This window comes from Bacillus sp. B1-b2 (assembly GCF_009183415.1).
GTDB lineage: Bacteria > Bacillota > Bacilli > Bacillales > Cytobacillaceae > Niallia.
In genome coordinates this window covers 115343-173013 of the sequence record NZ_WEHU01000002.1, presented here as the reverse complement: position 1 = coordinate 173013, position 57671 = coordinate 115343, and the positions used below count along the sequence as shown (strand labels likewise).

The window sequence follows — 57671 nt, the reverse complement described above, 5'->3', positions numbered from 1 at the left end:
TTTATTTATGTTCATCTCTTTTCCCTCACTCACCACTTGCATTATCTGTTTTTTTCATCCATTTACTTTATATAATGATTTTAGCATGATTTTTATACATCAAATAAGCTTTATAGCTTTTGCTTAAAACTCGCTAGAATATGTAGGGAATTCTTCATACCATTACCGAAACTCCATCTTTTAGTGATTCCCTTATTTTAACTAGTACTCTTCTGCCCTATTTATGGATGTCCAAGTATAAATAATTCAATAAATTCAGCTAATTAAAAAGAGGACGACTTCTTTTGCCTAAAAATCATAGTACATTTTCAACAAGAAATAACTTCAAGTAGAAAATGTAGTCAAAATCTAGTAAGATAACCACATGTGATATTAAAAAAGGAGTAGAAAAAATGAGCGTATTAAATGTACAAAATTTAAGTCACGGTTTCGGTGATCGTGCTATTTTTAATGATGTGTCTTTTCGACTTTTAAAAGGAGAACACGTTGGACTAGTTGGAGCAAATGGTGAAGGTAAGTCCACTTTTATGAATATTGTTACAGGGAAGTTGCAACCTGACGAAGGGAAAGTTCAATGGTCACGAAAAGTTCGTGTTGGTTATTTAGATCAGCATGCTGTTCTTCAAAAAGGTTCTACCATGCGTGACGCTTTAAGTACTGCCTTTCAATATCTTTTTGATGCTGAAGCAGAGATCAATGAACTTTATGGAAAAATGGGCGATGAAGGTGCTGATATCGATGCATTACTTGCAGAAGTTGGAGAACTACAAGAAACTTTAGATAGTAATGATTTCTATCAAATTAATTCTAAAGTGGAGGAAGTTGCTCGTGGTCTAGGATTAGACGATGTTGGACTTGATCGTGATGTAGATGATCTTAGTGGTGGACAACGTACGAAAGTGTTACTAGCTAAGCTACTGTTAGAAAAACCTGAAATTCTATTACTAGATGAGCCTACGAACTATTTAGATGAACAGCATATTGAATGGTTGAAGCGCTATTTACAGGATTATGAGAATGCATTTATCTTGATTTCACATGATATTCCATTCTTGAACAATGTTGTTAACTTGATTTATCACATGGAAAATCAAGAGTTAAATCGCTATGCAGGTGATTATGATAACTTCGTAAAAATCCATGAAATGAAGAAACAACAGCTAGAATCTGCTTACAAGCGCCAACAACAAGAAATTGCTGGTCTAAAAGATTTCGTTGCTCGTAACAAAGCAAGTGTTGCTACTCGTAATATGGCAATGTCTCGTCAGAAAAAACTCGACAAGATGGATATTATTGAATTAGGGAAAGAAAAACCGAAACCAGAATTTCATTTCAAAGAAGCTCGTGCAGCTAGTCGCTGGATTTTCACGACGGAAGAACTTGTAATTGGTTACAACGAACCACTTTCTCGACCTCTTAATTTAAAAATGGAACGCGGACAAAAAATTGCATTCGTTGGAGCAAACGGAATTGGTAAGTCTACGCTTCTAAAGAGTATTATGGGCTTGATTAATCCTATTTCAGGTAACGTGGAACGTGGAGATTACCAACACATCGGTTACTTCGAGCAGGAAATTAAAGAATCCAACTATAACACTTGTATCGAAGAAATTTGGGGCACATTCCCAGGTATGAACCAAGCTGAAGTTCGTGCTGCTCTTGCAAAATGTGGATTAACAACTAAACATATCGAAAGTAAAGTCGAAGTCCTTTCTGGTGGAGAAAAAGCTAAAGTTAGATTGTGTAAAATTCTAAACACAGAAACTAATTTATTGATTCTAGATGAGCCTACCAATCACTTAGATGTAGACGCAAAAGATGAATTGAAGCGTGCTCTAAAAGCATATAAAGGAAGTATCTTGATGGTATCCCATGAACCAGACTTCTATCGTGATATTGCGACAGATATTTGGAATTGTGAGGATTGGACTACGAAGGTGTTTTAAGTAAGATTATGGGGACCAAGTATTTTGGTCCCTTTTTTCTACTTAAAATGAAATATTAGATTACTTGGCAACACTTAGGGTGCTGGTGAGTGAGTTTCTCAAATACAACAATTCTTACATTAAACTAAAAAACTAAGGTCAATTATACGTCTTACTCCTTTTTCACTATCCCAACAATTTTGCTGGATGGAATAGTCGGATCATGTTGGATAATTAACGCCTTCGAAAAGCGTTGCAAATAATTTTCTTCATGTGATTTTGGTGTAAGGATGATTAGCTTACGCTTTAATTCTTGCACATACAGATCAAACACTTTTAATTTTCGATTTTCATCTAAAGCGCTGTCGAACTCATCTAGCACAATAAATCCTGGTTTAAAGGATAAGTTTTGAAGTAGGGCCAAAGCAAACAAAAGGGAACTTAGGGATTCTTCTCCCCCTGATACACCTTTTCCTACCTTTCCACCTCGGGCCTTTGTACTAACATCCTCCATAGTCCCTCGATGCCCTTCTTTTCTAGCTTTTATGAATAACTTAAAATGTGTTCTTCCCTTTTTATCTTCTAAAGATTCCCAATCTACATTCCCTTCAAATTGAAAGTGGCTCATATACGTTTGAAATCTTCTACGTATTTCTGTCACTCGCATATTAATCGTAGTTTCTAGCTTGTCCTTGAGTTGTTCAGCTCTATCTCTATCTTGCTCAAGTAAAATATTTGTACGCTTAAACTCATTCTCTAGTCGTTCAAATTCTTGCTTAACGGCTTCATAATTTTCAGGTGCTGCGGGGTCAATATCTGGCTCTCTTCTTGCAGCTTCAAATATAATTTTTCCATCTTCCCGTTTGTTTTTTAAGCTCGTTAAAGATGGTTGTTGGTCATTCAGTAGACCACTTATAATCTCTGAATAAATTTTAGGAACTATCACTTTCATTTCTGTTATTTCCTGTATATATCCAACAAGCTCCTGGGCAGCTAAATCCTTTTCTTCTACTTTATTGATCTGTTGGTTCTTTGTTCTAGTTAAGTCCCTATTGGATTCTTCAATGTCCTCACCAAGTTGTTCAACATTACGCTTTAGCTTCTTAAGCTTACTTTCCACCATAGTCATGTCACTATCCAGAACATCCAGATTTGCAACCTGCTGTTTATACTGCTTGTCTAACTCTACGAACTGATTTTTCAAAGCAAGTAAATGATCATACTTACCTTTCATTTTTCCAAGCTCTTCGTAAAATGCTGCTGCTTCTTTTACAGCATCCAGATTAGCTTGAAGTTGTAGCAACTGAACATTTAGGTTTGTCCTTTTTCCATCAAGCTCCGACAGTAATGTTTCAAGTTCTAATAAAGTCTTTTGTTCCTCTTCTAATTGTTTGATACGACTTTGACGCTCATAGTCTGTAGCCATAAACGCTTCTGCTTCTCTTACAAACTGAATAATTCGATTTAGTTGTTGGGACATTTTAGTGTTAGTCTCGATAAGTTTATCTAACTCTAATATTCGTGCTTCTTTTGTTGAAATTAGTTTTTCAACTTCTTGTTTTCTAGCTTGCATTGCTTTCTTACTCAGAATATAGCGTTCTTTTTCCTGCTGTCCACGAAGCCCCATTGAATCATGTAAGATTCCATTTACTATCTTAATAGGACCATTTTTGAAAAATTGTCCTGCCCACCACAAAGCTTTGATTGCATGTGGAATTTCCTCATTCTTAATTCCTTCCTTCACTTTCAAATGAATTTCAGGTATTACATCAACAGAACGATCCGGTATCACTTCCATTAATGGAACATGGTAAAGATCGTTAGGAGGAGCAATATGTTTCCCTTGAAAAAAAATCGTATATTTAATCGCATTAAATATTCTCTCATCTTTCAGTAGCGCATGTTCATCCAATTCTACTAATTCACGAAGAGGATAAGCTTTCATATTATGTGAACGTAGATAGGATAATGACTCACTTTGACGCTTAGATAAATCACGGTTGTCTAACAATAATTCTCTTTCCTTTTTTAGCTCTTGAACACCGTTTGTTAAAGCAAGATGTTCATTTTTAAAAGAGACTATTTCTTGCTCAAATTTATGGATCGTATGTGAAACTGCATGACTACTTTTATATTCTTCTAATCTTTTACTATGTTTTTCATATGTTAGTTTATCTTCATTTACCTGGTACTCTAATTTAGCGATTTCACTCAATAAATCACGGTGTGACTGACTTCGCTGTTTGTGTTGCTCTATTGCCTCCGCGAATTGATCGCTCGTGTTTTCGATTTCTTTTTTCAAACGAATGATCTCAGCATGCACTTCTTTTTCCGAGCGGGTAATCTGGCTCTTTCGTTTGGTTAAGTCCTCCAGTTCTGTTTCTAACTCAACAATAGCTTTCTTTTTATCTTGAATAGTTGTATTTAAGATTTCTAGTGAATCTTCTGCATCATTTTGAATATCCTCTAACTCTTCTTTTTCCAAAGAAAGTTTAGTTAATTGCTCTGCTAGCTTATCTTTCTTATCTTGTTTAAATGAGATTCCATCTTTTACTTCTTCCATTTGAGAGGAAAGCTCTATTACGATTCCTTCCAACACCTTGATTTCTTTCTTCAAAGACACTTCTAATTGTAAAAGAGATTCAATATATTGACTCGCACCATTTATTAGACGTTCTTGATTACTTTGATATCTCTCCATTTGACTCTTGCTAATTTGTAACTCTAATTTTTTATTATCCACGCTATATTTTGCTGTCCTAAGGGTTTCAGTCGTTTCCTTTAGCTTCTCCATACTCTCTTCCCATTCACGTTGGGTTTGATCAATTCCATGCATCTCGCTAAAAATTCGAAACCTTTCTTCCGGATTCATCACCGCAAATTGATTAACCTCTTGCTGATACCAAATAAGATAATAGGAATCAGGATCTATTTTATATTTATAGAGTAGATCCTTTTTATAGGCAGTAAAATTAAATTGACGATCCCCAGATGTGTATTTAATTGTATTCTCCCATTGATCTATATCTTCACCCATTGAGATGGAATACTCTTTTTTTATAGGCTGACCAGGTTCCTGAACCATTCTTAGCGTAAATTGGATGAAGGTTGCTGCATCAATTTTCATTTCTCCTTCATTTTTGAAGACTAAAGCAATTTGTGCTTTCCAGGTTTGATCAGGTAATAGATTGCGAGATTTTAATCCTTCAATATCTACTTTTGACGAATAAAGGACTGCACCGATTGCATACGTGACCGTAGACTTCCCTGCACCATTCGGACCTGTAATCATAATATGATTGTCCATTCCCGATAAATCAATCTGCTCTGGTCGATAATCACGAATACCTGAAAAGGACATTCTCCAAGGAATCATTCGTTTTCCCCTTTCTGATATAAGTTATATCGTTTAAAGAATTTCAACACTTCTTCTTTGTTTAATTGATTGGACTGGCTGAACTCTGTCATACGACGCAGGAAGGAATCAGAGAACATATTGACACCAATGGCTGTAAGTTGGAATGCCCTCTCAGATGAAGTTGTTTGATAGTCTTCAATGGCTCCAATTTTTTTTAAAGGATCTAAAGCTAAGAGCACCCTTTGGTTTGCCTTTTTCGTTTCATGCCCCAGAGCATCAAGTATTTGGTCAAATAAGGTGAACTCATGCTGTAACACTTCTTGTTGGTAAAACATATATAATAAAATTGCTAGACTTTCTTTAGATAAAGTGTTTCTTGCAGAATGAGCAGGAACTCTCATTAATGCAACCACTTGATCTCGCTTTTCATCATAAATCAATTGAAAGTATCGACTAATAGCTTGATTTACCCTTGTAAGAAAAGAGAAAAACCGATCGTCATCCCTTGAAATACCTAGCTGTTTTTCTACCTCTTTACGGGATAGACCGAAATTCCCAGAACGGATGGACGCAGAGGAGGAAAATAGGATATTCATAAACGTTAATTCCTCTTCTTGTGTTAATATCCCTCTTATCGACTGCATGACATTTAACGGATTAACATTTAAATCCCCTACAAATTCATGATCATTTTTCGTCACTTTGGAAACGTTGTCTTCGTTTAATAATGTCTGATCCATCTCCATCCTTCATCCACTCCCATTCTTTTTCGTAAACCTTACGTACTTTCTTTTCATCTTCCGGAAAGACTGAAACCTTTTTATTACTTATCAATGCAGAAATAGCTGTTAGAGCATTAATCGCATCACTCCACTGATCGGTTGTCGCTTCAACAATCACCTGCTCGACTGGTGCTTGTTCTTGTTTCTCAAAAAATGCTTCGATGGAACTTGTATCTATCATATTTTTCGTTAGAAGCCAATTCGATTCTCCCATCAATTCCTCGAGTTCATCCTCTGATACTTCTTCTGACAAGTACACGGTCTCTTCCTCTTCTTCTACAAGAGGATCCGCCACAGGTTCATATGTCTCTAAAAATCCGATTGCTTCATCGATAGCAACTGAAGATAAAGGCGCAGCGAACTTAATTGGTATCCATAATCCATCAAGTGCTTCCTCTTCATATTGATTCTGTTCTAAAAAGCTTAATAGTTGATGAGCATTGGGAATATCGGAATCAAGTGGAGGATCAAACATTTTCGATATGAAGGATCGTACCTTTTCAGGCTGAATTGTCGATGTCAGTGGCGTTTTTTGCATATTAGAGAATTTTACATACTTGTTGATCATCCCTATGCTTAGATTGGTTCCTTCTGCAAGTACCGATGTTCCCTTTTGCATTAAGTCCGTCAACACTAAACTATCTTCTACTGTTTGAAATTGCCTAAATCTATCCTCCAATTTTATTTCTAAATCTTTCATTAGTTGGTGAATGATTTCAAGCTGGGGAAGTGCATTACGGTCTGCAAGCATCTCTAACTCACGCTCTTTTAAAAGAGAAATCGCATCTTCTACATTTCGAATCATACTTGTTATTTTATTTCCACCTGAAATACCATTATCATCATAAGCTTCACTTATTTCCGCATCACGACGGGCCTGAAATAAAGATTTTCCAATATCATCATTCATATAATAAGCAAGGGAATCATTAGCAAGACGAATAAGTGCATCCATCATTCGTTTGCCAACATCTCTCATTTTAATTTTTCGAGTTTGTTTGGAAATCCAGTTATATTTTACTAATACATTTATGATTTGTACTACTCTCTTTTTCGATGGAGGCTCTAAATCATCATAACGATTTCGATACCGATAATAGATCATCTCTTCATTTTCTATTGGTTCATCTAGGCCCAGAGCTTCTTCATTTAACAATTGAATGAGTCTTAAAAATCTTAGAATCTCACTTGGAGTTTGGAAAAAATTATGTGCCCCTAAATCACTAAGTACACCCGCTAGCGATGAAATATCTTTCATTGACTGCATGATTTCAGGCGCAGATTCAGTTGAATGAAAGACTGAAATCAATCCAGAATCCATTTTTTCCATAGTTCAATCCCTCCAATCATTTGTTCTTGCTCCATCTTACTATTTTCTAAAAAGCTCAATACATATTTTTCATATTGGATCCAGTCGTTAACAACTTGCTGATCTGGCAATATCCATTTCACCCTAAGTTCATTATGTTGATTTACTGCAATACTAATTTCTTTTGAGATTTGTAAACCACTAGAATCATAGTCACACCAAATCATTACTTGTTCTATATAGCTATTGTCCAGAATTTGTGAAATAGTCTTTCTGTGTGCAGAACGTAAATGCCCATCAACGCATATGATGAGAGAATTCGAATCTTCTAGAAATTGTTCGGCTGATGCCATTCGCGTCAAGATTGCCCTGTTTTCCACAAGCCATAAAGTAGTCGCTTTTGTTCGATACACTTCATTTGATATAGATATATTTGTTAAGGCATGTACTGGTCCCCAATTATAGCTTGCATAATTACCTCTCAGTTGACCCGCAAAATAAATCGGTGTAATTTGACCAAGGCTAGTTAAGCCTAACTCCATAGCTGGATAGTTAACCCACTCTTCTAGTAGCTCAATAAACTCTTGCTTATAGGCATCAAATTCCTTTGAACCACCAATTTTTTGATAATAATTTGCACCAATCTCTTTCCAATCAAATTCGTTCTTTTGAACACATATTTTGCTAAATGCATGAACAAAGTGCAAGAACTTTAATCTCTTTCCGTTTAACCATTTTTCCGGAAAATAAATGGGTGACATTAAATCACTCACATGAAATTGATCCATTCTTTTAATAATGTTTTGTATTCCTTGTTCTTTTTGTTGGGAAAAGCTTTGTTGGTCCTTAATTTGAGTTAATAACATTGATAAAATTTGGTCCTTAATGTCATGAAATTCATTATGAATTCGATCCATTTTATGTTGGATTTTTATCTGCTCGTGTTTGTATAATCGGAACCCCATCCGATAATGTGAAGAGTGAACTGTTTTCTCATCCTTTTCAAATCGTACTTCCTTAATAATCCATCCGTCCTCTAGCCATTTAAATGTTTGACGATCCTGATCATCAAGGTAGACCTTTTTTCTAGCAGTAATTGCTAAAGAATCTAGTTTGGAATCCGTTTTTGTTAGTTCTGAATGATGTGTTTGCAATGATAATGTTAGAACTCCCAATACTCGAAAAGTCCTAACCGATTGCTTTATAATTTTCACTTCCGATAATACATTTTCATCACTGTAAGAGTTCCAATCTAGTTCTTCCCCACTTTTTAGAATGAATTCTTTTAAATACATCAAGACTGATTGCTCTATCATATTGATACCTCTATTATTATTAGATACTCTTATTTTACCAAATGATTGGGTTTATGAGTTCGGTAATAAATAGCAAACTTTGTTTACCATATCTATCACCTTAATAAACAATAAAAAAACAAGATCATTTTTTCTAAAGACGGAAGGATATTTCATTCTGTTATATTTTAGGTTTATATGAAATATTTGGAAAATACTGTTCATAAAAAGTGAGATTAACTGTTCTATAGCTTATAATAGTTGAAAAGGAGAGATGGTATATGAAGTGGCAAGAAGTTAGAGAATTATTTCCAAATCAATTTGTATTAGTATCTGTTCTTAATTTTCTTGAAGAAGATGATAAAAAAATTATTGATGAAGTTGCGCCCATTCGAACCATTCCAGCAGAAAATGTAAATAAAGAATTTTTTAATGTAGATTCTGGGAATATTGTTTACCATACATCGAACAAGGAATGTATCGTTCATATTCGTAAAAACCCATTGATGAGGGTGAGATGAATATAGTGAAAATATCATTTGATGGACAGTTAATAACTACATCACTTATAGTTACTTTTCGAGGAAATGCTACAAGTCAATGATATGATTATTGACAGAGGTTCCTCGCACACTGTAATTAGTCCCGATGTATTAGAAGAACTAGGAGTAACGTATGAAAATGGGGATGATATTTATGAAGCGTATGGAATTGGTGGTTCAGTACCCTTCTATACAAAGATAATGGATAAAATTCAAATTGATAAATGAGTATAAAGAATATTGAAATTGATGTTGGATTCCTACCAAAAAATCATAATAGGCTCCTAGGCTTGGATATTTTAATGAATTATCATTTTATTGTAGATATGAGTAAATTAGAATTATATCCAGCAAAACAATAGGTTGAGGAACAACATTTAAAATAGAAATCCCACAAATAATTTAGCCAGTCAAATCCACAATATATTTCCGCTAAGCATTCCCGCAAAATGATTCATCAAAATAAAAAACTCCAAGTTTGGTAAGAAAAGATATAGAGAAAGGTAAGGAAAAACTATTAGTTTTGTATATTATATCTATTCAAAAACAGAAATCCGGAAAACCATAGTTCTTGAATTGTTACTTTAGCTATTTTGTGTACTTACATGTTAATAGTACTATTAAAGATTTCTTTGAAACTTGATAGTATACTTCTAATCTATTACGTTAGGAGCCTTATTAATGAAAGAGAAAACGATTGGCTTAATGATTGCTATAGTCATCATAACATTAATTTCTTTGGTGTTTACCGGCTTAGATATCCCATTCCCAAGTACATATCTAGCCTTGATTATGACATCGAATGCAATTGCTGCATTTATAGCTATTATTCTACAAAAAGCAACCATAGTAATATACGAAGGTCATGTACGCAAAGAAAAAACCAGTATTTTTGACTATGTTTTCAGCTACATTGCAATTGGTTTTTCTGGAATCAATTATTATGTACAAACAGTGTTAAACCGACTCCCATTTGTACTAAACAAATTACTTGCAATCTTCTTTTTTCTGATTCTCTTTTTCCAATTGTTTATGATTGCAGATGTGTATTAATGCTGTATATAGTCAATGGTTGAAACAATTTACTCCTTGAAAAAACGATTCCCGGAGGAACAGTGATGACAAGAGATAATGAACTTACTTTAACAACAGCAGAACTTATCGGTACCCTTGAATTATGCGGATTTGTCCATTTCACAAAAAAACTTAGAAAAGAGTATCGTTTTAAGAATACAAGCCTTTCAGATGAAGCAATAGAAAATCTCAAAACAAAAGGATGTTGGAATGCACGAAGAAAAACAAAACTCTCCATTGAGCTACAAGAGATTCTAGAAACACTTGTTCATTCCTCCAAAATGCTCATTTGTAAAAATAAGCTGCAAAAGTTAGTCATCCATCAAAATAATTGTGATCAATCACTTGTTCAATTGATTTCAGATGGAAAGCATACTTTTAGCTATCACAACATACAATCTGGGTTTGTTGATTTGTTATGTCATTTTTATGGAATTCAAGCTTCCACTCGAAAAAATATTGATACAATTCAAACAATCGAAATAACCGATAAAGAGTTTAACTCAATACATAATTTAAAGACAGCAGACCTTGATAAAATGATAAAAAATCCTGAGATACATAATCAACTCGCTGATTTTCTTAAGGATTTCAAAAAGAATATTCAAGCATTTCATTCAACTTCTTTTATAGAAAACACAAATTCAGCTAAACCAAAAACTGATCAACTTGCCTACTTCATTCCTAATGATGACTTTATTTGGCATGTAGACTATGAACAAGTGAAACTCAATAGAATATATCTTGTCCCTGTTACATTCACTGATTACTTTTCAAAAATAGAAGACACTTTACAAGAACTTTTCTTTCCACCATCTACTCTATCTGTTTCTAAAGAACAAGTGGATACAGTTCCAAAGAAAGAAGATCAAAAGCCATTCTCTATTAAAAGAGGGTTTGCTTTTTTTCTAAAAAGCCATTTAGTATTAGGATTAATGATCCTCATTTTCTTTATTAATATAAATCAATGGTCATATGATGGATCTAAATCTGTTATGACTTACTGGATATTATTTGAATTATTCCTGCTTGTCCTTTCTGTTTTGGCTTGCTTACGTGCTAAGGAAAACTACTAGGAGAACAGGTATCCAATTATCAGGAAAACGCAAGACACCAAGTTGAACCTAGAAAAGTTTGGTCAACTTGGTGTCTTTGTTATAAAGATTTGATCTAAAGTCTTTTTCATTTATCTCGTTATAATGTTGAATCAAAACCTAAAAAAAGTTTCTTTTAACTGAATTCCTTTCTAAATTGGAAATTGTATTTTAATGAAAAGGGGATGTTTTTGGTTAATATTTCAAAACTAGCCATGATAAGAATTTTCCTCTCCGCAGATTTACATTGTTTATAGCACAATCGAACGGATATAAACTCTCTCATTATAAAATATATTTAACATAATCTTATCTCAAATATATCACTCATAATTAGCAAGTTTTTCCTCACTCTGCAATCAAACTATATGCAGAGATCTTGTTAATTCTCCATGAAACAAGCATAGAGACAATGAGTATCAGCTATGTGATCACAATTTATTTTCATTGGGGATCTCCTCAAAAAATTATCCTACGTTGAATATTTATACTATACATGTTGAATAAATTTGGTATATAAATAAATTTTAAAAATAATTTTACATTCTATCAATCATTTATGGAGTGGTTAAAAGGCAGGAATTCAGTGGCGTAAGAAATCTTGAGCAAACTAAGACCCAAGATTTCTAAAAAAGATATTATCTAAGTTCTTTTCTAAAACAGAATACTTTAATAAAGATATTTCTCAACATCTTAAATCGAATAAACGAGGTTAATCAATATTCAAACACATCGTCATGCACGAGACCACGAATAAAGTCCTCAAAATTATCTGCTAGAATCGTAATCTCATAGTCACCTTCTTGGTCAATATGCACAACTTTCGGTTCTCCCTGCGGACCACATTCTCTATAATCTAGAAAAATCATGTCATGTCCAGCAGATGGGCAATCACATATTGCTACTCCAATATTAGGATATCCCCATTCATCAATCATGAATTGGCTCCCCAAATCACCACAGAGACTATAAGATTTATTATATCCAATCCCCATTATGCCTGTTATAGCAATATGATCTTCTGCCCAACTTGTAGCCATATTAGTAGGATAACAAGTATTAACAGGAACGCCTCCATTATGCTGCTTCATTAACCAAATGTACGATTCTGGAAGCTCATACCCCAATTCTCCCTCGACTTTTGCAATCAATTCCGTTGTTGGAGGTTCTTCTATATAAGATTTCCTCGCATAATCGTCATCTTCCCAGAAATTAGAAAAATCAAAGCCCTCGAATGGCATCTAGATAACTCCTTTCGCATATTACTTCTACATAAATTTTACCATTAATCACCATCACTGTCTTACATAAGGAATGGAAATAATACACAAAAGGAGTCTGAGAATCCATTTACCAATTTTCAGATCTTTTTTATATATTCTTTTTTTATGCAGTTAATAAATACTCTTCCCCTCATTTTTGAAAGAAAAAAACCCGTTTTATCGGGCTTTTTTCATGCTTTTTTTCACGTGTTTTATCGAGTTAGAATAAAGTTTTTCACTCACGCTTTTTCACCATTGTTGATATGTCCTGGATAACAGGCTTTTTTCTCACCTATTTTGGAAAAACTTTATTCCAACTGTGGATGAATTGTGGAAAAAGTCTATTTTATCTGGAAAATTTCTATTAGTTAATTACAACTTCAATTTTAATTGAACTACACACTCCACATGGCTGGGGTGGTGATGGCAGATAGTTATAGATGTAGTAGTGTTTACCTTATTCTGTTTAAGAATTAACCTTATTAACTAATTTACTAAGGCAATATTACATCATGCAGCCCGTAAGCTTTGAATGTGTAATATAGTTAACGAGAGGTACAAAAAATGTGGTAAATCCACGTTTCGGATATTAATGGTTGTAACATCTTTAACGTCGATATACCGTTTTTTATGGAATTACGTTAGCAAAACGTTAGCAATATTTAAGTAGTAATTAACTAACATTGTTCATACCTTACCATAGATTGGCTGTTTGTGGATAATAAAATAATGCAGAGGCATTTAACAATGCTTCCAATATAAGCGACTAAAAAATTACAAAGAAACTTATATTTGAAATTACTGAGCGCTCAACTTCGAGTTAATTTACATCTTAAATGTAGATTTTATACTTCAAGATATCGTTGTGACTTATTAATTTTATTTTCAATTTCTGCTTTTTCTTCATTAAGATATCTGAAAATGTTGGTAGAGACGTTCTTTCTACTATTTCTATCGCTTTCATCTAAAATATTAGCATACATTTGAATATTAACTACCATATCGTGTTTACCAAATGTATTTAACATAAGCAAGAGCGAGTCTATCCATTGACCAATATTGTAACGCATATCACCATCTATGCTTAGATTATGGAATGGCACTAGATAAGTCTCCATTTCATCTAAAAAATTCTCAAAACTTATAATATCCTTGGTAGTAATATTTAAATAACAGTACATTATTATCTGATTTACTACACTTTGGAATTTGTTATTCTCAACATTATTAATATCATCAATAACATTATTTAATATTTCAATAGATTCATTTACTAATTCTAAAAAATTACTTTTCACTACATTTAACAACTCTTCACAAAAAATAATTATCTTTTTAGAATTAAACGGTGGTATTTTTTGGTTTTTTGTTATTATTAATTTTATTAACATTAAAATATGATATTTATATTTCCTGTATTTCTGAGCAATATTATTATTTAGAAATTCAATTTCAATTAATTGACTCATATATGACGAAGTGAAATATATAATAGGTTCATGATCCCCTAAAAATATTTTTTTCTCAATATCCTCTAATAAACTTCCATAATATCTACTAGATTTATGAGGTGCATCTAAAAAAACTGCTGAAAAAGATTTAATTTGTTCTTCAATTGAAACTACCTTATTTTTTTCTATTCCACTTTCTAAATTAAATTGTCCTAAACGACGCTCATAAAATAATTCTTCACCTTTGAATTTATAGGTTTTATAAAAACTTTCTAAATGTAATTGATAATCAGACATAGCCTGTAAATGAATTTCTTCAACTACTGTTTGGCTATTGGTAGCCTTAACTACTTTGTTAATTAAATCTTCACTTTCAGTAATAATTACTTTTACATTGACCCACATTTTATCGTTTAGCATTTCCCTATTCTCAAATAGTAGATTACTAGTTTGACAGCCATTTACAATTTGGAAATTCTTCAGTAAATATTTATCTCTCTTTTTAGTTAGTGATTTCCCAACTATTGTAATACCATTATTAAGGAATCCAAACTTATCTTTTGATGAAGAATTTATTGTAGAATTTATATCACTATTCACCCTATTATCTTCATATCCTTGAAAATCACGAATATTTGAATCAAATATCCCTTTTTTCAATTCATCTCCATCTGAGATAATACTAACTAATTCTTTAGCGGGCATTATAACTAAGTATGCCTCTTCAATACCTTCTGTATAAGGTAATTCAATTCGCTTATACATTTCTAATTCTGCAACATTTTGATTTTTAGAATCCTCATATAATCTTCTAAGTTCTGCATTCCCCACTGGATAGAAATTTACTTCGCCTAATATATCTAATATTTTAAAGTCAGCTTTGACTTTCGATATACGCGCCACTAAATTTTGATCCTCTACCCACTTACCATTACATACATAAAATAATGAACATTTAGGTGGTTCTTCTAAAATCTCGTAATTATCTATAATATATTCAACCATTTCACACTTTTCTTGAATGGAATCATTTCGTCGTAGTTCATGTTGTTCTTTAGGCTTAAAAATATCAATTACTCCACTACCGAAATTAAGAAATTCTGTACCCTCAAACTTATCTGACATCTTTGTTTGAATAAATATAAAATGCACTTTGATATCCATTCTAAAATTGATGATATCAGTAAGTTCAGTTAAATTAGTAACTAACCTATTATTAATTACTATTGCTAGTCCATCTGTCGAGCAATCATCACCTTCTCCAGTTTCAACCGCGGAGAGAACTAAATTATGTATATTCTGATTTACTAAGACACAATAATTTGCAAATTTCTCAAATAAAACAGATTCCTTATTTTTATTGGCTAGGTTGTTTTCTGTGCAAAACTTATTAAAATAACGTTGTACAATTGCATCCATTTTAGACTACCCTTCTGTACAGATTTTTCAAACCAAAACAATATTTCAGAAAAAACACTGTGTATTTATGTCCATACTTCTTAACAGGCATATTAATTTTATATATTACTAATTATATCAGACTAAAAAGGAAAAAAAGTCTAAATTTGTTTAAAACGGTTGATTTTTGACAAACCATATAGATAAAGTTACCCACTCCAAATTTAATCCACCTAGTGTGTAGTAACAATTATTTTTTACAGAAATGATTTCCAACTTTAAATAAAATCAAAATAACCACTTTCAATTCTAATGGATTGAAAGTGGTTATTTTGATTTGTTTGTATATGGAAATTTGCTTGTTCAATAATAATTATATCTTCTTGGCAAGTCTTTGGCTGACTTATCACAAACTGGACAAAGTACATCCCAATCAACATCTGTTTCCAAGTGGTAATTCATATTTGAGTGTTTTGTATATTTGTAAAGAGTAGCAGAAATTTTACTATGTGCATCGTTTAATTTGTTTGGACCATCTATACGATTGAAACAGCTTGATTTTACCCAAAAAGCTTCACAATCATTATTCTGGCACGTATGGTACTTCCTCCACCTTTTCCCATCAGTTGATTCGCAAACTGTACTTTGATGAGTTCCACAATGAAAACATACCCCATCATACATTAAGTGATAATGTACTAGCATATTTATCCACTCGATAAAACTACTTCTTTCATTAGGACGGAAGTGAAAACTACCAAATAAATGCCTTGATGCTTCCCTTTGTTTAGTTATCATATTCCAATTATTTACCCCTGAATCTTTTAGTGGGTTAGGATGCATCAAGAATGAAGCAATAGGTTTTGAATCCAGTGTCTTATAATATTTATTAAAGGATACATCTTTAATAATTCCATTCCAAATTCTTTCATCTTCTATAGGCTTATATTTTGCATCTAAAAATGCAGTTTTTTCGGATTGTCCATCATTAAAAATAAATGTGTAATCTGGTTTATATGGCTTTTCAGCTCCCTTTATAACTTTCTCATAACACAACTCCAATTTTAAGATACTCTTCTGCTGTTTATATATATATTTTCCATCTATATAATTCCCTTGATTTACATTTATGGGGGAGCGATATACAGGTCTTTCAAAAGAGAATTTAATGCCCTCTAAATCCATGCCATTTTCAACATAAAACTTAATTTTTGAAAATGGATTCATTGTCGAGATAAAGCCACAATTATAAATTAGTGAGTGGATAATCGAAAGTAGGCCCCATATTTCATACAAAAATGGAGTCTTTTGAAGACTTTGATACGTAAATGCAATACTTTTTTTGTTGTTTTCATCTAATAAATCATTTATACATTGAAACACTTGAGAATATAATGGCGAAAATGTAAATAGTTGAGTAATATCTAATTCTTCAGCCTTAACAGAAAGAATAGAAAATTGTAAACAGTCATCAACTGAACTTAATATATTTTCGACACTAGACTCCATTTCCTCTGCTTGTAATAATAACTTTCTTAAAAAGTTCAGATCTTTTTCAATTGAATTACTTATTCTCTTGCCTTCAAATGAAAAATCACGTTGATTACCTAACAGACTTTGGGAATTGATTAAGTCTTGGATTCTATTGTTAATTTCCGATATTTTTAATTGCTCTTTAAGAAGATATCTATTAAAATTTTGTCGTAATACCTCTAAACTCCAACGTATCATTCCATGTTCAATTATTTCTGTTGAAGGTACGTTTTCCACAACCATAAATTTATCCTTAAAAGGATATAATTTCTTTTCCATTAATGTTTTGATGTTAATCCGTTTGACTTTTGAATAATTCTGTAATTTATTTTGTTGGGTTAATTCAAAATGAGGATTTCTATCAATATCTAATAGTAATTCCTTTAGTTCTTCTATCTTTTTATGTGTCTCTATCATTCTGTTAATCTGTTCTTGCTTCTGACTCAATAAGTTTACAGGACCACTAGTAGAGACTGCTAAATCCTCAAGGATATTTGCAATTTCATCTTTCATTTGTTCAAACTCTTCTTCCGATAAGAGTTTACTCGTTACAAAAACATCTCTTGTTCTATTGACAACATAACCTTCATTATTTTCAGCTTCAAAAAAAAATGTCCCACATTGATTTATTCCAACAGGGGCGCGTTCCTCATCCCCCTTATCAAACCATGCATCGTAATTCTCATCGTAAAACATAGGAATTCTTTCTGACTTTGATTTTATATTATAGTGTGATAAGAAAACGCTTTTTGTATTTTTATTACATGTTTTCACAACTATAGTTCCATTATATTCATACGAATTATAGGAATTATTATCCTCATTGATTATAAGTTGAGATATTAGTTCTTGAATTGGATGTTTTTTATTAGTATTTATTTTTGCTATCCATAACTCCAATTAAACTCATCTCCAGTAAGTTATTGTTCTTCCTTCATTAATCATCTCATTCATTAAATCTTTAGTATCCTCACTAATTGAGAGGCTTGCTAGTAAATCCCTAAATGCAGCAGTCGTTTTGTCATTTTTTAATACGTTAATTCTCGGTAAAATTTTTCCTATAACGACTTGATCTAAAGTTGACTCTGAGCTAACTGCTTTAGCATAAGTACCTATTTGGTCCAATGATCTTCTGTTTAGTCTAGCCCCTAAAGTACTAAGCAAAGGATTAATTTGTTTTATAGTGTAGCGTAGTTCAATATCCATTTCTTTTATTAGTAAATCATCTTCCATGTTTACAGCAATTAATTCATTAACCTTTAATTGCTCAAGTTCTTCTAGTAATACTTCCTCATTCTCAGGATACTCTATGTTAACCACAAAGCTCCGATCTATCATTTTGGGACTTAACCCTTTTACTGTATGGTCCATATTCATCGTTCCTACAAAACGAACATTAGGTGGAACAACTATTTCCGCAGGATACTTAAAACACAAATCAAAGCAATTTTGCACCCTAATTCTGTCGGATGTAGATAATTTACTAAGCTCTTCTTCATGTAATAACGGACGATTATCTTCATCATACTTTAAAAATGGCATAATATTATTCATTGCCAGTTTTTGAAAATGTGAAGAATATAGTGAGATTTTTGGTTCTTTTTCTTCTCTTGCGCTTAAAAACTCTGCAAAATAATATTCAACATGAGCTAAATTCATTTCATCTAAACATATAAAATAAGGATACTTTTTGTTATTACACGCTTCAATCAAAGAATCTAAAAATGGAGTTGAAATATACTGGTAATCTATTGGATTGAAAAAGCCTAGTAAATCTTGTTTGTCAGTCCAACTTGATTGAACCCTAATCGTACTAGTTTTTGCACCGAATATTATATTTGAAAAATTACTTACTAAGCTTGATTTCCCAGTACCACTTGGACCGTTCAAAATAATAATCTGATTTGACATTAAAGCTCCTAGAAAACTTTCAATTACTTCTCTTTCATACTGTAAGTTGCACTGAGCATGAAGCGCACCTTGAATTATTGCAACTATATCCTTTTGTTCATTCCAATTAATTATATTATCTTCAAACACATTCTCTGCTTCTACTTGGGAAAATGGGTTAAGTAAATTAAACCTTTCGAACTGACTGTTCAATGAATTTTCGTATTCTTGTAAAGATTTCTTTCTAGTTACTAACTCTTCTTGCCTGCGGAAAATTTCATCTTCTTGCGACTGTAACTGTTTTTCATTTTCACTTATATTTCTACGTCGGCCTTCTAATTTTCTTTCTTGATTATCCAACTTGTCTTTTTCTATTTCATACTTTTTTAATTTTGATTGATATTCTTCTTCTATTTCCAATTCTAATTCTTTATATCGAGCTGTTCTTTCATTTTTTATCTTTGTATGTTCAGCTTCAAGTCTCAGTTCTTGATCCTCAAATTCATTAACCTTAATATCTAAATACTTCTCAAGATTGCCTATTTGTTCATCAACGTCTTTTTCGAATTCAGCAATAATGAATGGTGCTATTTCTTCTAATGAACCAAATTGTTTTACAATCCTCTTTGTAAACGCTTCTCCATATTTGTATATAAATGAAGTTTCCAAACTAGTATATTGTATAGAACTCACATCAATAGATAGGAGGTCAAGCTTTCTATTTTCATTTGAAATTTCTTCTAAATTTAATTCTTCAGTTGTTGCAATAATAAGATCCCCAACTTTAAAAGAAGTAGCCTCTTTATTATATGTAAACGCAACAGTCCAATTTTTTGTAAGATAAGGATTCCAGAAAGGTTTAAAAGTTTCATGATTTATTACAGTTGATATAAACAAATTAAAGTTAGGATACTCTTTAATTTCTATAATTTTTAAGGTTAAGTGTTTATTAAGTGTACTTCCTTTGAAGAATTTCTTATAAAATTGGGAAGTTTTTTCTTGAGTCCATTCACGAGGGTTCCCTAATTCATCAAGTACAATTTCAAAATGCTCTTGTAAATCTTCCTTGATATCTATATTTGTAGTAGTATTATCCATAATCGCTTCTCCTAATTTTGTTATGCAAAAGTAATAATAATAGGATTTACCCTGCGGGCTTTCCAAAATTAACTTGAAAGAATTTAAAAATATTCAACCAAATGCTAATGTTTTTATAGCGACTTTTTATAACTGTTCTAAATCAAGGATATGCTTATCAATTTTATTAATCGTTTCATCATAAGCATTAATGACGTTTTGTTTATCAGTTCTAAGTGTATTCTTCAACTCTACAACAGGAAAATAGTTAGCTATATATTCGGATTTTGTGAAAGATATAATAAACTCTTTGAATAACTTTTCTATTTTGTTCGAAATATCCTTGCGTCCTTCCTCTAGCTTTTTCTCCTTTACAAAATCGACAATTCCAGTAATTGCATCAAGAGCAATCGATAGTGCAGCACCAAATGTTTTAAGTGCTTTTGCCCATTTAACTGCTCCCCATGGTTTGAACTTAATCGGAAGTTTTGCAAAGTCGCGTACTTTTAAGATTGTTTGCGAAATTGCTTTTGTAGAAGTTCCTGATAATGCCTTAACTAACTTACCACCTAGTTTACTCCCCATATTTAATAGTTGATTTTGTAGCTGATCATGATACTGCATGGAGGACTGAATATTATTAATCATCTCTTTTTGTGTTTCTATCAAACTCTCCGTATGCTTCTCGATAATTGCATCAATCTTTTTGTTTAATATATAGCCCTCATCTCCAATTTTCGTATTTAACTTTGCCTGTAAGTCTTCAAGACTTGAAGCTGAGTTAATATAAGCAAATATATCTTCACGTAAATTGATCACATCATCGGTAATGTTACTATGCTTCTTCGTTATTTCTCTTTCAAACTTCTCTAGTTCATCCTCTGTTTCTTCTAACTGATTATTTAGCAAGTCTCTATTTTTCTTTACGCTATCTCTTACCTGCGTTAATTCTGTAATAGACTGCTGAATCGTGTCTTTTATTACGCTAATTCCTGATTTTAAAATCAATTGTTCTTTAGAAGCTATAATGAATTTATCTAAAGCATCCATAAGATTACTCATTCTAGAAAGTTCTTGATAGGTATCTTCTTGCTTTCTCCAGTAATCTAAACCCATTTCAAACGGGTCAGCTGCCACACATATAACCGTTGGGTCACCCTCAAAGGTAACAATATTTTTTATGGTCTGTGAGACTACTTCTCTTTTAATATTACTGTGATGAGCAAAGTCTTCTTCATCTTCAAGATCAGCTACTGCATCCATTTTATTAATGACAAAAATAGTAGAATCAAGCTTGCCTAAGTCTTCAAGTAACCACTTGATTGTTTGCTGATGACTCTCTTTGAGTGGATTAACAGAATCCACTGTATAGATTACAACATTTGCTTCGGAAATATATTTTTTTGTTTTTTCTGTGTGAAGCATATGTTCAGAAAATAAACCGGGGGTATCGACGATTAAAAAGTCCTTTCCTAACTTATGATCATCCAGATGGAAATAGGTTACTTCATCTGTTGTAGGTTCAGGTGATATTTTTATATTCTCTTGTTTCGTAATTGATTTTAATATAGTTGATTTACCATCAGTGAATGCTCCAAACATTGCCATTACAAAAGTTTCACCTTGAATGTTTTTTATGGACTGATTAATTTTAGATAATAACTCACCCATATCTAGTTCCATGTCATTAAACTGTTCCAACTTGTGCTTTAATTTCAATAGCTTATTCATTACCTCTTGTTTTTCATTTAAAAAAGTTGTAATTGTCATAATCTACTTCTCCTTACTCCTTTAATTGGAATGGAATAATCTGTTTTTTTACAGTGATCTATTAATATGGAAGAAGAACGAAACATAAACTCATTATTTTCGGTAATATATAAATAGCCATCTTTAATTTGAAAATTATTGATAGTAAAGAAATCACCAATCGTATCATAGGAATCAACTTTTTCTAATCTATAAATATCCCAAGTAAGCCGTTCCACTCCGATAAACATCGCTTGTTTTAGCTTCAGGTCAAAATAACTAAAGCTTGGCCGTACGTCTTCTACGAAGCTTGTTAATTCTTGACTAATTTTCACTTTACTAGTTTGTAAATCACGAATTTTATCGTCCATTGCGAGACTCAATAATCTAATTTGATAAATAAAATCCCCAAAAGCACCCACTTGTTTTTTAACATCACGTTGAAGACTATCCATCTCTTTATTCAATGTTTTCCTCATATTAAATTTCAATGCATTAACAGTATTTTTCACTTCATCGTAAGCTTTACCTTTCGCCTCTCTTTTTCGTTTGTTAGGATTGCTAAAAAACCAATCCCATATTTTTCTTAAAACTGCAATGATTCCACCAATAACTGCTAATATAGGATTAAATGCCATTAAGATAATTCCGATGACCGAAAGTCCCACATCTAGGATTTCCTCCATAACATATCCCATACTAATTTCCATTTTCTTAATAATGTCTTGGACGTTAAAGTCATTAGTTCCCATACTTCTAAACTTAAATTCAAGATCTATACGTTTTTGTAATTGCTTAAATATATTTGTAATGTCATATCTTAAATCTTCCAATTGTTCCTCTAGCAACCTCTTAATCTCTTTTTCTGTAGACCTTTGTTCAGCATGAAGTTTACTCTTCATTAGTGATTCACTATATTCATTATCGATACCTTCATATATTATTTTTTGCAGATTACTTTTCATTTGGTCAATTTTTATATCAACGCTGCTTAAAATATTTTTATGAAATTGCGAAATAGTAACCTCTGCTTTACTCACTGCTTCATCTGTCTTTTGTTGCATATTTTTAATTTCACGATCAAATTCTTTTTTTCCTTTTAAGATCCGCCCAATAATCGATTCTACAGTACTCATATACTTGTATGTATTTGAAATAGCAATTTCTTTTTTACTTTGTAACGAAAGCTTAGAAAGCAACTTTTCCACTTCTTTAAGATTACAAAATTCATAGCCTTCTTCTAGAGAACCGAATACATCTTTCAATTTTTGTTGATCTCGGACAAAATCATCCCTTTTGGGTGTACTTTTAGATAAAAAGGCTAAATGTCCATTAAGAATAATGTTGTCTTCGTAATGCTCACCTAAAATTTCTCTGAACTTTTCCTTTGTTCTACTTTCAATCGTAAGAATTGAATCGGATATCAATTCTTTTTGGTGGCGATATACACTAGGCTTTCCCCTTACATTTATGATAGAATAAACCTTTGCTTGATCTCGTAAAAAGGATCGAATTTTTTTAATTGTTTCATATTCAGGTTCTTTATTTGTACCAATAACATAAAAAATGATATGTGCTTTCTCAATTCCACGTTTAATTTCTGATATAAATTTACGCTCATTTCCTTCAATTCCGGGTAAGTCTAATAACTTAACATCATTTAATGCCAAGCCTGCCATCTTTTTTGTAAAATCTTTTCGTCCATCTCCGATAAAGGTTCCGTCTCCATTTGTTAATGCTTCTATAATTGTACTTTTACCTGCATTTGTTTCACCAAAAAATGCGATATTAAAGGTATCCCATTCCACATTTTTTATTAAGAAATTTAAGTTCATCTGTATCCTGTCAATACCTGAAGCAACCTCTTCACTTATACTTGATAGGTTTTCTTTTAGCTTTTCATCATCTATGTTCACATCAGATAAATCATGAAATTCTTTTAAAGATTCTAATACTTCATTTGAATTATATTGAAAAATATCTTTATATCTCGTAGCTGTTTGTTTGGACATATTTCCTCCTTAAAATATTTTATTAAAGAGTTCGGCAGCAACTATCTTTCTATTATTTTACACTCAACTCCGTAATTTTCCTAAATCTTATTGCTAGAATTTAATAAAATAGATGATTAATTATAGTCTTTGAACTTGTTGAATAGGTTGGTAATTGAAATAATCGTAAAATCATTAACTTTACTCATTACATTAGTCAACTTATTATTATTTTTGATTACCTTTTCAATATAATGGTAAAATTGAACTACCAAAAACTATTCAAAAGGAGATTCTTATGGAAACGGTTCTTAATAATAAAAAAAAAGTTATTGCCCAAAAAACTATTAATGAAATAAGAACTTTTCTCTCTGAGCTTCTAAATGGAACGCGCAATTATGAGAGTATGTATAATCTAACTGAGCAAATGACACATGATTATTCGAATAGATTTATTATTGAACTTCTTCAAAATGCTTATGATGCGATATCATCAGATACTAGTTCTCAGATTGGGAAAATAAAAATTATTTTAAACGAAAATGAGAATGGTCCTTCTACGTTATATTTTGCAAATACAGGAGTACCCTTTTCTCAAAGTAACTTCGAATCATTATCTAGTCTTGCTTTAAGTAATAAAGATCCAAAAGAAGCCATAGGAAATAAAGGAATTGGATTTAAAAGTGTCTTACAAGTAAGTAATTCTCCTAAAATCTACTCCGGTGAGTGGCAAGATAAAGGCTTTTCTGGCTATTGTTTCGAATTTAATCCAGAAAAAGTTAAAAACTTAACACAAATCATAGTTGATTTATATGAAGGAATGGAGATTCCATCTTTTTATAACCTTTACCAAATAAATCTACCTTTGGTTGAATGGGATTCTAGTACTCTTAAAGCCTTTAAGACAAAACTTATGAATCAATCAGAAACCCCCGAAGAGTTTATAAAATATACAGTTAACCGACTATCGCCTTACCAATTACCATTTCCTATTGATGAACAACAAGATGAACTATTATATCAGCTAGGTGAAGAGGGATACGTTTCAGTTGTTAAACTGAAATTAAATGAACCAGATGCATTAATAAATACAAAGAATGCATTAAGTGAATTAAATCCTGATTCTATAATCTTTTTAGATCACTTATCAGAACTCACCATTGTACATAGAGGTGATTATAGTGATGAAGACTTGTCACGACATTTAATCCAAACTACCTCAAGAACTAATTACAATAATTTGCAAATTAATAATAAAGAAATACATGACCTACTAACTAATAATCAGTATAAATATATAACTTTTTCAAGGAGTATCGGCGGCGAAAATGATAAATCCAAGGAGCTGCAAATTTTAAAGGCATCGAATCAACTTCACGGAAAATGGGAGAGTGTCGGTGAAGCAAAAATTGATATTGCAGTCCCATTAACTAACAATCAACAAAAAGGTAAAATGTATATTTTCTTACCTACTAAACAGCAAAGCGGGCTAGCTTTTCACATAAACGCTCCTTTCTTTGGGCAAATGAATCGAAAGGATATCGACTTTTCTCTACCCCTTAATGAATTATATATAAAGGAAACTGCACACGTCCTTTTTGATTCTATTAAATATCTTGTTCAAACTAAGCTTGAAAATTGCGAGAACATAATTATTGACCTATTAAGCTTTAATAGTGACTTTACTGACATGACGTCAATTCTATTTGAATCCTTTAAAAATGTACTTATTGAAAATTCCCTGAGCTTTTCGGAATGGGGAATTTTACCTTATAAAACTAGAAATGAAGATTTATGTTTTGGCCCTTTGACTAAAGTTTACTTACTCAATCCAGATTGGGATTACATTATCTTTTCAAAGGAAAATCTAGTTAAATATCTATCTACCAAATTTATTTCAACTCTCTCAAGAGATCGCATTAAGTCTATCAATCAATTAGCAAAACTATGGAAATATCATATGGAACCCAATGATACTGATAAGGCCAATTGGGCTGAAGGTATGGCTCAATATCTTCACAGCATCAATGCTCCCATTGAGCAATGGCAACTGTTCTATGAAGAGTTACCTTCTTTTGTCATTGATTCAGAAGAGTTAGTAGATAAATATATCATATTAGGACAAGACCGACAGATTCATGCAGTGCCTAACACTGAAAACGAATCCTATGTGTTTTTTCCACCAACTCAATCAAAAGGTGAAGCAGATGAAGGGGAAGACGAGATTGTTTCAACCATAAACGTTCCAAATTTCCTTTCAAATAAAATTGCATATTTTAATACAGAAATACAACTTTACACTAATGAGAACGGTAGAAGAGTAAGAAGTAAATTTTATAATTATTTGCGAGACATTATTGAAGAATTCAGCATTGAAAATATCATTGAAAAGGTGATACTACCGGAAATGCCCAATGGCACTATTCCATTAGGTTCAATAAAGTCTAATGAATTATATGAATTACTTGAATGGTCACTTTCTCTATTTTACGGTGCAAGAAATAAACCAGAATCACTTAGGGAGAGCTTCAAAGAATTATTTGTACCTTGTAAAGATGGATGGATACAAGCGGATCAATCATACTTTTCGAAAACATGGGATAAGGCTTCCTTTATTAATCATGGTCAGCTTATAACTGAATTATTTAATAATCCGAAAAATGGTCGTATTTTAAATGGTTATAACAAACTTGTTATAGATTTTCTTGATTTAGATAGTAGAATACAAGCATATGGAATCGATAAACTCTCTGAATTTTTACTTTTCTGTGGTGTTGTTGACCATCTACATCTTGTACCAGCAGTACCTGAAGGAAAACTAACTATTGCTGGCGTAAATCGTTCCTTTCATTTTCCTGATAAAATTGATGGGGATCTTCTTCAAGAACAAATTCAGATCTATCGAGACTATTTTGATGATTTTAGAGGTGGCTATGTTGGCCCTTTTCAGTATGAAATTGTAAATCTACTAACAATAGAAGGCTTCGATAGATACCATGATTTAACTGAAGAAGGTAAAAAGTTATTTTCAAAATTAGTTATTATTTCTATTTCTAAATGGTCTGATTGGCAAACTTGTAGAATCAGAAAACCTGAAGGCACTTATTGGTGGAAGGACATTCCTTCTCTAATTAAACTATCATTACAAGAAATACCTTGGATACCAAATACCATTGAAAGCGAAATCTCTTTTAATACACCAAAAAAAATGTGGTATGTTCCTTCTAGTAGTTTAAGAAGTGCTGCATATACCTACGCTTTCCTTCCATATGTTGAGTATGAAACTGCGAGACTTTTAGAAAGTGCAAATTCTCTTAATGATCTTCAGGAGATTGGTCTTGGCAATTATGAAATATCATCAGTATCAGAAGGATGCCAACTACTTGAACATTTAGCATACAGTTTAAGAAACGGTATTGTTTCTAGTGAATTAACAAACTATTTTAAACATCATTATCGTTTCGCATGGGAGAAAATTGTTAAGTATTATGAAGATAATGATTTTAATCCTAACAATGTGTATAAACCTAGATACTTAGTAATCACCAAGGGGGGTTATTTACAAACAGTAGATATAGAAAATCAGCAGTCACCAATTTATATTCCAGATCATAAAAAGTTATTTCTGCAATTACATGGAAACCCTAATCTTGAAATACTTTTAATAGATGCTGGGAAAAGATATGCCCAAATATTAAGTGAAATATTTGGTGATACATTAACAAACTTATCAGATTTAGAGCAATCATTTTATGAAAATGGACATAAATGGTCACGTATAAAAGCGGAGAATCTTGAATCTAGCCTTCTAGATGAAAATCGGAATTGGTTGTTACCCTATATAATGACAATAGCTGCTTACCGTGAAGATAGCCATCTGACTGTTGGAGGCAATCGTTTTAATGAACTTATTTCACTGCTTAAAAGTGCTAAATGGTATGAGTGTACAGATTTACTCGTTTCACTTGAATCAAAAGACGGTAAAATTATCGAGCAAAATTCAGAAAATATAACCGTTTGTAAAGAGACAAAAACATTTCTTATTTCTAATAAAGGATTTAGTTCACTTGAAGATTTTGCAACTTCAGTTCGTGAATATTTAGAAATTGCACCCATTGAATTACCATTAAAGTTCGCACTATCAAAATTGACTAATGACTTTGACGTGGAACCAGAGGAAGCTGACATTATTTCCTCTTTGGAACACATAAAAATCACAAAAGAGAATTATGAAACAATAAGGCGACTGGTAAATGATAATCTCCAGTGGATAATTGAATTAATTACTCCAGCAATTGTTGCAATAAATAAAGAACCTGACAAAAGTGTCCTTCATTTTCCTATCATTGATAGTGAAAATACATTAAAACAATATATTAGTCAATTTATACCTGAACCTGTTGTTATTGATGAATTAATAAAATTTGCCAAAGAATCACGGAATCTGAAAGAAATGGGTTATAAACTATATAAGTCCTTCAATGTTTCTCTAAAAGAGTGGAATTTTGCAATTGGAGTGGTAAATAAAAATTTACTTAAAATAAAAAATGAGGAACTAAGAAATGGATTTTCTAACTTTAAGGAAACCTATCAAACTATTGTATTTGCAATAATTCGAGATCAAGTAAATAAACAAGCAGTTTCCTTAACAGATTATATAGACATAAAAGAAGCTTACCAAAAATGGTGTATGCCAGATGATTGGGAATTTGTTTGGTGGGTCATACATGAAGATACTTTCTTAGAAGAACTAGGGTATTTTCTAAAAGAACATAGTTTAGACCTTAATGCGGAATTGTCATCAAAGGATGCTCTCAATCAATATGTTAAAGAAGAGAATATTGATTTAACTCCTAGCCTTGAGATTTCAAGACATAACAATCTATTAATAAAAAAGTGCCTACATGAAATTCAGAGAGCAGCCATTGCCCTTTGCCAAAATGAGAATACAGAAATACCATCATATTGGCTGCAAACAGAACAGACATTTTTAGAACATATAAAGAGCAATAGGGATAAAGAATATTTAGAAATTAAAAATTGGGAAAATGACGAAGCATATATTTACGTTTTCGAAAGCGAAAAATTCATCAATGCATTTCAAGAATTACAAGAAATCCATGTCAACATTGATTCCTATCATGATCTCTTAAAACACCTTGAAAATGAGGGTAATAATGAAACCACAATAGATGAAATTATTGAGAAGGAAAAAGAGAAAAAGCGTAGGGAAAAACGGCTTGTTAAAATCAATGGACAGTATTTTGATACAGATGATAGTAACATTGACAATTTAAATGATGTTATTAGTAGATTTGACTTCGATCAAATGAATATCAATGGATCAATTGATAAGCCACTATCCTTGAAAGAAGTTACTAAAAAGAATGGTAAAAACAGAAACCCTCTTGCAGGTAGTAAAGGAAACGGGAAAACGAAAAGAACAAGTAAGCACATTGAGAATGTTATCGGACTTGCTGGAGAATTAGTTATCTTTAACTATCTAAAGAAGAATAATTTAAAAGACTTTAGACCGGAGTGGTGGAAATCAGAAAATAGCCTTACTATTTACTCTGATAATATGGTAAGTGATTCGCTAGGCTATGATTTTGAGATAAGACAAAGTAACAAGACATATCATATTGAAGTAAAAGCAACAGTTGGAAATGACTTCTCTTTTAATATGGGGACTTCAGAAACCCAAAAAGCTTTTGATGATTCCAAAAAGAGAAATGTTGAGTACATGATCGCATTCATTACCAACGTATTTGAGAATCCAGAAATCTATTGGCTGCCCAACCCATATTCAAACAAAGGAAAATCTGTTTTTAACATAAAAGATGCAGGGGTAAGAATAAGTTTCAATTTATAAGCCTCAATCCATTAAAAACATTTTTTATTTTGCATAACAAAGGTAATACTATCTACTCCGAATTAATGTCGCAGTGGGCAGTAATTACCCTTGTTATTTTTTTAGTTGTTAAATGGATTAATATTACTACTTTTAGTTCTTTCCCTACTGCTCTTAGTCGTAATTTGACAGATGTGATTGTACACTTTTCATAATCTAACGAGATACAATGTTTTTTATTCCTGCTAAATTCAATTCATTTAATCCGTTTGATTAGCATACTTCCTAATTTCCTCCATTATTGTTACATCACCCATATACTTCGTTAATTTCTGCGTAAGCAATTTATTTTCAAACATAGCTTTTCGTAAATCCGAATGGGATTTTACGTGTATAAGATCATTCGCATCATCATGTATTAACTTCACTAGTAAAGTTTTTACCATTTGAGGGTCATCTGTTTTATCAATCCACTGCCACGCTAGCTCGGTTAATATCATATTATATTTTTCATAAACAAACGCAGCCAATATCAGCTTTAGTTTTTCTAAAGGTACAGAGAGAAATCCCTTTAAAACCCCTTCACCTTCCCGGTTTAAGAATGTTTTAATACTATAAGCAATCGCTTTTAATGTTAATTCTTGTTCATCAGTTAATACAATTGTGTTGCTGTCAAAGTATAAAAAGGCATCCTCATCCGCTAAATACATCTTTTCTTCAGTAGAAGCTTTTGAAATTTCAAGAGTTGGCTGAATTTGATTATGAAATGCTAGCAATTGTTCTTCAAGCTTAGATATTTCTTGTTTCAACAATGATTCAATTTCACTTGCTGTGTCAGGTAAATAATCACCTAAAATTTCCGCAACCTCAGTTATTGGGATGTAAGTCTTTATCTCCCTACCCGCAAACATCATGTCCAACATTACTGTACCAAATTGCCGTTCAGTTACTTCTGGATGACCAGAAACTTTAGCGAATGCATCCAAAAAGGTGAATTTTTCCCTTGGCAAGCAGACCCATGTCCGGGCAATGGCTCTGATTATTTCTGAATCCGAAAATTGCGGTCCATTTTCGGATTTACATACCATATCAAGTAAACCATTTAAATCAGCTTCTATATTCAAGTAATAAATAAGGAATTTCAATGCACCAAGTTGGTTAGGGGAAGAGTACGTTTTTAATTCATTGCAAAGCCAGTCCGTAAAGGTGGCTTTAGAAAAGCGAGTGTAAATAGTTTTATATATCTCTTCCTGATCCGCAATCAGCCATTTTTTAATAAATTGAATTTGGTCCATCTCATTTTTAAAATGAGTGCCTCTAGAAAGTAATTTGTCTACATCTACTCTTACTGGAATATCGATTGGTGAGGAAAGATATTGATCTGCCCATTGTTTTGCCTGTACACATTGATCATAATCTATATTTCCGCCAACCAGTGCCTGTTGTGGCAGGCGGCTTTCAATTAGCATGGCGATGGCTAAAATATACAAGTGATATTCATATCCTTGTGTTTTTGAATTAAAAACGTCGATTTCCCGTTGACCTTCTTCAAACAAAATATCCTTTTGGCTGCTTTCTAATTGTGTAGATTGATAATGAATAATATCCCTGTATAATGTAAATGTTTCAGCAAATCTTTTACTTTTCAAATCACCACTTATAACCCAATGCCGTTCTGGAGCTATATTTTCTTTGGCCTTCACATAAACAGGCAATCTATATCCGAAAAATTCTCGTTCGGCAACTCCCGCAAAAGGAAAAGCATCTACTAACCTTAAAGTTTCCTCATATATTTGTTCCCATTCTAGTTTTGATATGTTTCTAGTTAAAATTGATAGATTAATATAGGTCCCCATTATTAAATCTCCTTCTTTCTAGGAAATCATATTTTCACTTTTTTAATATTCAATCCGTATCGTCTTTCATTGGAGAAATTAGAATACTTAGTCCAAGTTCCTGATTGTCCCACATTTTTATCCAAGGAAACGTGTGATCTGGTAAGAAAAATTCTCTTTCTTCCAAAGGATTTATTGGCTCTTTTTTTACTTTGCACCCATGAAGTAACGTGGCTGGATGAATCTTTACCTGCCTTCCTGTATCGTTAAAATACACTAATCTCATTAATCAGCACTCCTTTTATCCTTTTTATCCCCAAAGTTGTATAACATTTGCTGCTTTACAATTTCCTCGCTAACAATATTAGCCAGTAAAAAAGTATATTATTCACACGCTATATAAAATTATTTTCTTTGGCATATATCGGAATAATATTTTAAAGAAGAGAACATACTGTTAGCGTTAGTGCAATCTGTATGTCTGGAAAAAGAAGATGTGCCTATAAGCATTTCTTCTTTTTCCATTTCAAAAAAAAATCTTGATTTGCACTTAGAACGAGAAAAACTATAAGATATAATGATTTTCGAATAACCGGTTCATTCAACTTTATAAATTAACCAAAACAAGCGAAAACCGCAGGTTACATGGCTTCATTCCTTAGAATGACTCATGTTCTGCGGTTTTTTTGTTTAACAAATCTAATTCCAAAATCAAAGGGAAAGTAAAGGCAAAACAGATGCATCAAGAAAACGAGAACATCAGTAGCACCAAAAATACAAAACTTGATCTCCATGTAATATATAAAAGTTGCGAAAAATGCGGAATTTCCAAAGAGATTATTTCATTGTTCGAACTTTTTGAAAGGAGAATTCGGAGTGAACAAAATAATCCAAGAGCTTAATCTTCCGGGAGGAACTACAAGACCTGTAGTGATTATGCGTAAGTTAGATTCATCATCCACTTCCATCCAGAAGGTTGAGATTCAACTGAAACTTGACCTTTTAAAAGAAGTGGGTCCTGCTTCAGCCAATAAGAAAGAATAAAAATGGGACTTCCTGTTCATAATGGTGACAACTATGAACAGGAGGGATATCCTTGACCAAACCTAAAGTAATGAGCATCAACTATTCCGAAGAAATCCCGGAAGATTCAGCCATTGTACTATATAGGCTGATAGAGAAATTGATACTAGAATCATTGCCATTAGATCCTCATATGATCGGATTATTCGTAGAAGAATCAATGAATGAATTTAAAAACAAATAACAGGAAAGGGAAAACCAATGACAATAAATATAATTACGAAAAAAATTACAGCTAATTATAAGCGGACAAGTTCTGGCGGACAAGATCTTGAACTACAAACAAATTCAAACGGAGAGTTTTTGAGAGATATTCCCTCTGATGAGATTGTGCCTTTCACTGACTTTGATGTATCGGCAACAAAGCTTACAATGGACGAAAGACCCGCACTTATGAGAATGATAAAGCTAATTAAACAAGAGCGAATTAATCGGGTTGTAGTATATGAACGGGACAGACTTGCAAGGAATGTTTATGAATATATTTATATCGTGAAAATTTTCCACGAATTTAATGTTGAAGTTATCTTTACAGCTTCAGATGCGCCATCATTTTCAAGAGATCTATTTTTAGAGACATGGTACGGCTTGTCGGCTCAATTTGAAGGAAGAAGAATTTCTACTCGTCTATCTGATGCTAGAAAAAGAAATCCACCATCCATGATTGGATTCAAAAAGAAAGTAATAAAACAGGAGAATGGTCAGACGCAACGTTTTTATACACCTGATCCTGATAAAAAGGATGAGTTGATTAATTTGTTTACCGAATTTGCAAATGTCGAATGTCGGGATCAAATATTTAACATTCTTATGAAATATAAAGCATTACTTGATAGAAAAGAATTTAGATTGCTTGATATCCTTCGTACCCCCTTCCTTGCCGCTCACTATGAAGGGACAGATGGAGTATATCATAAACTATCCAATGTTGAGCCTATTATCTCACTCGAACTTTTTAAAGAAGTTCAAACTAAGCTTGATGAATTTGAACATGGCATTAATCATGGTATTTCATTATCGTATAAAACAGCGATTAAGACCCCAATCTGCGGGAAATGCCAAAAAGAGTTAAAGTTCAAAAAGGGGCAAATTGGAGAAACGGGAATTTACTACTGCTCAAAACACAAGAAATACAGTATTAGCGTTATAGACATTCATGAAATAATTATAGAATCTCTTAAATTGGAGATATGTAAAATTAAAGTTGAGTCTATCCAAAAAATTACTCAAAAGGCCATTACCAAACAAATCCAGTATTTTCAAAAAGACTTGGAAGAAAATTACTCGCAACTTGAATCCTTTTGCATCAAATTTTCTCAGCAACACAAACCAAATGATGATTCTATATCTGTAAATAAGGCCATGAATAAAATTCATTATTTTAAAGATAGATTAGCTGCAAGTGAAACTCAACTATCTTCCCTTCAGAATCTGAAAGAGGAAGTGAATGCCCTCTATAGGTTTTTTACTTTTATGCTAACTCGTCTTACGGAACAAGAACACTTCGAATTAGCTGATTTATTAATTGCTGGTATTGAAGTTCATGCTGACTATGTAGTCATTCACTATTATTTTAATGATTTCATCGAGGAAGGGGATGTACGTAAAAATGTCCCCGTTAAATGATAATAAATCGAAAAATGCTATCGGTATTGCAAGAAGGTCGGACATAAAACAGCAACATAATGCTTCCATCGAAACACAATCAGAAGAAATCCGATTACGAGCAACACGTGAAGGCTATAACATTGTTGATATATTTATCGATGACGCAAATAGTGCCTATCATAAAGTTGTAACAAGAAGGAAGGCGATGAATGAATTATTAGAAGCCGCCCTTTCAGCAGACTTAAATATCGAAGCCATATTCTTCTATGAAGAATCACGTGTTTCAAGACAATTTTATGATTTCACCTTATTCATTCATGATGTTATTAAAAAGGAAAAACCTTATATGCGGTTTTTCTCCACTTGTACTTTCGGTGAATGGGACCCTTATAAAGTCGAATCTATAATAAAATTTGCAACTGCTGCCAGCGAATCTGTAACTAAGTCAAGACGAGCAAAGGATGGGCAAAAAAATGCTCTATCTAAAAAAGAACGCCCCGGATCCAAAGTACCATTTGGGTATAAGCTTAATTTCCCAAATGTAGAAGTAACAGAAGATCATCCAAAAAACATTAAAGGTGAACAAGTTATCGACCCTGATACTGCAAGAATTGTTTTATTTATCTTTCACCTTGCTTCATGGGGTCATAGCCAAAAAAGTATTGCCGATTTATTAAATAATTCTGGTGTCTCATCACCAAAAGGCATGGAATGGAGCAGTGGTACCATAGATTACATTTTAGATAATGACCATTATCTTGGCCATTTACCTTGGAATATTCGAGTAAGCCGTAATACCAGTCGAAAAAAGCAACGCGGTGAGTACAATCTTATTTTTAATCATCATGAGCCAATCATTAATGTTCGCTTATGGAATTTAACTCATCAAACCATTGAACTCCATAAAAGGAATGGTAAGAACAACAGCTCTTCCTTCTTCCTAAGAGGACTTCTTTGTTGCCAAAAATGTAATGAGTTTTTGATTCCCAAAAATGAAACTCCACAGTATTCTAAACGAACCTATTTAGTATATCGATGTCCTTCTTGTAAAAAAAAGCTAGTAATGGAGGATATTCATGATGTGATTCTAAAAGAACTATCTTCCAAATGGTATGTAATGTTAGCAAACATGGAGCAAAATATTGTGAAACTAATTTCTAAAAGAAAATCAAAGATTGAACAACATCGCAATTCAATTAAAGAACAGTTACAGGTAATCACCTATAAGGAAGATTTCTTGTTTAACTCTCCTGAAAAGGTTACTCAAAATAGTGACTGGGACTTTATATTATCAATTAGTAAAACCAAATTAAATAAAGAACTATCTAAAGCAAATACATTTATTGAACATATCAATTTATTAGAAGAAGGGCAAAGCTCAAACAAGTTGTTCTCATTATTAAAGCTAAATAATCTGAAAGACGCAGAACTTCGAACACTACTGTTAACAATATTTAAAAGAATTAATGTTGACTTTGAGAATGGCAAGCTACTTTATGTAGATTATAAGTTAGCCCCATTCACTGAAATCGACCAATATTTTGAAACCATCAATCAATAGATGTGCCACACTATTTATTACGCTTAGTTATTATGCTAGGCGTAAATTTTTTAACCAACATCTTACTTGGTATGTTACCGAATACCTAGTGGAATCTCTTGGTATGTTACCGAATGAACCACACAATGTAGATCAACTGAACATAACCAAATTGGCCAAAACCCTTGATATCAAGCATAATCGGTGGTTATAATTCTGCAACCTAACAAGAACAGGTTACTGTTCATATCATGTTACCGAATAGATTATTATCATTCTTGACAGGTTACCGAAAAGTTAAACATAAATATCTCAACTTATATAACGGTTATATATTGGATAAAACTGTACTAAAAATAATGCAATTTTCTTATTATAAGGAGTGTGATATTAATGAATCCTTCAGCTAAAATCTTTATTAAAACCAATGATATATACAGTCTTAATTATGGCAATGAAGTTGATGGACTTGCTTATTTGCCAGAAGACAGTTCTACTGACTACATAGAATTAACAGTTCCAATTGAATGGATTAGCGAGAAGAAAGGATTTCTCAGTGCATTTGGTGATTCATTTACTGTAAAAAAATAGAACAGGACTATCTGTATGATTGTCCTGTTTTTGATTATTGCTTTGTGTATTTTTCATTCTTTTTCATCATTTCATACTTATTCGCGCCATTTAATGATTACTTCTCAATTCCCTTCTCATTTATCAATATTATTTAAAGCCTCTTTCAGTTTCTTTACTTCTTCATCAGAAAGAGTCACACCTTTACCCATTTTTTCATGCTCCGGAGACCACTCACGAATATCATACTTAGGTTCTCTACCGTTCCAGCTAATTAGATTAAGCTCTTTTTTCCAGCCTTTTGGTGATTCAGACAAAACTGCAATATTTTCAATGATTTCAAACTTAATTTCTGCCAAAGTTACTTCCGTCCTTTCTAACACACAAGTCATTTACATCTCTATTTTTCGATCATACAAGTTTATAAAAATGGCGAATAGCACAACACTCATTCGCCATTTTGTTTATACTTTATCTTAATTACTAGATACCCTTAACATGAATTCCCCTACATCACTCTCAGGTCCTTCAAACACAATATCTGCATTAATCGCCTCGAAATGCTTACGGGCAAATTGGATTTTAGCTTGTTCTTCTGGACGAAGGAACTCTTCCACATCAGTACCTTTCGTTTCTAAAACAAAATACAGTTTTTCTTCGCCATCTTTGTTAATTACTGCTGCCCAGTCTGGATTATAGTTTCCAACTGGCGTTTCAATTTTAAACCAGTTTGGCAACTTCACATATACTTTGACACTTTCATCACTTTCAAATCTCTTCGCAAAACTTTCTTCAATGTCTGAATCATATAAAACATGATCAAACGGTGACTTATTACTTTGAACAGCATTATCATTTAGATAAGCAAGAAGTTCTTCATTTTGGAATAGTTCTACCGCATAATATGATTCATCATCAATTTTGTAATATTTAATCCCGTCTCTAAGAAGTAGTTTCATTTCACGTTTGATTATTTTCGTTACTTCTTCTATGAATTTTTGCGGATTATTTTTGAAATCCTCTAAACGCTTGCTACCAGTCAATATTTCTACAATCGTTTTCCGGGTTAAGTTTGTCCTATTTTGCAGCTCTGTGATGATATCCGGTAGTGTGTGATGAACGGAAACATAATCTTCAAGTCGTTCACTTAATGTCGCACCTTGAACACCTGTAATTCGATCTAGTGAAGAGATTCCATCTTTACGAGAAATAATTCTTATTTTCTCTATTCTGTTCATCTTTTGTATATTAGATATTGTCTTTTTAATTAATTCGCTACTATCAAAGTCAATTGTAAATACTGTTTTATATTTGATTTTTTCCCACAGTTCGATGAATTCTTTACTGTCAATAACCGCTTTATTTAATTTTACTTTACGTTTCTTGCTGCCATCCTTGATTGGCAGACTACTAGTAATATGTTTCAGCTCTTTAATAATTGCAGCTTTCCACGGTTGAAATTCCTCTGGCAGATCTAATTCATAAGTTTCTAATGCTTCTTTAAGAACTGAAGTAGCTTTATCCTTTTTATCAACATAATCATTAGACTTCAAACTTTCATATAGTTTCTTTGAAAGATCATACCCAAGAGTCACTGGTTCTTCAGTTTCTTGGTCTAGAAAAGCTAATTTAGCAAAAATATGTTTTTCTATTTTTCCAAATGTAATTCCTGTTTGTTCTTCCATTTCAGTTTGCAAGTTAGCAACAAAGTCTTCATATGATTCATTGGCCATGACTGTCAATGTATTTACATTATAATCTGACACCCGCTCACCATCTTGATTTACTGCCAAACGTAATCCTCGACCAATTTCTTGTCTCCTGCTGACATACGTTCCCCCAGAATCTTTCAGAGTACAAATTTGGAATACATTCGGATTATCCCAACCCTCGCGCAAAGCAGAGTGTGAGAAAATAAAACGAAGAGGTTCATCCAGACTCAATAATCTCTCTTTTTCTTTCATAATTAAACTGTAAACATCTGTGTCCGCTTGCGTGTTACCTTTTGTATCCTTTACTTTTCCTTTCTTATCTTGAGCAAAATATCCATTATGTATCTTGTCTATTTCTACATCTACATCAATATCATCAAATAACGTACGGTATTTCGGTTTCTTAATAAGCTTTTTGTATTCCTCTTCAAACATAATGGAATACTTGCCTTTTAGTGTATTACCGTCCTTGTCATATTCTCGGTAGTTAGCTACTTTATCAATGAAAAAGAGGCTTAATACCTTAATACCACGATGATTTAGACTAAGCTCTTTATCGAGGTGTTCTTCAATTGTTTTTCGAATTTGGTAACGTTTAATTGTATCATCATCTATTTCACCAATGGCTTCACCAATTCTCAAATGATGACCATTAATCTCAATAGATTCATTTCCTTCCGCCCAATCGATTTGCTCAATGATAAAATGCCGATATAATTCTCGTTCACCCGACACATCATATAGATCATCGCCATATTTTACTATTTTAGCTGCTCGCTTTACTTTCCCGCGCGTTTCAACATCTAACTCTACTTTCGCTTTTCTTTCTTTCACTTCAAGCAATTTAATATAAGGAAGATTAAATGATTGCTCTGAACGAACAGACATCACTTCAATTTTCTTTACAAGCTTTTCGTTGTAAGCATCAACAGCATCTAAACGATAAATCATATTATATTTTTCTACATGAGTAGCTGAATACCGTAGCGTACATAACGGTTCTAATGATGAAATAGCTTCTTTAGATTTTGGTGTTGTATCGACACTTTGAGGCTCATCAATAATCAAAATAGGGTTGGTTTGTTGAATGAACTCAATAGGTCGATATCCGTTTAAACGATCATTTGCTCGATGGATTACATTAGCCTTATCCTCTTTTTCTGGATCGACAAAACTTTTCCGAAAAGCATCAATGTTAATAATCATGACTTGTATTGTTGTTGCAGTAGCAAAATTACGTACTTGATCAAGCTTATCGGAATCGTACACAAAATATTCCAAAGGAGTACGATCATATAATTCCCTAAAGTGCTGTTCTGTTATTTGTAATGATTTAAAAACACCTTCTCGAATGGCAACAGATGGTACGACAATGACAAACTTAGAGAATCCATATTGCTTATTCAACTCATAAATGGAACGTAAATAAACATACGTTTTACCAGTACCCGTTTCCATTTCTACAGTAAAATTCATGCCATTTAGGGCTTCACTACGAGCTAATCCGTTCTTAATTTGTAATTCTTGTACATTTTTCAATATTTCATTTGGAGTAAGATCTAACCGGTTACCTATCCCTAAATCAGTCTGGATCATTCCAGCATCTTCACCATAAGAAACAGTAAAGTTAGACTGTTTCACCTGTTGACCTTTAAATATATCCACAACGGAATCAATCGCTTGTCGTTGATAAGTTAAGTCAGATTGAAACTTTAACTTCATCTATCACACACTCCTTACATCGTTGATTCCGTTCTTTTTCAACGTTTGAATCGCATTCGTTTTCACAGAATCATTTAAGAACCCTGATTCTTTAAAGATAACTTTTGTTTCAAAATCCTCTGGTTTCAGCTTGATCATTTCATTTACAGTATCTAAATCAATTTCGTTTTCCAAACATAAAAGGACAGAACCGAATGCAATATTGTAAATAATCTTCCCGTTAAAATTCACTTCTTCTATTTGAGTTGTTAGCGGGATGCCAATTTTCAGTAAAATTTCATAAAGTAAATCTTCCTTCGTACGGTCCCCTTTAATATTTTCAAGTTGCTCCAGCATACCTTCTTCAAGATTTCCTAAATTCGGATCCCAAAGTTTAATGTTTGACGAATCAAGCTTAAAGACTTTAAAGCCAATGTCTAAATCTTTTCTCCCTACTTCATCCACAATTTTATCACCAGCACGGCGAATTCGTTCTTTGCCAATATCACATAGATTTTTGTACCCAGCTTTGAAGGCTTCAGATTTTTCATCCAAGTTTTCAGGTAACTGTACCAATATAAATCTTCTATTACCGCCATCTTCATTATTTTTCTCCATTACAGCATGACCACTTGTTGCTGAACCCGAAAAAAAGTCTAAGATTATTTCATTTCCATCCTTATTTGTTCCTAAATGTACCAATCTTTTCATTAAACTTACAGGTTTAGGATAATCAAAAAAACTATTATCGTCAAAAAGCTTTTTTAACTCTTTCGTTGCATCTTGAGAATGTCCAACTTCTTGATAACTCCACAAGGTCATTGGTGTAACACCTTGACTTACTTCAGATAAGAACATTTTAGGTGCCCACACACTGTCACCAGTTTTGCCAAAATAAATTCTATTATCTTTTACTAGTTCAGAATATTTCTCTTTACTATATAGCCAACTTCTACCTTTTGGAGGGAACACTTTTCTCCCTGAAGGTAATGTTATCTCGTAAATGTTTTTTTCATTAGCAGGTCCTACTGATGGATTACCAGCTTTCCATGGCCCTCTTGGATCGTTGTCAATATTTTTGTAGTCCTGATTTTGTTTTTCACTTCTAGGTAATTTGTTCATTTCAAATGAATTAACTACTTTTGAATAAACTAATATATAATCATGACTCGCAGAAAAGTATTTTTTAAGATTAACTGGTGCATAAGCTCTTTGCCAAACTACCTGTGCAATAAAGTTATCATCACCAAAAATTTCATCACAAATTTTCTTCATATTGGAAACTTCATTATCATCAATTGATATAAATATTACGCCATCGTCTCTTAACAAATTCTTAGCTATTCTGAGCCTAGGATATATCATATTAAGCCAGTCAGTATGATACCGTCCATTTGATTCTGTGTTTGACTTTTTTGTCTGTTCAGTTAAAGTTTTATAATTCTTTATGTTATCTTGGAAATCATCTTCGTAAACAAAATCATTACCAGTATTATAAGGGGGATCAATATAAATCATTTTTACTTTTCCGAAGTACGATTTCTGGAGTAGTTTTAAAACTTCAAGATTATCACCTTCAATATAAAGGTTTTCCGTCTTATCCCAATTCTTACTTGTTTCCTTATCAGGTCTTAATGTACCAGTGGACGGTGTCTGTGCCATTTTTAACGACTGCGTTTTACCATGCCATGTAAATTCATATTTTTCCTTATGTGTTTCGATTTCTTCACCTAGTACAACCTTTAACTTTTCAAAATCAATTTTCCCTTCGGTCACTACCTCTGGGAATAGTTGTTTAAGTGCTTCTACATTTGTCTTCGCTAAGTCTAATGATTTTCCGTCGAGCTTATCCATGAGATTTTCTCCTTTATCACACTAATTCTTTTTTCAGTTGCTCAGTACGCTTTTTTATTTGTTGGATTTTAACATTCAATTCCACTTTTCTGTTGAATTGTGTTTCTTTCTTAATGGCTGATTTCAGTTTAACCACTTCGAGTTCTAAGTCCTTTATTTGCTGAATAATCTTTTGTTGTTGGAGTTGTTTTTGATGGTCCCTTTCAATGTGAAAACTACCTATAGTTTCAGCATTTTGAGCTGCTTCTACAGCTAGGTCTATATCTTTGTAAAACACAAAAAAATTATTGAAATTTAAATTTGATACATGGATTGTCTTAATAAACTGATTTTGTAATTCAGTATCATGTTCCAAGTTTAACCAAAAGGTTCGATGAACATCACCTAACACAACACTGGATTTGTCCACTTTGTTTAAACGCTTCATACAGGTGCTTACAAGTAAATTCCTTTTTAACTGAAAGGCAATGACTACTGGGTTAGGTAAAGCTCCATGAATCACTTCTTCAATAATTGCTACTTGTTTTTCGGTTGCTTCGTCTCTAAGACGAACATTAATAAACATAACTCCTTCATAATATGTATCTTCATTTATATATGGTTGGATATTAATAGTGGAGGGAGTTAGCAAGTACGCTAACTCAATCCGATCTATGTATTTTGTTATGACATCTTTCTCTTTTTTGTTTAAATCAGCATAATCATAAAACATCTTTTTATCTAGCTTTTTATTGAGAGCGGTAAGCTTTGAATCTAATCCAATGACTTGATAGATAAATGATGTAGCCATTTTCACCATCCTTACTTTACAAACAGATATGAGATAATTTCAAAATCCTGCAAACTAGTATTGGCACTTGTTACGAGACTATCTAGATTGCCGAGACTAAATATATTTAAGGTTGATTGCTCGTCCATTTTCCCTACAATCTCATCTGTCGCTTTTTCTAGCAATTCTTTGTGTGTATTCATCTCTTTTCCGTTCTTTGTTTCCTCATAGAATGCATTATATAATTGTTCCTCTACACCACCTTGACCGTGACATAAGGAGCGGTACAAGTCTAATAGCTTTTTCACATGAACATGATTGTAAAGTACTTCTCCATTTTCCTTCATGTAAATAAGATAATAGGGATGAAGTGCATTTTTTTCGTCAGTAGCACTGAAATTGTTAATTTGCTTCAAACAAAAAATAACACCTTTTTGAATTTCATCTTGAAGTTTCTCATTCCTATTTGTTGTAATACTAAATAAGCCTAATGGTGTATTTTTCACAATCTCTTCGTTCTTTTTCATATAGTTCAACAAGTCCATCCTGAAATCATCCATTGTAAAGTCCGTAAGTGAAATGTTGCCTGATATATCTTCTAAATCGATGATCTCGTCTTGCAACTTCTCTAATTGTTTTCGACGGTACTCTAGGTCCTTCATCTCATTGCTGTTTTCGGCAATTACATTTTCTTCTCCTGTAGAAGAGATATCAAGAATTGTCATCCGGTCTTTAACTCTACCGACTAAGTTGATATATTCGTCTAGTTCAATGGAAGGCCAGTAATTTACAAGTTGGATTTTTTCATTTTTACTTCCCAACCGATCAATTCGCCCAAACCTCTGAATGATTCGGACAGGGTTCCAGTGAATATCGTAATTTATTAAATAGTCACAATCCTGTAAGTTTTGCCCTTCAGATATACAGTCCGTTGCGATTAATATGTCAACTTCCCCTTGTACATCAGGCATTACTTTTTGTCTTTCTTTAGAAAGTGGGGAAAAGTTAGTTAAAATACTATTAAAATCCACTTTCTTTATTTTTAATGTTGTTTTAGGATTATCTGAACCGGTTACCAGTGCAGTGTGAATGTCAAAGTATTGAAGAATCCATTTATGTAAATTCTCATATAAATATTTAGCGGTATCTGCATAAGCTGTAAATATGAGTATTTTCTTGTTTTGTTCATTAATTGGATTCTCAATTTTCTGCTTGATTTCTTCTCTTAAAATTAATAATTTCTCATCTCTTAGCGGCGACACTTTTTTAGCATACGACAACAAGTTAGCAAGGATTTCTCTGTCATAAAGTAAATCCTGTTTCCAACGAATTAAGTCTACATCTTTTAATAATATTTTTACTTTCGAACCTATGAGAGCATCTTCTAAATCTGGATCTTCTACATCAACGTCCATAATATCATTTGTTGTATCTGTAGCTGGAGTGTAGTTTTCAATTTTTTCAATGAAAGAATTAATATTGAAAATGATGCTATCAAGTGTTAATGAAAAAGAGTGAACAGAACTTTCTAATCGCTTTAATAAATTCGATTTCATTAAATGGATTAAGTTACTTTCACGATCTGTTTGTCGAAATACTTGTCCATTAGCAACTTTTGTATCATATTTCTCACTATATGTCGTTCGCATATGCGGCAAAATATATTGCATAGGAGAATATACCGCCAATCGAAGACGTAATATATCATTGTTAATCTTCTCAAGGGCTGGAAATTCACCTTCGCTGTCAATATGTATTTTCTTATTCTCTGGTTTCAATCGGGTTGGGAACTTGCCAATATCATTCATATTATAGTATTTCTCTATATGTCGCCGTGATCTAGCAATAGTTAATGAATCAAGTAAAGTGAAATAATCCCAACTTAACATATCTAATAAACGATCCGTAGTCCGCTCTTCGTCTGATAAATTACTCCATTTATTGAATTGTGATTGAGCCACTCGAATGGTATGCGAAATGTTTTTAATATTGGCTGAAGTATTAAGAGCTGCATCGTCACCCTCTGTAATAAATGCAATTTGGTTCTTTAAATCATCTAATTTATTGTTTACAGGTGTTGCAGATAGCATTAACACTTTGGTTTTTACTCCAGCACGAATAATATCTGACATCAGTCTAGAATATCTTGTTATTCGATCATTGCGTGCTTCATTGTTTCTAAAATTATGCGATTCATCAATCACTATCAAGTCATAATTTCCCCAGTTTACGTGTTCGAGATTGATATCCCCACTGTATCCAGACTCTCTTGATAAATCAGTATGGTTTAATAAATCATAGGAAAAACGATCCTCTGATAAAATATTTCGTTTATCGTTCAGTCGATAGATTGACCAATTCTCTCTAAGCTTTTTGGGTGCTAACACAAGTACGCGGTGATTTCTTAACTCATAGTACTTAATGACTGCTAGTGCTTCAAATGTCTTACCAAGACCCACACTATCAGCAATTATACAGCCCCCATGATTTTCAATTTTATTTATAGCACCTACTACACCATCTTTTTGAAAGTCGTAAAGCTTATTCCAAATCAACGTTTTTTCGAATCCAGTCTTTGACTGTAAGGCATCAAAGTCCTTTGCACCTTCTAAGAATTCTTTAAACAAATTATATAAGGTAACAAAATAAATAAGTTCAGGTGAGTTCTCTTGATATAACGACTCAATTCTTTCTATGATATGATCTTTAACATCTTGTAGAGCATCTGCGTTTTGCCAAATTGCCTCAAAATTTTTCAATAGCTGATCATTCGATTCTTTATCATCGATAATATTATTTATGTACATACTTGATGAATTGCTATAGCCGAGTCCTGCACTAGAGAAAGGCGCTCCTCCGACTAATCCTATTTGGCTCCCATCCTTATTTCCCACATGGTAGAGACCACCTTGTATTTTTTGCTTTGTTACAGATTTAAATTCTGCATGGGATTTTAACCATTTAGCTAGTTCTCTAGCAATATAACCTTGAGTTAAATCCATTTTATATTTATGTTCTTCATCCACACCATACAACAATGCTTCATTTTTATCGATTTGCATTTTATTGAAGTCCTTATTGTCTATAAATGCTGGTTCTGTGAAAATGAATCTAAATTCTTCCACTTTTGCGAGTTCTTTCTTCAACTCAACGAATGCATATAACGTAAAGTGAGCTGCTGCGACTGATATTTTACTTCCTTTACTAATATGTTCTTTGAGCACGTCCCCAACTAGACCCGTTTGTTTATTATCAATAATGCCTTTATGCATAAATTTACGCGCTCCTTCGATTCAAAGAATCCCCTTTTATAATTAATCACAACATTACAGATAGAGTTCAAAAACAATAAGTCTGCTCTAAAACTTCCTACATCATTTCTTTTATGGCTAAATTATACCATTTTTCTTATAATTACTAAATTCCTATCTCATATGGCTAAAACAATAAAAAATATTTGAAATTATTTTCACTAGATACTTAAATGACCAAAATCCGTGGCTATAATGTTTCAGATTTAACCGGCTAAAGTAATGAAACGATCAAATAAGGGGTCAGTTCCATTTACAAAATCATATTTTTAAAGAAAAAGACTTCGAATATGAAAATAAGTAGGTACAATGTATTCCGGTTAACCAAATTACAAGCAAAATAAAATGAAAAGGGGATAGAACAGCAGTAAATATAATTTTATATGTCAATATAAAACAAACAATTAAAATCAAAAGGAGAAGTTAAAATAAATGAAATGTGCAATTTATATCCGAACTGCAAGTAAAAACAATACAGATTATCATTTAAAAACACAATCTGATCGACTCAAACAATTTATCTCTGATCACAATTGGCAATTATACAATTCTTATATTGATATTGGCTCAGGTCCAAAAAATCATGAGAATTTACAAGCCATGGTAGAAGATGCCCAAAATAATAAGTTTGATGTTATTCTTTCGACAGACGCATCACGATTATTACGGATACCTGAACTATCTTCTAAAATGAAGAAGCTTTGTAAGATGAAGAAAATTCATATTATGACCTTAGATCGTTCCATCAATACTCTGCAAGGAAATGTAGATGTAATTAGTCTCTACGCTTGGATTATAGAACAAGAATCCACAAAGCAAAGCCAAAGAATTAAATTTGGCAAAAAGAAACGCCTATTAGATAAGCAAAGCTAAAACTAAAGTTCTAATATTGTAACCCAATAACAAGCGAAAACCGCAGAGGTTACTTAGCCACTACTCATTAGAGGGCTATGTAATTTTCTACGGTTTTTTATTTGAAAGGAGCATTCATCAATGCAAACAAATAAATTTAAAAAAGGCTTGCTATATATCCGAATGAATTCTGCCCAAGTCAAACATCTAAAAAAAGTAGAAGGAATATTATCAGAATTCCTAAATGATTATCGTAAAAATTATGTATCTAAAATGAACATCAAAGGAGATTACTATGGAAAATCAAGAAATTAGAGCAGCTATTTATTGCCGCACAACTGCAAATAATTATATAAATTTATACGACCAACAACAAAAACTAAAGAAATATACGAATAAAATGGGAATTACTCAAATTGAAATTTTCCAAGATATGGTCAACTCACAATCTTTTAAGAACCGTCCAGCATTAAACCAATTATTACAACTAACTTACGAAAAACAATTCGATGTGGTCATTATTGATTCATTATCACGTATCTCTCGGTATGTAAAAGAATGCGAAAAAATTTGTAACGAGCTTTATAAAAATAATGTCACGTTAATCGTCCACGACTTAATTTGTGGAGGGTCACTTTATGAGTAAGAAAACACTTTCGGTAGAAAGAATCTACACAGATCCTAAGTTGGCATTTGCTCAAGTCATCAAAGCAATCATTGATAATAAAATAGAGGAACTTGTCAATACTGCTAACAAGGTGAACACTGCTACATCTCAATCAAACGAAAAGGAGCATGATGCTTCATGAGATGTGCAATCTATATTCGAGTTTCAACAGATAAAGAGGAACAAAAAGCCTCACTCAAATATCAGAAAGAACTGTTCTACAAATTTATTGAAGAAAAAGGATGGGACATCAACGAGTTTTACGTAGATGTTCAATCCGGAACAACAGCAAAGAGAAAAAATCTTCAACGAATGATTGAAGACGCTCATGCAAAAAAGTTCGATATCATCCTAGCCAAAGAGTTATCTCGTCTTGCTCGTAATGGTGAGTTATCATACAAAATCAAAAACCTTTGCGAAAACCAAGGTATTCACATTATTACACTAGATAATGCGATCAACACACTAACTGGAAATACCAATATGTTTGGCCTATATGCTTGGATGTATGAACAAGAATCTCAAAATACAAGCAATCGTGTAAAGGAAACATTAAAAACCCGTGCAAAAAACGGCTTGTTTAAAGGTTCGAATCCTCCATATGGGTATGAAGTTAGAGAGGGGAAGCTTTACATCCGTAATGATGAGACATCTGAAATTGTGAGACGAATTTTCCGGGAGTATCTTGAAGGAAGCGGTAGAGAAAGTATCGGTCGTCGTTTATACAATGAGGGAATTAGAACACCTGCTGATGTAGCAGGCAAGATTAATGCGAGTGACAAGTGGAATGATTCCACAATCAAGCTAATCTTAACTAATCCTCATTACGTTGGAGATTTAGTTCAAGGGCGTACTACCACAGTGAGCCTCACAAGTAAAAAACGGAAGAAACAAGACAAAGATGATATGTATATCATCGAAAACACCCATGAAGCGATTATCTCACAGGATATGTTTGAAGCGGTTCAAAATCTGATGAAGCAACGGAAGAAGTTCATTACAGCTCCTAAGCTTCACTTATTTACGAACATCCTCTTCTGCGGCGACTGTGGTAAGGGAATGTGGTTTCGAAGTAACCGACAAAATGGTTATGTATGTGGAGGCTATGCTCGTCATGGAAAAAAGGCTTGCAGCGCACATACAATTAAAGAGGGCTTTCTCAAAGAAACAATTTTGTATGATATCAGAAAGCTTGTTCAAGAAATTGATAAAGAACAATATTTGAAAGAGCTAGTAGCACAATCGAAGAAATCAAAGAAGGATATTCAACAAAAGCTTGATAAACTCAATAAGCAAATTGATATGTTGAAGAATCGTAAGAAGAAATTCATCAAAATGCTGGCTGATGAAAAGATCCAACACGATGAGTATTTAGATATGATTGAGGATAACAACACAGAATTGGCTCAGCTAGTCGAAAAGAAAAATGAACTGTTATTGATGCTTGAAAGTGAACAAGTGATTGATAATATCGACAAGTTAAAACAAGAGCTTCTTCAATTTCTTAACTTTGATGAACTAACGCCCGAAATTCTACATCGGCTCATCAATCGTATCTTTGTAAAAGAAGACGGCACACCGGTTATCCACTACCGATTTGCCGCCCCAACATTTGAATAGAAGCAGGTTTTTCCCTTATTGGGAACCTGCTTCATTTTTTAAAATCATCTGCGATACTACCTCAACGTGCGCCGTATGCGGAAACATATCCACAGGCTGCATATACTCCACCTTATAATCCTTAGCCAAATACTCAATATCCTTCGCCAAAGTAGAAGGATTACATGAAACATACACAAACTTCTTAGGCTTTACTTTCTTAATAGCATCCAATAGCTTCTGGTCACAACCAGTTCGTGGTGGATCTACCACAACTACATCAGGACGCCATCCTTCTTCTACCCATTTCGGTAGCCAATGCTCTGCAGTTCCTGTCACATAAGTAGCATTTCGAATCCCATGTTTTTCTGCGTTTTTCTGTGCATCCTGAACAGCTGCTTCTATTGTATCCATTCCACGAACTTCACTAGCTCCATCTGCTAACCAAAGTCCAATGGTTCCTACACCACAATAGGCATCCGCAATTTTCTCTTTTCCAATCAACCCTGCTGCCTTTTTTACTTCATCATAAAGCTTTACTGTTTGTTCTGGATTCAATTGGAAGAAAGCACGAGCTGATAATTCAAAATGTAAATCACCTAATGTTTCTTGGATTACTTCTTCTCCGCTTAAATGAATCGTTTTTTCTCCAAAAATAAGGGAGGTTTTATTTCCATTAATATTCTGTACCAATGACTTTACTTCTGGTAATCTCTTTTGAATTTCTGCCATGACTAATTTCTTTCTTGGCATCTCTTTTTGAGTTGTTATTAAAACAACTTGCACTTCACCTGACTGAAAACCAGCGCGCGTCACAATCGTTCGCACAATTCCCTTTTGCTTTCTTTCATCATAGATAGGAATTTGGAATTCTTCTAAGATTTTACGTACTTCTTCTGATACCTTATTAGTTAATGGATGTTGCACCATGCAGTTTTGAATAGGGATTAATCGATGTGAATCCAGTCCGTATAATCCTGCAATAATAGATCCATTCTTTAGCTGTCCCACTTGGAACTGACTTTTATTGCGATAATTCCATGGATCATCCATGCCAATCGTTGGGCGAATGTCTAACTTATCCACCTGTATCTTTGTATGTCTTTCTAACGATTGAATAACAATGTCTCGTTTTTCTTTAAGCTGTTGGTCATAAGCTAAATGCTGTAATTGACAACCACCACATTGTTCATAAATAGGGCATGGCGGTTTTACACGAAACGGAGAAGCCTTACGTACTTTTTTCACTTTACCTTCTGAGAATTTCGGTTGTACCTTTGTAGCTTCCACTACAACTTCTTCACCTGGAAGAGCCCCTGGCACAAAGACAACCTGTTTCTTAAAGTATCCTACTCCTTCTCCGTTAATTCCGAGTCTCTTTATAGTCAATGGAAAAGTTTGTCCAGTTTTTAATTTTGCCGAATTGTTTTGCTGTTGTTTTTCTTTCATCTATATACTCCTATACACTTGAGTTCACTTTATACACTTTCTTAATACTAATACTTCTAGCTCGTAATAGCCAGCTTTCCTAAAAGGAAAATCCCTCTAACTACTAAATTAAAGGGATAATGCTTATTATTCTATTTTAAATCTTTTTCTAGTAAAAATAAATTTGAAAGCTCCTAATTTAGAAAGAAAGATCTTCCAATAATAATGGCGCTTATGGATTTTATTTGCGGAAAATTCCTCTTTACTTGCGATTAAGTAAATTTTATTTGCAAGTTAGCCCTATTTATTTGCAGTACTATTAATTTTATTTGCACTAAGCCCCGTTTTATTTGCACTTCATTCACTATCTCTTCCTATTCAACCTCACCCGCTATTGTTGCTGTCCCAACACATTTTGTTGCGTTTCTAGCAGTCTTTGTTGCGAAACTTCACATTTTGTTGCTTTCCCCTCTTCCCCATCGTTAATCAAGTTACCTTACTTGTGATACAGCAAATTTTTCTGGGGCTTTGGTTTCAGACGATAACATTTTGAAATTATAGGAAATTCTACATATTTTCTCTGATTCATCAAATAATTTAGGTACAGAATTAATTATCTAAAATGAATCAACCAAAACAATACTAATATAGATAGTGTAAGGGTCACTCCAAATAATGTCCCATATAGCTTAGGTGGTAATCGCTTTTGATATCTTTGTTCCATCGGAATATATTTATTACCAAAGTAAATAAACAACCGTAAATAGATCCAGTAAAAACTATAAGAATCCCAGAAATCCCAGCCATTTCTGAAATGAATAAAGCCAATATATTCAAGGAAAATCTCAAATACAAACACCCAATTGATAATCATGAATAAATATCTAAAAGTATGATTTCTTTGTTGAAAATGGAGAGTAAATAAAACTAAGAAGCCAAAGGTAACAACAACTGTTGGAATTATATACAGTAGAGGTAATGTAAAACGATAAAAGCCGTTTAAATAGAAAAACAAACAAGCAAAGATAGATAAGAAGATATGGTTAAGCAAAATTTTATAATATAGCTGAAAATTATTTTTTAAAACAAAAAAACATCCAATAGCTCCTATCGAGAAGAAGAAAATTAATAAAAGAAAATGCATACTTATCATTTCACCTACTTTATTTTTTCCAAATTTAGTATTTGCCAATTTTCTTTTTTTTATCCAGCTATTGTTGTTAAGAAGAATACAAAGAAAAGAACCTAACTAAAGAAATACTTCTTCAGTTAGGCACCGTTACATTATTAAGGATAATTAGTTTATTATCCCTTCATCTATTTCTCTTTTTAAAGTTAAATCATCCAAGCTTTTAAAAACATATCCTTTTTTCTTTAAATCTACAATAGCCTGTTGTAGGGCGCCTGCATTATCCTTTGATACAGTGTGTAACAACATAATAGAGCCTGGGTGAACCTGCTTCATAATATTATCGTAGCTATATTTCCAACCCTTTTGTTGATCGGTTTTCCAATCGACAAAAGCTAGAGACCAAAATACTTGTGTATAACCCATCTCCTTAGCAAGCTTTAGTGTTCTTTCGCTGAAGACGCCTCTTGGAGGGCGTAAATATGTCATCCCTTTTTGTCCCGTTAGTTTTTCTGTTTCTGTTACAATAGAGTCCAGTTCTTGTTTTAATCTTTCATCACTGACTTTAGTAAAGTCTGGATGGTGATAGGAGTGGTTTCCAATAATATGGCCTTCATTTGCCATTCTTTTCACTAAGTCAGGAGCACTCTTCAAATAATGCCCTGTGACAAAGAAAGTTGCAGGAACTTTTTCTTTTTTTAATATATCTAATATTTTTCCTGTGTAGCCATTTTCATATCCATTATCAAAGGTTAGATATAATACCTTTTTATCTCCTGAGTCCTTGTAGTACGCACCGTATTTCTCTAATAATGTATCAAGTTCTTCACCCGCTTCTGCTGGTTGCTCATTTACTGCTTTTTTAAATCCCCAATTTAAAGGATTATTAGATACAGATGCGTGAACTGGTAGTGCTACTAGTAATAATATCGTAAAGCACATAATTAATTTGATTCCTAGCTTCAAAAAGATTTCCCCCTTCTCTTACTAACTATTGCTTATTTTTTGTCTGATAGGAGAATTCATTCTTGGTAATAAAAAGAAAAACAGCTAGGAGATGCTAGCTGTTTCTTTTCCTACTATTAGAATACTCGATCTTTAAATTGAGCTAATTTTTCTAATGAAGATAGTTCTATATCTTTATGCAAGGAATTTCCGTGTGCATCCATCGTTACCACTGCTCTAAAGCCTTCTACACGCAAATGCCACATAGCTTCTGGTATGCCAAATTGCATAAGATCAACGCCTTCTACTGATTTAATACAATCTGCATAATACTGGGCAGCTCCACCAATAGCATTAAGATACACGCCTCCATGTTCTTCTAATGCTTCTAATGTTCTTGCTCCCATACCGCCTTTTCCCATTACTGCACGAATTCCGAATTTCTTCATAATATCCCCTTGGTATGGTTCTTCTCGTATACTAGTTGTGGGGCCAGCAGCCTTTACTTCCCAGTTGCCTTCCTTATCCTTTAACATAACTGGTCCACAATGATAAATAATTTGCCCATTTAAATCGATAGGAGCATCATTTGTACTTAAATGTTTATGGATAGCATCTCTGCCTGTATACATCATGCCATTAATCTCCACAACATCTCCTACTTTTAACTGACGAATCTTTTCTTCACTTATTGGTGCTTGAAGGCTAATTACTTCTTTTGCGTCTGTATCATCTTCTGTCTGATTCTCACGATGAAAGTCTATTTTATCCCCTTCTTGGTAATCCCATTCCATAATCTCGCCACTATCTGGATTTACTTTGATTGCTAATCGGCGAAATGCCCAGCAATTATAGGCTACTGATACAAAAAAGCTTGCAGGTATACGATTCATTACACCAATTTTGCAGCCTAAAAGTGTTGTTTCACCACCGAATCCCATTGTTCCAATTCCAAGCTTATTTGCATTTTCCAACACGTATTCTTCTAAAGCCGCTAATTCTGGAATATCATTGGTATCCTCCACAGAGCGGAATAACTGTTCCTTCGCCAAATCATATCCTGCCGAACGGTCTCCTCCTATTCCTACACCAATAAAACCAGCACTACATCCTTGCCCTTGTGCTTGATAGACAGAATGCATAATACATTTACGAATGCCATCAATATCACGACCGGCTCTTCCTAATCCTTCTAACTCACAAGGTAAGCTATATTGAATGTTTTTATTCTCACATCCTCCTCCTTTTAAAATTAAACGAATATCGATATAATCTTTTTCCCATTGTTCAAATTTAATAACAGGAGTACCACTTCCTAAATTGTCTCCACTATTCTCACCTGTTAAGGAATCTACCGAATTAGGTCGAAGCTTTCCATTCTTTGTAGCTAGAACCATGCAGTCATAAATGGCAGCTTTTATCTCCAACTGATTAACCCCAATTGGAGTTTTGATTTTAAAGGTCGGTAGCCCTGTATCCTGACAAATAGGTGAGACTTGTGTATCTGCCATATTGATATTTTGAGTAATAGTTGCTAAGCTCATAGCAGAACGAGTTCCAGCATTTTCGGACTGAGTTGCTTTAGCAATGGCACGACGAACATCCTTAGGGAGGTTCGTCGAAGTCTCCACAATTAATTCATAAATACTCTTCTTTAAGTTTTCTACATACACATTACTTCCCCCTCATTTGAAAACCCACTGTTCTACCTTAGCAGGCATCTTCTTAAAACATTTCTCCCTATAAAAATTATACTCCTCTATCCTTTTCTAGAGAAGTGATTTGCAATCGTTTACATAAATTAATCCCATTCTTGCATTCCTAGCACTAATACGCTATGTTTTAAAAAAAGGAGGTTGTTATATGGCTCCATCTACTAAAATCTTAAGAACGTGCGCGAAGGGACATGAATATTACAAGTCAAGTGATTGTCCAACCTGTCCAGTTTGTGAAAAAGAAAAGAAACCATCAAGTGGCTTTTTATCTTTATTATCGGCTCCAGCAAGAAGAGCACTAGAGCACGAGGGTATCCATACCATCGAGGTGTTAGCTGGATATAGTGAGAAAGAGATTCTTAAGTTACATGGTATTGGCCCAGCCTCCCTACCGACACTGAGAATCGCTTTAGCTGAAGAAGACTTAACATTTAATGATAAATAAAAACGCTTCGGCAATTATGCCGAGCGTTTTTTACTTAATCCAAATCTCTATGCTTAAATTCATTTACCTTCGACTCTATGTCATCAATCATTTCAATTAGACGATCGATATCTTCTAATTCCGCTTCTTCCGGATCCATTGCATCTAAGACATCTAGAAACATATTTAATCTAGTTTTTAAAAAAGTTACTTGTTCGTTTTTTTCTGTAATAGAACTACCCAAAGTACTCTCTCCTTTCAAACTTACTACCTTATCGTATCTAATTTTATAGTGTTCGGCAACTATCATTTCTATTTTTAGCTTTACACAAATCCTTGTTTTTTACACAAAAAGAAGAGTACCTTTTTTGAATAAACTAAGATACTCTTCCTAATGCGATAAATTCTACAGTGTGCGTTGCTCCATTTTCATTACTTCTCTATTATCAACCGTCATTGGTAATTGAGGTTCTTCTTCTAAATCTGTTGTATGGATTAACTGTTCTTTTGTATCTTTAAATGTATGCGTAATCTTTCGATAATGCCTTTTGGTTTGATAATATAGCTGTTTAAAGTCATCCACCATCTCTTTTATGTCATTGGAACGGTCTACTACAGTCGATTGAATATGCTTGTACAATTCTTGACTATCATCTACCATGCCTTTCATGGAATCAGAAGTACTTTCAAGCGTATCTTTCATTTCTTTCTTCACTTGATCAGGGTTACTTCGATAATTCTCTATAAATTGAGTACTAAAGTTTTTCATATAATTTAGGCGGTTCATCGTGCTTTTTCTAGTTGTAGGATCAAGGAGGGAACAAGTTAAACCGATAGCACTTCCTATTAACACACCTGAGAGTAGTTTGCTACTTGGATTACTGTTTGCCATTATTTTCATCTCCCTTTCTCTTCGCTATTATCCTTCCTTTTCCCATTAGTCACTATATTGAAACAAAAAATGGTTTGACATAATAGCTATTTCCTTAAATAATGACAAGAGATGTTTTAAAATACGGTATGCAAACATAGATATACGTATCTATTCTTTTACAAAAGGAGTTTATCATGATTACTGAAAGAAAAATAGTTAATCCAAATCTAGATCCTTGGGAAGCCTATATGGATATGGAACAGCATGGGAAGCTCACTTTATCCAATATTGAATTCACAACAACCACCTTATGTAATATGCGCTGCGAGCACTGCGCAGTTGGCTATACACTACAACCAAAAGATCCAAATGCCTTACCGATTGATTTACTACTAAAAAGATTGGATGAAATTCCTCATTTACGTTCTTTAAGTATTACGGGTGGCGAGCCAATGATGAGCAAAAAATCTGTTGAGAATTACGTGGTCCCTCTCTTTAAATATGCACATAGTCGCGGGGTTAAAACACAAATGAATTCTAATTTAACATTAGGATTAGACCGTTATGAGCCTGTTATCCCTTATCTAGATGTCCTGCATATCTCACATAACTGGGGTACAGAGGAAGAGTTTGTAGAACGAGGGTTTTCCATGATGGCAAGAAAGCCTACCTATGAGCAAAGAAGCAAGCTTTTCCACAATATTATCACAAATAGTAGAGCACTTGTAGATGCTGGTGTTGTGGTATCTGCTGAGACAATGTTAAATAAGCGCACACTACCTTATTTAGAGCATATACATCGCCAAATTGTTGACGAGATGAAATGCCAAAGACACGAAATTCATCCTATGTATCCTTCTGATTTTGCTTCAGCATTAGAAACATTATCATTAGAAGAAATTAGAAATAGCATCAATCATCTACTAGATATTCGAGATGAAAAAGTATGGATGTTATTTGGTACACTTCCTTTTTATCCATGTAATAGTAGAGAGGAGGATTTAAACTTACTGAAAAGACTATATACAAGTAAAAATGTGACGGTTCGTAACGATCCAGACGGACGCTCTCGATTAAATGTAAATATATTCTCTGGTGATGTTATTGTGACAGATTTTGGTGACACCCCTGCATTGGGTAATATTCAGCATGATAATCTAGTCGATATTTTTGATAAATGGATGGCAACTGATTTAGCAGATTCATTAAATTGTCACTGTCCTAGCGTAAAATGCCTCGGACCAAATGTATTGGTGAAAAATAGTTATTATCAAGGTGTTGATTTTTCTAGCCGTAAAGCATTGATTAGTCGCTAAACTGTGTATGCACCCTTCTGATTTGAGAATGAGGGGTGTATTTTTTTATGTTTTTTTAATGGAGTATTGTTTTATGCTGATGATCTGCTTTTTTTGTAGCGGGAATCTCACTCTTTGTTGCGCTGTGACATTTTTTGTTGCGGAAGCCTTGCTTTTTATTGCGTTCAGTCATTTTTTTGTTGCGGAAGGTCGGATTTATGTTGCGCTCACTCTATTTTGTACTGGTGATCTGGATTTTGCTTTCAACATACCCTACTTTGTTGCGGGAATTTCACTCTTTGTTGCGCTGTGACAATTTTTGTTGCGGAAGGTCGGGTTTTTGTTGCGCTCACTCTATTTTGTACTGGTGATCTGGATTTTGCTTTCAACAGAGCCTACTTTGTTGCGGCAATCTCACCCTTTGTTGCGCTGTGACAATTTTTGTTGCGGAAGGTCGGGTTTTTGTTGCGCTCACTCTATTTTGTACTGGTGATTTGGATTTTGCTTTCAACAGAGCCTACTTTGTTGCGGTAATCTCACTCTTTGTTGCGCTGTGACAATTTTTGTTGCGGAAGCCTTGCTTTTTGTTGCGCTCAGTCATTTTTTGTTGCAGAAGATCGGGTTTTTGTTGCGCTCACTCTATTTTGTACTGGTGAGCTGGATTTTGCTTTCAACAGAGCCTACTTTGTTGCGGTAATCTCACTCTTTGTTGCGCTGTGACAATTTTTGTTGCGGTAGCCTTGCTTTTTGTTGCGCTCAGTCATTTTTTGTTGCGGAAGTCGGGTTTTTGTTGCGCTCACTCTATTTTGTACTGGTGATCTGGATTTTGCTTTCAACATATCCTACTTTGTTGCGGCAATCTCACTCTTTGTTGCGCTGTGACAATTTTTGTTGCGGAAGCCTTGCTTTTTGTTGCGCTCAGTCATTTTTTGTTGCGCTGTGACAACTTTTGTTGCGATAGCCTTGCTTTTTGTTGCGCTTAGTCATTTTTTGTTGCGGAAGGTCGGGTTTTTGTTGCTTAAACCAAACTTATCACAACTATATTCTATTCTCTTAATCAAAACCCATTCTCTCGTCCAAATTCCAATACCTCAAAAAAAGAAAGAAGCTAGCTCCTTAGCTAGCCTCTCCTCTCTATCACTTCGGTTGCTCACTTGCTACAAATCCAAAGGATACATG

At 33.2% G+C, this 57671-nt stretch carries 45 protein-coding genes (2 of these 45 running past the window's edge); 20 read left to right on the top strand and 25 right to left on the bottom strand.

All coding sequences use genetic code 11. The annotated features are described in order from the left end of the window. Nucleotides 1-15, bottom strand: partial view of an SWIM zinc finger family protein gene (locus tag F9279_RS02790; RefSeq protein ID WP_152111180.1) — the start only. The gene continues 1650 nt to the left of window position 1, outside the view; only the first 15 of its 1665 coding nucleotides appear in the window; it begins with the start codon at nucleotides 13-15; its stop codon lies beyond the left edge, outside the window. Between the two features lie 377 nt (nucleotides 16-392). Here F9279_RS02790 and F9279_RS02785 point away from each other — a divergent pair, with 377 nt between their 5' ends. Beyond that, on the top strand, nucleotides 393-1946 hold the full coding sequence (locus tag F9279_RS02785; protein ID WP_152111178.1) for an ABC-F family ATP-binding cassette domain-containing protein: 1554 nt from the start codon (nucleotides 393-395) through the stop codon (nucleotides 1944-1946). A gap of 151 nt (nucleotides 1947-2097) precedes the next feature. Here the strand turns inward: F9279_RS02785 and F9279_RS02780 are convergent, their stop codons facing one another. Genes F9279_RS02780 through F9279_RS02765 form a run of 4 tightly spaced genes read right to left on the bottom strand, consistent with a single transcriptional unit; the run spans nucleotide 2098 to nucleotide 8690 of the window. Then, on the bottom strand, nucleotides 2098-5301 hold the full coding sequence (locus F9279_RS02780; RefSeq protein WP_152111176.1) for a chromosome segregation protein SMC: 3204 nt from the start codon (nucleotides 5299-5301) through the stop codon (nucleotides 2098-2100). Further along, nucleotides 5298-5927, bottom strand: a complete 630-nt coding sequence (locus F9279_RS02775; RefSeq protein ID WP_413463187.1) for a hypothetical protein — start codon at nucleotides 5925-5927, stop codon at nucleotides 5298-5300. The genes F9279_RS02780 and F9279_RS02775 overlap by 4 nt, the downstream gene beginning before the upstream one ends. 43 nt (nucleotides 5928-5970) lie before the next feature. Beyond that, nucleotides 5971-7395, bottom strand: a complete 1425-nt coding sequence (locus F9279_RS02770; protein WP_152111174.1) for a hypothetical protein — start codon at nucleotides 7393-7395, stop codon at nucleotides 5971-5973. Then, nucleotides 7371-8690: a DUF2399 domain-containing protein gene (locus F9279_RS02765; protein ID WP_152111172.1), complete on the bottom strand. Its 1320-nt coding sequence runs from the start codon at nucleotides 8688-8690 to the stop codon at nucleotides 7371-7373. Before F9279_RS02765 ends, F9279_RS02770 begins: the two co-directional genes overlap by 25 nt. A gap of 260 nt (nucleotides 8691-8950) precedes the next feature. Here F9279_RS02765 and F9279_RS02760 point away from each other — a divergent pair, with 260 nt between their 5' ends. The 5 genes from F9279_RS02760 (at nucleotide 8951) to F9279_RS02745 (ending at nucleotide 11361) form a co-directional block, all read left to right on the top strand. Continuing rightward, the gene (locus F9279_RS02760) at nucleotides 8951-9190 is read left to right on the top strand and encodes a hypothetical protein (protein ID WP_152111169.1); all 240 of its coding nucleotides are present in this window, start codon (nucleotides 8951-8953) and stop codon (nucleotides 9188-9190) included. An 84-nt stretch (nucleotides 9191-9274) separates the two neighbouring features. Next, nucleotides 9275-9439, top strand: a complete 165-nt coding sequence (locus F9279_RS25530) for a retropepsin-like aspartic protease (RefSeq protein WP_264298217.1) — start codon at nucleotides 9275-9277, stop codon at nucleotides 9437-9439. Continuing rightward, nucleotides 9436-9573 (top strand): hypothetical protein, encoded by a 138-nt coding sequence (locus tag F9279_RS25525; RefSeq protein WP_226793140.1) that lies wholly within the window; start codon nucleotides 9436-9438, stop codon nucleotides 9571-9573. The genes F9279_RS25530 and F9279_RS25525 overlap by 4 nt, the downstream gene beginning before the upstream one ends. Before the next feature lie 319 nt (nucleotides 9574-9892). After that, on the top strand, nucleotides 9893-10264 hold the full coding sequence (locus F9279_RS02750; RefSeq protein ID WP_152111168.1) for a hypothetical protein: 372 nt from the start codon (nucleotides 9893-9895) through the stop codon (nucleotides 10262-10264). Between the two features lie 65 nt (nucleotides 10265-10329). After that, a complete protein-coding gene (locus tag F9279_RS02745; protein WP_152111166.1) occupies nucleotides 10330-11361 on the top strand; it encodes a hypothetical protein in 1032 nt (343 codons plus the stop codon). A gap of 734 nt (nucleotides 11362-12095) precedes the next feature. Here F9279_RS02745 and F9279_RS02740 read toward each other — a convergent pair. The 6 genes from F9279_RS02740 to F9279_RS02715 all read right to left on the bottom strand — a co-directional run bounded on the left by F9279_RS02740 (nucleotide 12096) and on the right by F9279_RS02715 (nucleotide 23751). Then, nucleotides 12096-12620, bottom strand: a complete 525-nt coding sequence (locus F9279_RS02740) for an SMI1/KNR4 family protein (RefSeq protein ID WP_152111164.1) — start codon at nucleotides 12618-12620, stop codon at nucleotides 12096-12098. An 866-nt stretch (nucleotides 12621-13486) separates the two neighbouring features. Then, nucleotides 13487-15511 (bottom strand): AIPR family protein, encoded by a 2025-nt coding sequence (locus F9279_RS02735; protein ID WP_152111162.1) that lies wholly within the window; start codon nucleotides 15509-15511, stop codon nucleotides 13487-13489. Between the two features lie 342 nt (nucleotides 15512-15853). Beyond that, nucleotides 15854-17923, bottom strand: a complete 2070-nt coding sequence (locus F9279_RS02730; RefSeq protein ID WP_152111160.1) for a hypothetical protein — start codon at nucleotides 17921-17923, stop codon at nucleotides 15854-15856. Between the two features lie 6 nt (nucleotides 17924-17929). Further along, nucleotides 17930-20011, bottom strand: coding sequence for an AAA family ATPase (locus F9279_RS02725; protein ID WP_152111158.1), 2082 nt, complete (start codon nucleotides 20009-20011; stop codon nucleotides 17930-17932). A gap of 126 nt (nucleotides 20012-20137) precedes the next feature. After that, complete coding sequence (locus tag F9279_RS02720) at nucleotides 20138-21760, bottom strand: LeoA/HP0731 family dynamin-like GTPase (RefSeq protein ID WP_152111156.1); 1623 nt, start codon at nucleotides 21758-21760, stop codon at nucleotides 20138-20140. After that, nucleotides 21757-23751, bottom strand: a complete 1995-nt coding sequence (locus tag F9279_RS02715) for a GTPase (protein ID WP_152111154.1) — start codon at nucleotides 23749-23751, stop codon at nucleotides 21757-21759. The genes F9279_RS02720 and F9279_RS02715 overlap by 4 nt, the downstream gene beginning before the upstream one ends. A 277-nt stretch (nucleotides 23752-24028) precedes the next feature. Here F9279_RS02715 and F9279_RS02710 point away from each other — a divergent pair, with 277 nt between their 5' ends. Together F9279_RS02710 and F9279_RS25885 are read left to right on the top strand one after the other, a co-directional pair. Beyond that, nucleotides 24029-29602 (top strand): sacsin N-terminal ATP-binding-like domain-containing protein, encoded by a 5574-nt coding sequence (locus F9279_RS02710; RefSeq protein WP_152111152.1) that lies wholly within the window; start codon nucleotides 24029-24031, stop codon nucleotides 29600-29602. A gap of 65 nt (nucleotides 29603-29667) precedes the next feature. After that, nucleotides 29668-29796 carry a hypothetical protein gene (locus F9279_RS25885; protein ID WP_264298216.1) on the top strand — a complete coding sequence of 43 codons (129 nt, stop codon included), beginning with the start codon at nucleotides 29668-29670 and terminating at the stop codon, nucleotides 29794-29796. A gap of 45 nt (nucleotides 29797-29841) precedes the next feature. Here F9279_RS25885 and F9279_RS02705 read toward each other — a convergent pair whose 3' ends face one another. After that, entirely contained in the window at nucleotides 29842-31437 is a 1596-nt protein-coding gene (locus F9279_RS02705) for a hypothetical protein (RefSeq protein ID WP_152111149.1), read from the bottom strand. A 49-nt stretch (nucleotides 31438-31486) separates the two neighbouring features. Next, nucleotides 31487-31702 carry a hypothetical protein gene (locus F9279_RS02700; protein ID WP_152111147.1) on the bottom strand — a complete coding sequence of 72 codons (216 nt, stop codon included), beginning with the start codon at nucleotides 31700-31702 and terminating at the stop codon, nucleotides 31487-31489. A 590-nt stretch (nucleotides 31703-32292) separates the two neighbouring features. Between F9279_RS02700 and F9279_RS24915 the strand changes: the two genes are divergently transcribed. The 5 genes from F9279_RS24915 (at nucleotide 32293) to F9279_RS02685 (ending at nucleotide 36238) form a co-directional block, all read left to right on the top strand. Next, nucleotides 32293-32460 carry a hypothetical protein gene (locus F9279_RS24915; RefSeq protein ID WP_193224415.1) on the top strand — a complete coding sequence of 56 codons (168 nt, stop codon included), beginning with the start codon at nucleotides 32293-32295 and terminating at the stop codon, nucleotides 32458-32460. Between the two features lie 52 nt (nucleotides 32461-32512). Continuing rightward, nucleotides 32513-32683: a hypothetical protein gene (locus tag F9279_RS24910; RefSeq protein WP_193224414.1), complete on the top strand. Its 171-nt coding sequence runs from the start codon at nucleotides 32513-32515 to the stop codon at nucleotides 32681-32683. A gap of 17 nt (nucleotides 32684-32700) precedes the next feature. Next, complete coding sequence (locus F9279_RS02695; protein ID WP_152111145.1) at nucleotides 32701-34125, top strand: recombinase family protein; 1425 nt, start codon at nucleotides 32701-32703, stop codon at nucleotides 34123-34125. Beyond that, nucleotides 34109-35668 (top strand): recombinase family protein, encoded by a 1560-nt coding sequence (locus F9279_RS02690; RefSeq protein ID WP_193224413.1) that lies wholly within the window; start codon nucleotides 34109-34111, stop codon nucleotides 35666-35668. The genes F9279_RS02695 and F9279_RS02690 overlap by 17 nt, the downstream gene beginning before the upstream one ends. A 372-nt stretch (nucleotides 35669-36040) precedes the next feature. Then, entirely contained in the window at nucleotides 36041-36238 is a 198-nt protein-coding gene (locus F9279_RS02685) for a hypothetical protein (RefSeq protein WP_152111141.1), read from the top strand. Nucleotides 36239-36354: 116 nt separating this feature from the next. Here the strand turns inward: F9279_RS02685 and F9279_RS02680 are convergent, their stop codons facing one another. The 5 genes from F9279_RS02680 to F9279_RS02660 all read right to left on the bottom strand — a co-directional run bounded on the left by F9279_RS02680 (nucleotide 36355) and on the right by F9279_RS02660 (nucleotide 45525). Continuing rightward, entirely contained in the window at nucleotides 36355-36576 is a 222-nt protein-coding gene (locus tag F9279_RS02680) for a YdbC family protein (RefSeq protein ID WP_193224412.1), read from the bottom strand. A gap of 117 nt (nucleotides 36577-36693) precedes the next feature. Further along, a complete protein-coding gene (locus F9279_RS02675) occupies nucleotides 36694-39651 on the bottom strand; it encodes a type III restriction-modification system endonuclease (RefSeq protein WP_152111138.1) in 2958 nt (985 codons plus the stop codon). A gap of 3 nt (nucleotides 39652-39654) precedes the next feature. Further along, the gene (locus tag F9279_RS02670; RefSeq protein ID WP_152111136.1) at nucleotides 39655-41484 is read right to left on the bottom strand and encodes a site-specific DNA-methyltransferase; all 1830 of its coding nucleotides are present in this window, start codon (nucleotides 41482-41484) and stop codon (nucleotides 39655-39657) included. A gap of 16 nt (nucleotides 41485-41500) precedes the next feature. After that, nucleotides 41501-42274 carry a DUF4391 domain-containing protein gene (locus F9279_RS02665; protein WP_152111134.1) on the bottom strand — a complete coding sequence of 258 codons (774 nt, stop codon included), beginning with the start codon at nucleotides 42272-42274 and terminating at the stop codon, nucleotides 41501-41503. A gap of 11 nt (nucleotides 42275-42285) precedes the next feature. Continuing rightward, nucleotides 42286-45525: a helicase-related protein gene (locus F9279_RS02660; RefSeq protein ID WP_152111131.1), complete on the bottom strand. Its 3240-nt coding sequence runs from the start codon at nucleotides 45523-45525 to the stop codon at nucleotides 42286-42288. 471 nt (nucleotides 45526-45996) lie between these two features. Here F9279_RS02660 and F9279_RS02655 point away from each other — a divergent pair, with 471 nt between their 5' ends. From F9279_RS02655 to F9279_RS02645, 5 genes are all read left to right on the top strand, one after another. Then, the gene (locus tag F9279_RS02655) at nucleotides 45997-46437 is read left to right on the top strand and encodes a recombinase family protein (RefSeq protein ID WP_152111129.1); all 441 of its coding nucleotides are present in this window, start codon (nucleotides 45997-45999) and stop codon (nucleotides 46435-46437) included. A 120-nt stretch (nucleotides 46438-46557) separates the two neighbouring features. After that, nucleotides 46558-46731 (top strand): hypothetical protein, encoded by a 174-nt coding sequence (locus F9279_RS24905; RefSeq protein ID WP_193224411.1) that lies wholly within the window; start codon nucleotides 46558-46560, stop codon nucleotides 46729-46731. After that, the gene (locus F9279_RS02650; RefSeq protein ID WP_152111127.1) at nucleotides 46712-47062 is read left to right on the top strand and encodes a recombinase family protein; all 351 of its coding nucleotides are present in this window, start codon (nucleotides 46712-46714) and stop codon (nucleotides 47060-47062) included. Before F9279_RS24905 ends, F9279_RS02650 begins: the two co-directional genes overlap by 20 nt. Beyond that, complete coding sequence (locus F9279_RS24900; protein ID WP_010170879.1) at nucleotides 47055-47225, top strand: hypothetical protein; 171 nt, start codon at nucleotides 47055-47057, stop codon at nucleotides 47223-47225. Before F9279_RS02650 ends, F9279_RS24900 begins: the two co-directional genes overlap by 8 nt. After that, nucleotides 47222-48703, top strand: coding sequence for a recombinase family protein (locus F9279_RS02645; RefSeq protein ID WP_152111125.1), 1482 nt, complete (start codon nucleotides 47222-47224; stop codon nucleotides 48701-48703). The genes F9279_RS24900 and F9279_RS02645 overlap by 4 nt, the downstream gene beginning before the upstream one ends. Before the next feature lie 15 nt (nucleotides 48704-48718). Here the strand turns inward: F9279_RS02645 and rlmD are convergent, their stop codons facing one another. From rlmD to F9279_RS02625, 4 genes are all read right to left on the bottom strand, one after another. Then, nucleotides 48719-50131 carry a 23S rRNA (uracil(1939)-C(5))-methyltransferase RlmD gene (rlmD, locus tag F9279_RS02640; protein ID WP_152111124.1) on the bottom strand — a complete coding sequence of 471 codons (1413 nt, stop codon included), beginning with the start codon at nucleotides 50129-50131 and terminating at the stop codon, nucleotides 48719-48721. A gap of 592 nt (nucleotides 50132-50723) precedes the next feature. Further along, the gene (locus F9279_RS02635; protein WP_152111122.1) at nucleotides 50724-51302 is read right to left on the bottom strand and encodes a hypothetical protein; all 579 of its coding nucleotides are present in this window, start codon (nucleotides 51300-51302) and stop codon (nucleotides 50724-50726) included. A 105-nt stretch (nucleotides 51303-51407) separates the two neighbouring features. Continuing rightward, entirely contained in the window at nucleotides 51408-52181 is a 774-nt protein-coding gene (pdaA, locus tag F9279_RS02630) for a delta-lactam-biosynthetic de-N-acetylase (protein ID WP_152111387.1), read from the bottom strand. Nucleotides 52182-52321: 140 nt separating this feature from the next. Further along, on the bottom strand, nucleotides 52322-53857 hold the full coding sequence (locus F9279_RS02625; RefSeq protein WP_152111120.1) for a fumarate hydratase: 1536 nt from the start codon (nucleotides 53855-53857) through the stop codon (nucleotides 52322-52324). 190 nt (nucleotides 53858-54047) lie between these two features. On the opposite strand from F9279_RS02625, the gene F9279_RS02620 reads away from it, so the two are divergent. After that, nucleotides 54048-54344 (top strand): RNA polymerase alpha subunit C-terminal domain-containing protein, encoded by a 297-nt coding sequence (locus F9279_RS02620; RefSeq protein WP_152111118.1) that lies wholly within the window; start codon nucleotides 54048-54050, stop codon nucleotides 54342-54344. 34 nt (nucleotides 54345-54378) lie between these two features. Here F9279_RS02620 and F9279_RS02615 read toward each other — a convergent pair whose 3' ends face one another. Beyond that, complete coding sequence (locus tag F9279_RS02615; RefSeq protein ID WP_152111116.1) at nucleotides 54379-54567, bottom strand: SE1561 family protein; 189 nt, start codon at nucleotides 54565-54567, stop codon at nucleotides 54379-54381. A gap of 162 nt (nucleotides 54568-54729) precedes the next feature. Then, nucleotides 54730-55215 (bottom strand): YtxH domain-containing protein, encoded by a 486-nt coding sequence (locus F9279_RS02610; RefSeq protein WP_152111115.1) that lies wholly within the window; start codon nucleotides 55213-55215, stop codon nucleotides 54730-54732. Nucleotides 55216-55391: 176 nt separating this feature from the next. On the opposite strand from F9279_RS02610, the gene yfkAB reads away from it, so the two are divergent. Continuing rightward, entirely contained in the window at nucleotides 55392-56513 is a 1122-nt protein-coding gene (gene yfkAB, locus F9279_RS02605) for a radical SAM/CxCxxxxC motif protein YfkAB (protein ID WP_152111113.1), read from the top strand. Between the two features lie 1116 nt (nucleotides 56514-57629). Here yfkAB and F9279_RS02600 read toward each other — a convergent pair. After that, nucleotides 57630-57671, bottom strand: the final stretch of a protein-coding gene (locus F9279_RS02600; RefSeq protein WP_152111111.1) for a YfkD famly protein. The gene runs 783 nt beyond the window's last position; 42 of the gene's 825 nt are visible here — the last part of the coding sequence; its start codon lies off the right edge, out of view; the stop codon is at nucleotides 57630-57632.

What these genes read in the sequence shown, in the direction of transcription:
- F9279_RS02785 (WP_152111178.1), top strand. Translation starts at nt 393, where the DNA reads ATGAGCGTATTAAATGTACAAAATTTAAGTCACGGTTTCGGTGATCGT.
- F9279_RS02780 (WP_152111176.1), bottom strand. Translation starts at nt 5,301, where the DNA reads ATGATTCCTTGGAGAATGTCCTTTTCAGGTATTCGTGATTATCGACCA.
- F9279_RS02775 (WP_413463187.1), bottom strand. Translation starts at nt 5,927, where the DNA reads ATGCAGTCGATAAGAGGGATATTAACACAAGAAGAGGAATTAACGTTT.
- F9279_RS02770 (WP_152111174.1), bottom strand. Translation starts at nt 7,395, where the DNA reads ATGGAAAAAATGGATTCTGGATTGATTTCAGTCTTTCATTCAACTGAA.
- F9279_RS02765 (WP_152111172.1), bottom strand. Translation starts at nt 8,690, where the DNA reads ATGATAGAGCAATCAGTCTTGATGTATTTAAAAGAATTCATTCTAAAA.
- F9279_RS02760 (WP_152111169.1), top strand. Translation starts at nt 8,951, where the DNA reads ATGAAGTGGCAAGAAGTTAGAGAATTATTTCCAAATCAATTTGTATTA.
- F9279_RS25530 (WP_264298217.1), top strand. Translation starts at nt 9,275, where the DNA reads ATGATTATTGACAGAGGTTCCTCGCACACTGTAATTAGTCCCGATGTA.
- F9279_RS25525 (WP_226793140.1), top strand. Translation starts at nt 9,436, where the DNA reads ATGAGTATAAAGAATATTGAAATTGATGTTGGATTCCTACCAAAAAAT.
- F9279_RS02750 (WP_152111168.1), top strand. Translation starts at nt 9,893, where the DNA reads ATGAAAGAGAAAACGATTGGCTTAATGATTGCTATAGTCATCATAACA.
- F9279_RS02745 (WP_152111166.1), top strand. Translation starts at nt 10,330, where the DNA reads ATGACAAGAGATAATGAACTTACTTTAACAACAGCAGAACTTATCGGT.
- F9279_RS02740 (WP_152111164.1), bottom strand. Translation starts at nt 12,620, where the DNA reads ATGCCATTCGAGGGCTTTGATTTTTCTAATTTCTGGGAAGATGACGAT.
- F9279_RS02735 (WP_152111162.1), bottom strand. Translation starts at nt 15,511, where the DNA reads ATGGATGCAATTGTACAACGTTATTTTAATAAGTTTTGCACAGAAAAC.
- F9279_RS02725 (WP_152111158.1), bottom strand. Translation starts at nt 20,011, where the DNA reads ATGGATAATACTACTACAAATATAGATATCAAGGAAGATTTACAAGAG.
- F9279_RS02720 (WP_152111156.1), bottom strand. Translation starts at nt 21,760, where the DNA reads ATGACAATTACAACTTTTTTAAATGAAAAACAAGAGGTAATGAATAAG.
- F9279_RS02715 (WP_152111154.1), bottom strand. Translation starts at nt 23,751, where the DNA reads ATGTCCAAACAAACAGCTACGAGATATAAAGATATTTTTCAATATAAT.
- F9279_RS02710 (WP_152111152.1), top strand. Translation starts at nt 24,029, where the DNA reads ATGGAAACGGTTCTTAATAATAAAAAAAAAGTTATTGCCCAAAAAACT.
- F9279_RS25885 (WP_264298216.1), top strand. Translation starts at nt 29,668, where the DNA reads ATGTCGCAGTGGGCAGTAATTACCCTTGTTATTTTTTTAGTTGTTAAA.
- F9279_RS02705 (WP_152111149.1), bottom strand. Translation starts at nt 31,437, where the DNA reads ATGGGGACCTATATTAATCTATCAATTTTAACTAGAAACATATCAAAA.
- F9279_RS02700 (WP_152111147.1), bottom strand. Translation starts at nt 31,702, where the DNA reads ATGAGATTAGTGTATTTTAACGATACAGGAAGGCAGGTAAAGATTCAT.
- F9279_RS02695 (WP_152111145.1), top strand. Translation starts at nt 32,701, where the DNA reads ATGACAATAAATATAATTACGAAAAAAATTACAGCTAATTATAAGCGG.
- F9279_RS02690 (WP_193224413.1), top strand. Translation starts at nt 34,109, where the DNA reads ATGTCCCCGTTAAATGATAATAAATCGAAAAATGCTATCGGTATTGCA.
- F9279_RS02685 (WP_152111141.1), top strand. Translation starts at nt 36,041, where the DNA reads ATGAATCCTTCAGCTAAAATCTTTATTAAAACCAATGATATATACAGT.
- F9279_RS02675 (WP_152111138.1), bottom strand. Translation starts at nt 39,651, where the DNA reads ATGAAGTTAAAGTTTCAATCTGACTTAACTTATCAACGACAAGCGATT.
- F9279_RS02670 (WP_152111136.1), bottom strand. Translation starts at nt 41,484, where the DNA reads ATGGATAAGCTCGACGGAAAATCATTAGACTTAGCGAAGACAAATGTA.
- F9279_RS02665 (WP_152111134.1), bottom strand. Translation starts at nt 42,274, where the DNA reads ATGGCTACATCATTTATCTATCAAGTCATTGGATTAGATTCAAAGCTT.
- F9279_RS02660 (WP_152111131.1), bottom strand. Translation starts at nt 45,525, where the DNA reads ATGCATAAAGGCATTATTGATAATAAACAAACGGGTCTAGTTGGGGAC.
- F9279_RS02655 (WP_152111129.1), top strand. Translation starts at nt 45,997, where the DNA reads ATGAAATGTGCAATTTATATCCGAACTGCAAGTAAAAACAATACAGAT.
- F9279_RS24905 (WP_193224411.1), top strand. Translation starts at nt 46,558, where the DNA reads ATGCAAACAAATAAATTTAAAAAAGGCTTGCTATATATCCGAATGAAT.
- F9279_RS02650 (WP_152111127.1), top strand. Translation starts at nt 46,712, where the DNA reads ATGGAAAATCAAGAAATTAGAGCAGCTATTTATTGCCGCACAACTGCA.
- F9279_RS24900 (WP_010170879.1), top strand. Translation starts at nt 47,055, where the DNA reads ATGAGTAAGAAAACACTTTCGGTAGAAAGAATCTACACAGATCCTAAG.
- F9279_RS02645 (WP_152111125.1), top strand. Translation starts at nt 47,222, where the DNA reads ATGAGATGTGCAATCTATATTCGAGTTTCAACAGATAAAGAGGAACAA.
- rlmD (WP_152111124.1), bottom strand. Translation starts at nt 50,131, where the DNA reads ATGAAAGAAAAACAACAGCAAAACAATTCGGCAAAATTAAAAACTGGA.
- pdaA (WP_152111387.1), bottom strand. Translation starts at nt 52,181, where the DNA reads ATGTGCTTTACGATATTATTACTAGTAGCACTACCAGTTCACGCATCT.
- F9279_RS02620 (WP_152111118.1), top strand. Translation starts at nt 54,048, where the DNA reads ATGGCTCCATCTACTAAAATCTTAAGAACGTGCGCGAAGGGACATGAA.
- F9279_RS02610 (WP_152111115.1), bottom strand. Translation starts at nt 55,215, where the DNA reads ATGGCAAACAGTAATCCAAGTAGCAAACTACTCTCAGGTGTGTTAATA.
- yfkAB (WP_152111113.1), top strand. Translation starts at nt 55,392, where the DNA reads ATGATTACTGAAAGAAAAATAGTTAATCCAAATCTAGATCCTTGGGAA.